At 46.5% G+C, this 57671-nt stretch carries 52 protein-coding genes and 1 riboswitch (1 of these 53 running past the window's edge); of the genes, 35 read left to right on the forward strand and 17 right to left on the reverse strand.

Annotated elements, in window-relative coordinates; genetic code table 11:
* The first annotated feature begins 195 nt into the window (after window positions 1-195).
* From fbp to ACUVJL_RS22905, 13 genes are all read left to right on the forward strand, one after another.
* Complete coding sequence (gene fbp / locus ACUVJL_RS22845; protein ID WP_445247929.1) at window positions 196-1269, forward strand: class 1 fructose-bisphosphatase; 1074 nt, start codon at window positions 196-198, stop codon at window positions 1267-1269.
* Window positions 1270-1419: 150 nt separating this feature from the next.
* Window positions 1420-2574 carry a transaldolase gene (tal, locus tag ACUVJL_RS22850; protein WP_445247972.1) on the forward strand — a complete coding sequence of 385 codons (1155 nt, stop codon included), beginning with the start codon at window positions 1420-1422 and terminating at the stop codon, window positions 2572-2574.
* 339 nt (window positions 2575-2913) lie between these two features.
* Entirely contained in the window at window positions 2914-4254 is a 1341-nt protein-coding gene (locus ACUVJL_RS22855; protein ID WP_333437023.1) for a transposase, read from the forward strand.
* Window positions 4255-5784 (forward strand): glucose-6-phosphate dehydrogenase, encoded by a 1530-nt coding sequence (gene zwf, locus ACUVJL_RS22860; protein WP_445247930.1) that lies wholly within the window; start codon window positions 4255-4257, stop codon window positions 5782-5784.
* A gap of 164 nt (window positions 5785-5948) precedes the next feature.
* Window positions 5949-7316 (forward strand): glucose-6-phosphate dehydrogenase assembly protein OpcA, encoded by a 1368-nt coding sequence (gene opcA / locus ACUVJL_RS22865; RefSeq protein WP_445247931.1) that lies wholly within the window; start codon window positions 5949-5951, stop codon window positions 7314-7316.
* A gap of 388 nt (window positions 7317-7704) precedes the next feature.
* Window positions 7705-9180 (forward strand): cobyrinate a,c-diamide synthase, encoded by a 1476-nt coding sequence (locus ACUVJL_RS22870; protein ID WP_445247932.1) that lies wholly within the window; start codon window positions 7705-7707, stop codon window positions 9178-9180.
* 218 nt (window positions 9181-9398) lie between these two features.
* Complete coding sequence (locus tag ACUVJL_RS22875; protein ID WP_445247933.1) at window positions 9399-9890, forward strand: ureidoglycolate lyase; 492 nt, start codon at window positions 9399-9401, stop codon at window positions 9888-9890.
* A 194-nt stretch (window positions 9891-10084) separates the two neighbouring features.
* Window positions 10085-11353 carry a cytosine deaminase gene (gene codA / locus ACUVJL_RS22880; protein ID WP_445247934.1) on the forward strand — a complete coding sequence of 423 codons (1269 nt, stop codon included), beginning with the start codon at window positions 10085-10087 and terminating at the stop codon, window positions 11351-11353.
* A gap of 26 nt (window positions 11354-11379) precedes the next feature.
* The gene (locus ACUVJL_RS22885; RefSeq protein WP_445247935.1) at window positions 11380-11688 is read left to right on the forward strand and encodes a hypothetical protein; all 309 of its coding nucleotides are present in this window, start codon (window positions 11380-11382) and stop codon (window positions 11686-11688) included.
* A gap of 11 nt (window positions 11689-11699) precedes the next feature.
* The gene (locus ACUVJL_RS22890; protein ID WP_445247936.1) at window positions 11700-12152 is read left to right on the forward strand and encodes a hypothetical protein; all 453 of its coding nucleotides are present in this window, start codon (window positions 11700-11702) and stop codon (window positions 12150-12152) included.
* 112 nt (window positions 12153-12264) lie between these two features.
* Window positions 12265-12705, forward strand: coding sequence for a KGK domain-containing protein (locus ACUVJL_RS22895; RefSeq protein WP_445247937.1), 441 nt, complete (start codon window positions 12265-12267; stop codon window positions 12703-12705).
* A 120-nt stretch (window positions 12706-12825) separates the two neighbouring features.
* Window positions 12826-13002, forward strand: a complete 177-nt coding sequence (locus ACUVJL_RS22900; RefSeq protein ID WP_445247938.1) for a DUF4089 domain-containing protein — start codon at window positions 12826-12828, stop codon at window positions 13000-13002.
* A 24-nt stretch (window positions 13003-13026) separates the two neighbouring features.
* The gene (locus tag ACUVJL_RS22905; RefSeq protein ID WP_445247939.1) at window positions 13027-14502 is read left to right on the forward strand and encodes an AtzE family amidohydrolase; all 1476 of its coding nucleotides are present in this window, start codon (window positions 13027-13029) and stop codon (window positions 14500-14502) included.
* Here ACUVJL_RS22905 and rpsU read toward each other — a convergent pair.
* The 3 genes from rpsU to ACUVJL_RS22920 all read right to left on the reverse strand — a co-directional run bounded on the left by rpsU (window position 14499) and on the right by ACUVJL_RS22920 (window position 17602).
* A complete protein-coding gene (rpsU, locus tag ACUVJL_RS22910) occupies window positions 14499-14693 on the reverse strand; it encodes a 30S ribosomal protein S21 (protein WP_006632476.1) in 195 nt (64 codons plus the stop codon). The two genes, ACUVJL_RS22905 and rpsU, sit on opposite strands and share 4 nt — an antisense overlap.
* A gap of 675 nt (window positions 14694-15368) precedes the next feature.
* A protein-coding gene (gene prfB, locus ACUVJL_RS22915) for a peptide chain release factor 2 (RefSeq protein ID WP_445247940.1) occupies window positions 15369-16488 on the reverse strand; the annotation gives its coding sequence in 2 pieces (ribosomal slippage) (window positions 15369-16415 and window positions 16417-16488; 1119 coding nt in all).
* Window positions 16489-16555: 67 nt separating this feature from the next.
* Complete coding sequence (locus ACUVJL_RS22920; RefSeq protein ID WP_445247973.1) at window positions 16556-17602, reverse strand: PCRF domain-containing protein; 1047 nt, start codon at window positions 17600-17602, stop codon at window positions 16556-16558.
* 258 nt (window positions 17603-17860) lie between these two features.
* Here ACUVJL_RS22920 and ACUVJL_RS22925 point away from each other — a divergent pair, with 258 nt between their 5' ends.
* Complete coding sequence (locus ACUVJL_RS22925) at window positions 17861-18586, forward strand: Uma2 family endonuclease (protein ID WP_445247941.1); 726 nt, start codon at window positions 17861-17863, stop codon at window positions 18584-18586.
* A gap of 81 nt (window positions 18587-18667) precedes the next feature.
* Here ACUVJL_RS22925 and ACUVJL_RS22930 read toward each other — a convergent pair whose 3' ends face one another.
* Both ACUVJL_RS22930 and ACUVJL_RS22935 read right to left on the reverse strand, forming a co-directional pair.
* The gene (locus ACUVJL_RS22930) at window positions 18668-20251 is read right to left on the reverse strand and encodes a tetratricopeptide repeat protein (RefSeq protein ID WP_445247942.1); all 1584 of its coding nucleotides are present in this window, start codon (window positions 20249-20251) and stop codon (window positions 18668-18670) included.
* Window positions 20252-20709: 458 nt separating this feature from the next.
* Window positions 20710-21438, reverse strand: a complete 729-nt coding sequence (locus ACUVJL_RS22935; RefSeq protein WP_445247943.1) for a Bax inhibitor-1/YccA family protein — start codon at window positions 21436-21438, stop codon at window positions 20710-20712.
* A gap of 568 nt (window positions 21439-22006) precedes the next feature.
* Here ACUVJL_RS22935 and ACUVJL_RS22940 point away from each other — a divergent pair.
* Entirely contained in the window at window positions 22007-22303 is a 297-nt protein-coding gene (locus tag ACUVJL_RS22940; protein WP_445247944.1) for a PEP-CTERM sorting domain-containing protein, read from the forward strand.
* 82 nt (window positions 22304-22385) lie between these two features.
* On the opposite strand, the gene ACUVJL_RS22945 is transcribed toward ACUVJL_RS22940, so the two are convergent.
* Complete coding sequence (locus ACUVJL_RS22945) at window positions 22386-24533, reverse strand: VWA domain-containing protein (RefSeq protein ID WP_445247945.1); 2148 nt, start codon at window positions 24531-24533, stop codon at window positions 22386-22388.
* 34 nt (window positions 24534-24567) lie between these two features.
* Window positions 24568-25992, reverse strand: a complete 1425-nt coding sequence (locus ACUVJL_RS22950; protein WP_445247946.1) for a sensor histidine kinase — start codon at window positions 25990-25992, stop codon at window positions 24568-24570.
* Between the two features lie 73 nt (window positions 25993-26065).
* Between ACUVJL_RS22950 and ACUVJL_RS22955 the strand changes: the two genes are divergently transcribed.
* A complete protein-coding gene (locus ACUVJL_RS22955) occupies window positions 26066-27403 on the forward strand; it encodes an ArsB/NhaD family transporter (RefSeq protein ID WP_445247947.1) in 1338 nt (445 codons plus the stop codon).
* Between the two features lie 113 nt (window positions 27404-27516).
* Here ACUVJL_RS22955 and ACUVJL_RS22960 read toward each other — a convergent pair whose 3' ends face one another.
* Window positions 27517-28716, reverse strand: coding sequence for a sensor histidine kinase (locus ACUVJL_RS22960; RefSeq protein ID WP_445247948.1), 1200 nt, complete (start codon window positions 28714-28716; stop codon window positions 27517-27519).
* Window positions 28717-28887: 171 nt separating this feature from the next.
* Window positions 28888-29100: riboswitch (cyclic di-AMP (ydaO/yuaA leader) on the forward strand.
* Between the two features lie 100 nt (window positions 29101-29200).
* Here ACUVJL_RS22960 and ntrB point away from each other — a divergent pair.
* The 4 genes from ntrB (at window position 29201) to ACUVJL_RS22980 (ending at window position 33398) form a co-directional block, all read left to right on the forward strand.
* Window positions 29201-30049 (forward strand): nitrate ABC transporter permease, encoded by an 849-nt coding sequence (gene ntrB / locus ACUVJL_RS22965; RefSeq protein ID WP_445247949.1) that lies wholly within the window; start codon window positions 29201-29203, stop codon window positions 30047-30049.
* Window positions 30050-30187: 138 nt separating this feature from the next.
* Window positions 30188-31618 (forward strand): ABC transporter substrate-binding protein, encoded by a 1431-nt coding sequence (locus ACUVJL_RS22970; protein WP_445247950.1) that lies wholly within the window; start codon window positions 30188-30190, stop codon window positions 31616-31618.
* A 105-nt stretch (window positions 31619-31723) separates the two neighbouring features.
* Entirely contained in the window at window positions 31724-32563 is an 840-nt protein-coding gene (locus ACUVJL_RS22975) for an ABC transporter ATP-binding protein (RefSeq protein WP_445247951.1), read from the forward strand.
* A gap of 46 nt (window positions 32564-32609) precedes the next feature.
* On the forward strand, window positions 32610-33398 hold the full coding sequence (locus ACUVJL_RS22980; RefSeq protein ID WP_445247952.1) for a universal stress protein: 789 nt from the start codon (window positions 32610-32612) through the stop codon (window positions 33396-33398).
* Window positions 33399-33611: 213 nt separating this feature from the next.
* Here the strand turns inward: ACUVJL_RS22980 and ACUVJL_RS22985 are convergent, their stop codons facing one another.
* On the reverse strand, window positions 33612-33830 hold the full coding sequence (locus ACUVJL_RS22985; RefSeq protein WP_332955410.1) for a hypothetical protein: 219 nt from the start codon (window positions 33828-33830) through the stop codon (window positions 33612-33614).
* A gap of 223 nt (window positions 33831-34053) precedes the next feature.
* Window positions 34054-36015: a S9 family peptidase gene (locus ACUVJL_RS22990; protein WP_445247953.1), complete on the reverse strand. Its 1962-nt coding sequence runs from the start codon at window positions 36013-36015 to the stop codon at window positions 34054-34056.
* Between the two features lie 190 nt (window positions 36016-36205).
* On the opposite strand from ACUVJL_RS22990, the gene ACUVJL_RS22995 reads away from it, so the two are divergent.
* The 3 genes from ACUVJL_RS22995 to ACUVJL_RS23005 all read left to right on the forward strand — a co-directional run bounded on the left by ACUVJL_RS22995 (window position 36206) and on the right by ACUVJL_RS23005 (window position 39245).
* The gene (locus tag ACUVJL_RS22995; protein ID WP_445247954.1) at window positions 36206-37129 is read left to right on the forward strand and encodes a nucleoside hydrolase; all 924 of its coding nucleotides are present in this window, start codon (window positions 36206-36208) and stop codon (window positions 37127-37129) included.
* A gap of 137 nt (window positions 37130-37266) precedes the next feature.
* Complete coding sequence (locus ACUVJL_RS23000; protein WP_445247955.1) at window positions 37267-38613, forward strand: DUF3370 domain-containing protein; 1347 nt, start codon at window positions 37267-37269, stop codon at window positions 38611-38613.
* A 233-nt stretch (window positions 38614-38846) separates the two neighbouring features.
* Window positions 38847-39245, forward strand: a complete 399-nt coding sequence (locus ACUVJL_RS23005; protein WP_445247956.1) for a VanZ family protein — start codon at window positions 38847-38849, stop codon at window positions 39243-39245.
* A gap of 189 nt (window positions 39246-39434) precedes the next feature.
* On the opposite strand, the gene ACUVJL_RS23010 is transcribed toward ACUVJL_RS23005, so the two are convergent.
* On the reverse strand, window positions 39435-40046 hold the full coding sequence (locus tag ACUVJL_RS23010; RefSeq protein WP_445247957.1) for a tetratricopeptide repeat protein: 612 nt from the start codon (window positions 40044-40046) through the stop codon (window positions 39435-39437).
* Window positions 40047-40093: 47 nt separating this feature from the next.
* Window positions 40094-41674 carry a DUF4335 domain-containing protein gene (locus tag ACUVJL_RS23015; protein ID WP_445247958.1) on the reverse strand — a complete coding sequence of 527 codons (1581 nt, stop codon included), beginning with the start codon at window positions 41672-41674 and terminating at the stop codon, window positions 40094-40096.
* Between ACUVJL_RS23015 and ACUVJL_RS23020 the strand changes: the two genes are divergently transcribed.
* Window positions 41622-41759, forward strand: a complete 138-nt coding sequence (locus tag ACUVJL_RS23020) for a hypothetical protein (protein ID WP_333224445.1) — start codon at window positions 41622-41624, stop codon at window positions 41757-41759. The two genes, ACUVJL_RS23015 and ACUVJL_RS23020, sit on opposite strands and share 53 nt — an antisense overlap.
* 114 nt (window positions 41760-41873) lie before the next feature.
* Here the strand turns inward: ACUVJL_RS23020 and ACUVJL_RS23025 are convergent, their stop codons facing one another.
* Window positions 41874-42479 carry a DUF3038 domain-containing protein gene (locus ACUVJL_RS23025; protein ID WP_445247959.1) on the reverse strand — a complete coding sequence of 202 codons (606 nt, stop codon included), beginning with the start codon at window positions 42477-42479 and terminating at the stop codon, window positions 41874-41876.
* 357 nt (window positions 42480-42836) lie between these two features.
* Here ACUVJL_RS23025 and ACUVJL_RS23030 point away from each other — a divergent pair, with 357 nt between their 5' ends.
* Both ACUVJL_RS23030 and ACUVJL_RS23035 read left to right on the forward strand, forming a co-directional pair.
* Window positions 42837-43076: a helix-turn-helix domain-containing protein gene (locus ACUVJL_RS23030; protein ID WP_445247960.1), complete on the forward strand. Its 240-nt coding sequence runs from the start codon at window positions 42837-42839 to the stop codon at window positions 43074-43076.
* Entirely contained in the window at window positions 43066-43617 is a 552-nt protein-coding gene (locus ACUVJL_RS23035; protein ID WP_445247961.1) for a hypothetical protein, read from the forward strand. The genes ACUVJL_RS23030 and ACUVJL_RS23035 overlap by 11 nt, the downstream gene beginning before the upstream one ends.
* Here the strand turns inward: ACUVJL_RS23035 and ACUVJL_RS23040 are convergent.
* Window positions 43580-44521 (reverse strand): DNA-methyltransferase, encoded by a 942-nt coding sequence (locus tag ACUVJL_RS23040; protein ID WP_445247962.1) that lies wholly within the window; start codon window positions 44519-44521, stop codon window positions 43580-43582. The two genes, ACUVJL_RS23035 and ACUVJL_RS23040, sit on opposite strands and share 38 nt — an antisense overlap.
* 252 nt (window positions 44522-44773) lie before the next feature.
* Window positions 44774-47458: an endonuclease MutS2 gene (locus tag ACUVJL_RS23045; protein ID WP_445247974.1), complete on the reverse strand. Its 2685-nt coding sequence runs from the start codon at window positions 47456-47458 to the stop codon at window positions 44774-44776.
* Between the two features lie 594 nt (window positions 47459-48052).
* Between ACUVJL_RS23045 and ACUVJL_RS23050 the strand changes: the two genes are divergently transcribed.
* The 4 genes from ACUVJL_RS23050 (at window position 48053) to ACUVJL_RS23065 (ending at window position 51788) form a co-directional block, all read left to right on the forward strand.
* A complete protein-coding gene (locus ACUVJL_RS23050) occupies window positions 48053-49300 on the forward strand; it encodes a hybrid sensor histidine kinase/response regulator (protein WP_445247963.1) in 1248 nt (415 codons plus the stop codon).
* A 211-nt stretch (window positions 49301-49511) separates the two neighbouring features.
* Window positions 49512-51032 carry an acetaldehyde dehydrogenase ExaC gene (gene exaC, locus ACUVJL_RS23055; RefSeq protein WP_445247964.1) on the forward strand — a complete coding sequence of 507 codons (1521 nt, stop codon included), beginning with the start codon at window positions 49512-49514 and terminating at the stop codon, window positions 51030-51032.
* 173 nt (window positions 51033-51205) lie between these two features.
* Window positions 51206-51553, forward strand: coding sequence for a DUF779 domain-containing protein (locus ACUVJL_RS23060; RefSeq protein WP_445247965.1), 348 nt, complete (start codon window positions 51206-51208; stop codon window positions 51551-51553).
* 40 nt (window positions 51554-51593) lie between these two features.
* Window positions 51594-51788 carry a hypothetical protein gene (locus tag ACUVJL_RS23065; RefSeq protein ID WP_445247966.1) on the forward strand — a complete coding sequence of 65 codons (195 nt, stop codon included), beginning with the start codon at window positions 51594-51596 and terminating at the stop codon, window positions 51786-51788.
* A gap of 21 nt (window positions 51789-51809) precedes the next feature.
* Here the strand turns inward: ACUVJL_RS23065 and ACUVJL_RS23070 are convergent, their stop codons facing one another.
* Both ACUVJL_RS23070 and ACUVJL_RS23075 read right to left on the reverse strand, forming a co-directional pair.
* On the reverse strand, window positions 51810-52892 hold the full coding sequence (locus tag ACUVJL_RS23070) for an FAD-dependent monooxygenase (RefSeq protein ID WP_445247967.1): 1083 nt from the start codon (window positions 52890-52892) through the stop codon (window positions 51810-51812).
* A gap of 214 nt (window positions 52893-53106) precedes the next feature.
* Window positions 53107-53658, reverse strand: a complete 552-nt coding sequence (locus ACUVJL_RS23075) for a DUF2854 domain-containing protein (RefSeq protein ID WP_333122595.1) — start codon at window positions 53656-53658, stop codon at window positions 53107-53109.
* Window positions 53659-53977: 319 nt separating this feature from the next.
* Between ACUVJL_RS23075 and ACUVJL_RS23080 the strand changes: the two genes are divergently transcribed.
* The 5 genes from ACUVJL_RS23080 to ACUVJL_RS23100 form a co-directional block, all read left to right on the forward strand.
* On the forward strand, window positions 53978-54238 hold the full coding sequence (locus ACUVJL_RS23080) for a hypothetical protein (RefSeq protein WP_445247968.1): 261 nt from the start codon (window positions 53978-53980) through the stop codon (window positions 54236-54238).
* Between the two features lie 161 nt (window positions 54239-54399).
* Window positions 54400-54612 (forward strand): hypothetical protein, encoded by a 213-nt coding sequence (locus ACUVJL_RS23085; RefSeq protein WP_445247975.1) that lies wholly within the window; start codon window positions 54400-54402, stop codon window positions 54610-54612.
* Window positions 54613-55014: 402 nt separating this feature from the next.
* Entirely contained in the window at window positions 55015-56388 is a 1374-nt protein-coding gene (locus ACUVJL_RS23090) for a tyrosine-type recombinase/integrase (protein ID WP_445247969.1), read from the forward strand.
* A gap of 336 nt (window positions 56389-56724) precedes the next feature.
* Entirely contained in the window at window positions 56725-57435 is a 711-nt protein-coding gene (locus ACUVJL_RS23095) for a hypothetical protein (RefSeq protein ID WP_445247970.1), read from the forward strand.
* 137 nt (window positions 57436-57572) lie between these two features.
* The coding region annotated (locus ACUVJL_RS23100; RefSeq protein WP_445247971.1) for a hypothetical protein crosses the window boundary (this coding region is incomplete at its 3' end): on the forward strand, window positions 57573-57671 show 99 of its 314 nt. 215 nt of the annotated region lie beyond the right edge of the window.

Consider the following 57671-nt stretch of genomic DNA (forward strand, 5'->3'; position numbering starts at 1 on the left):
GACTCAACACTCGATCGAACTCCTCAATTTTCGATGTGGATCTAAAATTCACCTAAAGTTCCACCCCCGATCGCAAAACCCTTCCTAAGATAGAAGTTAGGGGACGATCGACCTAACAGCCGATTCAGGAGCAAGTGTGAAGCACCTGAAAAATCCCAAACGAGCCAGCCACAAGACAGGGAGGACATCAAAATCATGGTAAACGCGCCGACAGGGGAAGCCCGCCTGGGCCCGACCGAGCAGGTACAATCCTTAGACCGCGATTGCACAACTCTATCCCGTCACGTACTCCAGCAACTCCATAGCTTTTCAGCAGATGCTCAGGATCTCAGTGCCCTGATGAATCGCATCGGGCTAGCTGCAAAGCTGATCGCGAGGCGGCTCAGCAGAGCCGGGTTAATGGAAGATGCTTTAGGGTTTACAGGGGCTGTGAACGTGCAGGGAGAATCCGTCAAAAAGATGGATATTTATGCCAATGAAGTTTTTATCTCGGTATTCCAGCAAAGCGGACTTGTCTGCCGCTTGGCTTCGGAGGAAATGGAAAAACCCTATTACATTCCCGAAAATTGTCCGATCGGGCGTTACAGTCTGCTCTACGACCCCATAGACGGTTCTTCCAATCTTGACATCAATCTCAATGTCGGCTCAATATTCAGCATCCGCAAGCAAGAGGGGGAGGATGAAGACGGTTCTGCTTCTGACTTGCTGCAACACGGACGCAAACAAATTGCGGCTGGCTACGTGCTCTACGGCCCTAGTACCATGCTGGTTTATTCGATCGGTCAGGGCGTTCATTCCTTTACCCTCGATCCGAGTTTAGGCGAGTTTATTCTGGCTAACGAAAACATTAAGGTTCCCGATCGCGGCCCGATTTACAGCGTTAATGAAGGGAACTTCTGGCAGTGGGAGGAATCTTTGAGAGACTACATTCGCTACGTACACCGCAGCGAAGGCTACACCGCCCGGTACGGGGGGGCTTTGGTGGGAGATTTCCACCGGATTTTATTCCAGGGAGGCGTGTTTTTGTACCCCGGAACGGTCAAACAACCGCAGGGCAAATTGCGTTTGCTTTACGAATCGGCTCCTTTGGCGTTTTTGATGGAGCAAGCCGGCGGGCGCGCCAGTACGGGGACTCAAGATATCTTAGACGTTGTGCCGACCAAACTGCACGAGCGATCGCCCTTGATTGTCGGTAGTAAAGAAAATGTAGCGATGGTGGAGTCTTTTATTCAAGATCGATCGCGCAATCCTAGAACAGTCGAACAGTGAAGTCATTAGTCATTAGTTATTAGTCATTAGTTATTAGTCATTAGAACCAAAAAATCACAACTAACAACTAACAACTAAGCAATGCCCAATGCTTTTAGACCCGATCCTAAAGTCCCAATTAACAACTATCAAATTGTAGGAGTTACAGTAATGACGACAACGCCAACGAATCACCTGTTAGAAATCAAAGAAATTGGCCAAAGCATCTGGATGGACAATTTGACTCGCAATCTGATCGAGTCCGGCGAACTCAAACAGATGATTGAAAGTCGGGGACTGCGGGGGATCACATCTAATCCGGCGATTTTCGAGAAAGCGATCGCGGGTAATGTGATTTACGACGCGGATATCGAAGCGGGCATCCGGGCGGGCAAATCTGTAATGGAGATTTATGAATCTCTGGTATTTGAAGATATCCGCAACGCTTGCGACATCTTCGCCCCGGTTTACGCAGAGTCGAAGGGTTTGGACGGTTACATCAGTATCGAAGTGCCACCGACGATCGCCAACGACACAGAAAGCACGATTAGCGAAGCCGTGCGCTATTATAAAGCCCTCGGCAAAGAAAACGTGATGATTAAGATTCCCGGAACTGCTCAAGGTTTGCCCGCAGTCGAGCAAGTCATCAGCGAAGGGATTAACGTTAACGTGACTTTGCTGTTCTCGGTTGACAGCTACGTCGAAACCTTCTGGGCTTACATTCGCGGTTTGGAAGCGCGGGTGGCTAAAGGTTTGGATGTGAGCAATATTGCTTCTGTTGCCAGTTTCTTCTTGAGCCGGATCGACATCAATATCGATGGCAAGATTGATGAGAAACTCAAAAATGTCACAGATATTTCCTCAAAAGCCAAACTGGAAGCGGTGAAGGGGAAAGTTGCGATCGCCAATGCGAAGGTAGCTTACCAGAAGTATAAAGAGATCGTAGCGAGCGATCGCTGGCAAGCTTTAGCGGCCAAGGGAGCGAAAGTGCAGCGCTTGCTGTGGGCTTCCACCAGCACCAAAAACCCCAACTACAGCGATGTCATGTACGTCGATGAACTAATCGGCCCCGACACGGTTAACACTTTGCCGCCGAACACCGTTGAAGCTTGTTTCGATCACTGCGATGTCGCACCCCGGATTGAGAGCAATGTTGCAGAAGCTTACACCCTGATCGAAAGTCTCAAAGATCCCGACATCGACATCAACTTAGACCAAGTGATGGCAGACTTGCTCCTCGACGGGATTGATAAATTTGTCAGCCCCTTCCAATCCCTGATGGATTCCTTGGAAGAGAAAGTTAAGAGGCTCGCACCCGTCGTCTAAAAGGATATCTGTATCGTTGAAGGCAGAAGCATTTAGGACTCGGAGTAGATAATTGTTTTGGTTCCTAAATGCTGAGTTGTCAATTCTCTGTCGGAAAAATGAGCGCAATTGCGCTCATTTCCCCCCCCAAAAAAAAATCCTCTGTCCCAGAGCAGGAATTTAGCCAGAGATACAACTCGAATTTTCCATTTCCAACCGCTGAGGCATGATTGTGACCGAAGAACGAGACGCAAGCCCCTGGCGAACGCAGATTACCAACTATACAGGACAAATAGTTATTTTGTCCTGTATAGTTGGTAGCTCTCTCTGTTGTCAAGCAATACATTGAGAATCAAAAGAATGTCTAACTATAGATGTCAGCAAAACTTAGTCAATCCTGACTCTAGTCTGAAAGCGGTTCTAGAATTTATCTGTAGTGAGTCGAATAAGTTAGCAAATTGTGCGCTGTACTACGGTCGTCAGTTGTATTTCAAGACTGGAAAAATTCCCGGTAAGTACGACTTCCATAAAATGTTCAAGTCAAACCTGCATTTCAAAGCACTCTATTCTCATACGGCACAGCAGACATTGACTAGCGTCGCCGAATCATTCAGATCGTATATTGGGCTTTTGAAAGGTATCAAATCTGGGACGGTAATGCAACACCCAAGACTACCTGGATACAAAAAAAATTCCCTTAAATCAGTTACATTTCCCAGGGCTGATGTCAAACTAAAAAATGGGATGTTACGATTTCCATTGGGACGCAAGGTTAAGATATGGTTCGGGATTGGCGAATTTTTTATACCGATGCCCTCAAACCTGGATTACAAGAAGTTGGTTGAAATTCGGATTCTTCCCAGAAATAGATGTTTCTATGCAGAGTTTGTGTACCAATCGGAATCTCGTGAGGTTGAGGTAAATCCTGAAAGTGTATTGGGGTTAGACCACGGAATCAATAACTGGTTGACTGGCGTATCTAACGTAGGAACTTCTTTTATTATTGATGGACTGCATTTAAAGTCATTGAATCAGTGGTACAACAAGCGAATCTCTGTTCTCAAGGAAAATCAGCCTCAAGGATTCTGGTCTAATCAATTGGCTAGGATTACGGAGAAGAGAAACCGTCAGGTTAGAGATGCGGTGAATAAAGCAGCAAGGATCGTTGTAAATCACTGTATTGAGAATCAAATCGGCACAATAGTTTTTGGATGGAACCAAGACCAAAAACAAAATAAAAATATGGGGGCAAAGACCAATCAAAAGTTTGTTCAAATTCCAACAGGTAGATTGAAGAAAAAAATATCTCAGTTGTGTCTGGAGTACGGAATTAAGTTCGTAGAAACCGAAGAGTCTTATACCTCAAAGGCGAGTTTTCTAGACAATGATTCACTACCTACGTTCGGTGAAAAAACTGAAGGGTGGACAGAATCAGGAAAGAGAGTAACTCGCGGATTATATCGCTCTGCGGACGGAACAAAAATTAATGCCGACTGTAACGGTGCGGCTAATATTATCAGAAAAGTAGCGGTGAAACTGGGGTTAAATCTTAGTAGAATCGGTAGCGGCGAATTGATAGCGCCTTTGAAAATCCGACTTTGGGTTCTTCAAGAATCCCCTGGCATGAACGGTATGGGGAGTATCAACGCAAACTATCATGGTGTATTAGCAAGACTAACAGCTCTAGAAAAAGGAAAATAAATGGTAACGCTACTTGAAAATCCGTTGCGCGTAGGTTTACGCAAAGAACGGGTGCCGGAACCACAAATTCTGGTAATCTTCGGAGCATCTGGGGATCTGACCCAGCGCAAACTGGTACCAGCAATTTATCAGATGAAGCGCGATCGGCGCTTGCCACCGGAAACAACCGTGGTGGGAGTAGCCCGCCGCCCTTGGAGTCACGATTACTTCCGCGAGCAAATGCGCGAAGGCATTGAAGAATTTGGCGGCGGCATTGGCAATGAAGAATTTTGGGAAGACTTTGCTCAGGGTTTGTTCTATTGTCCCGGCGACATAGACAACCCCGAAAGCTATCAAAAACTCAAAGCTTTCTTAGCGGAACTCGACGAAGAAAGGAGAACTCGTGGCAATCACATATTTTATCTCTCAGTTTCCCCGAACTTTTTCCCAGAAGCAATTAGGCAACTGGGCGCGGCTCAAATGCTGGCAGATCCAGTAAAAAACCGCTTGGTAATTGAAAAACCCTTCGGCCGCGACTTGAGTTCGGCAAAAGCTCTCAACCGAGTCGTGCAGAAGGTTTGCCAAGAACAGCAAGTTTACCGAATCGACCACTATTTGGGTAAAGAAACTGTTCAGAATTTAATGGTGTTCCGGTTTGCGAACGCGATTTTTGAACCGCTGTGGAATCGGCAATTTGTCGATCACGTACAGATTACAGTTGCAGAAACAGTAGGCGTAGAAGACCGGGCGGGTTACTACGAATCCTCTGGGGCGTTGCGGGATATGCTGCAAAACCACTTGATGCAGATTTTCTGTCTGACGGCGATGGAACCACCGAATTCCTTGGACGCTGACAGCATCCGCACCGAAAAGATGAAAGTTCTGCAAGCAACTCGCTTGGCAGATTTGAATAACTTAGAGTTCTCAGCGATTCGGGGTCAATATTCCGCGGGTTGGATGAAGGGCAAACCGGTGCCAGGATATCACGAAGAACCGGGGGTTGCTGCCAACTCGACAACGCCGACTTTTGTGGCGATGAAGTTTATGATTGACAACTGGCGCTGGCAGGGAGTGCCTTTCTACCTGCGAACCGGCAAACGGTTGCCGAAAAAAGTTAGCGAAATTGCGATTCAGTTTCGGGAAGTGCCGCTGTTAATTTTTCAGTCCGCCGCCCAACAAACTACTCCTAACGTTTTGACCATGCGCGTGCATCCCAATGAGGGGATTTCGCTGAGGTTCGAGGCGAAAATGCCGGGGCCGGATTTGCGGACGCGGACGGTGGATATGGATTTCAGTTACGGTTCTTCCTTTGGGGTGACATCTTCGGATGCTTACGATCGACTGTTAATTGACTGTATGCTGGGCGACCAAACTTTGTTTACCCGCTCTGATGAAGTGGAAGAAGCTTGGCGGGTGGTAACGCCGGCGCTGATGGCTTGGGAATCGTCCAACGAACAGGAGTTGGTTCCTAAATACGAAGCGGGTACTTGGGAACCGACGGAAGCAGAACTGCTAATTAACAGAGACGGCCGCAAGTGGCGCAGACTTTAAGAGTCAGTCGATTTTAGATTTTAGATTTTAGATTTTAGATTTTAGATTTACTGCACAGATGAATCTGAGAGCTTAAACTAGGGTCTAAAATTTTGGGAGTTCCAGGACTACTGAACTAATGACTGATGACCAAGGACTAAAAACTGACAAAGGAGAAAAGATTTATGACGATGACACCGATGAAAGCTCCGCCTCTGGTTTCGCTGCAAAATCCTAAAGATGTGTCGATCGACCAGATAGAGGCAGAATTGAGTCAAATCTGGGAAAGTTACAGAGAATCTGGGTCAAAGGGCGATTTTCCGATCGCTACTAGGGCAACAACGTTTACTTTTGTAGTCTACGAACCCGAAGAAACTCAGCAGTTATTGGCGGATCTGGGGTTTTACGAAGGGCCAGTGGACGGTATTACCGGGCCGATGACGGCATCTAGCATCAGGGCTGCTCAAAAAGCTTACGGACTGCCGAGAACTGGCAAAGCTAACGCGGAATTGCTGGCGACTTTGCGGGAAGAAGTGGCTCGCAAAAATTCCAATGGTGACAGCAAGTTGGGCGCGCCAGGCTTGGGTTCCGGGGGTTCGGGGGTGGCTGACGCGATCGTGGCTGCGAATCCCTGCCGGATTATTGCTCTGTGCCCGACGGCGGGGGAAGATAGGGGCGTGCAGGCTCAAGTAGCTGCTTATTGTCCGGTTCACAAGCGCAACAGTGGCAATCTGATCTGCTGCGAGTACATTACGCTCCGGGGTACGGAAGCTGCTCTGGAACGGGTGAGCGGCATCGTGACGGCGTTGACGATCCCGGATTTGCCGACGCTGCTGTGGTGGAAAGCGAATCCCGATGCCGATCGAGGTTTGTTCCAGCGGCTGGCGGCAACTAGCAGTTCTGTGATTGTTGACTCTAGCAGCTTTGCCGAGTCTGAAGCTGAATTGCTGTTGATGCAAAGTCTGATCGAGGAGGGCATTCCGATCGCCGATCTCAATTGGCGCCGGTTGGCCGCGTGGCAAGAGTTGGCTGCTGAGGCTTTTGACGCCCCGGAACGTCGCGCGGCGATTCGGGAAATCGATCGGGTGACGATCGATTACGAAAAAGGAAATTCTACTCAAGCGCTGATGTATTTGGGCTGGCTGGCGAGCCGGCTTCAGTGGCGGCCTGTTGCTTTCAAACAAGAAGAGGGCGATTACCAAATCAAGCGAATTAAATTCGCCGGTCCCGACGAACGGGTGGTAGAAGCCGAGTTGGCTGCTATTCCTACTGCTGATTGGGGCGATGTCCCGGGCGATTTGATTGCTCTGCGTTTGAATTCTACGAACGAAAAGGCTGACTGCGGTACAGTTCTGTGTTCGGAAGCGGGCGGCTGTATGCGGATGGAAACGAAAGGTGGCGCTCAAACCGATCGCTTTAACCAGGTGACTCCTCTGTTCGACCAGGTGACGGAACAGTTGCTGGGTCAGCACCTGCAGAGTTGGGGTCGAGATGTGCTTTACGAAGAAAGTTTGGCCGTGACGGCTCAAATCCTGAAGTTAGCTAAACAGTAAAAAGAAGTTCGGCAACGGATTGTGTAGCGGATGTAACGGATGTAACGGATGGGTGGAATCAGGAGAAAGGAGAAAAAAATAAGCAAGACGGATTGAGTTAACATTCAGTGGGGCAGGCAATGTCTGCCCTACTTTTATTCTTCTCTTTTCTTCCTTCGCGCTCTTGGCGTCTTCGCGGTTCGTTAAATAGTTATTATTTTAGCGGTTCGAGAGCAATACTCATAACTTTATCAACTGTCTATTTTTATGATGAAGGATTGCATAAATCTTTGATTGATACAGAAACCGCAGATGCAAGGCAGATTAACACAGATAAACGCAGATAATTTCCTGATTGGAAAGCGACTTTGGCAATCTTATCTATTATTTATTTTAACTAACTAGAACTATGGCTTTAGTAATTGCTGCCGAACGCAGCGGTGCGGGAAAGACGACTGTGACGATCGCCCTTTTAGCTTATTTAATCCGCCGCGGCTTGAATGTTCAATCTTTTAAGGTTGGTCCCGATTACATTGACCCGATGTTTCATGCTTTTGTTACTGGTCGCCCCTGTCGGAATTTAGACCCGGTATTAACGTCTGAATCTTATGTAAAAAAGTGTTTTTCTCGTCATATTCAAGATGTTAATTGTGCCTTGGTTGAAGGGGTAATGGGTTTATTTGACGGTGTTTCTCGGAAGAAAGAAGAGAAGGAAGAATTGCGATGGGAGTCGCCAGAAGCAGAACAAAATTATTCTATTTCCTTTGCTTCTACGGCTCATGTGGCTTATTTGCTGAATTTGCCGGTATTGTTTGTGATAGATTGCAGCAGGCTCTCTGGTTCTGTGGCTGCGATCGCCCACGGTTTTCGTTCTTTTAACCCTGACCTTAAATTTGCTGGTTTGGTGCTGAATCGGGTGGCGAGCGATCGACATTTGGAACTGCTTCAAGATGCTCTCAAACCCCTCAATTTACCGATTTTGGGGGTGCTGCGGCGGGATGAGGCTGTTACTATTCCCGATCGACATTTGGGGCTGATTCCTGCTGAGGAGTTGCCGAATCTTCATGCTGCGATCGATAAACTGGCTGATTTGGCTGCTGTTAGTTTTGACTGGGACCAACTTTTGCCTTTGTTGGCTGCAACTGGAAATGGGGGGGGTGAGGGGTCTGAGCAACTTTCGGGTAGACACAGTCTCCCTTCGGGAATTATAACTCAAAAAGATGATGTTGTCAACTCTTTGGGAAAACAATTTGGAGTGAGGATTGCAGTTGCGCGCGATCGGGCTTTTAATTTTTACTATCAGGACAATCTTGATTTGTTGGAAGAGTTGGGTGCCGAGTTGGTATTTTGGAGCCCCCTTGATGACTCGGTTTTTCCTAACAATGTGCAAGGGTTATATTTTGGTGGTGGTTTTCCCGAGGTGTTTGCTCAAAAATTGAGCGGTAATGTTTTAATTCGGGATGCGGTAAGAAATGCGATTTTTTCGGGAATGCCGACTTATGCGGAGTGCGGCGGTTTGATGTACTTGTGCGATTCTATTGTAGACTTCGATGGCAATTCTTGGCAAGGGGTGGGGGTGTTGCAAACTTCTGCTGCGATGGGTAAGCGTTTGACGCTGGGATACCGAGAAGCTGTGGCGCTGAGGGATAGTTCGGTGTTAACGGCTCTTGATGAGGTTTGGGGACATGAGTTTCATCGATCGCATTTAACTGTGGAACCGAGTAATCCAGTTTATCACAGTTGGAGGTATGGGAAGCGGGGGGAGGTTGAGGCGGTTGCTGAAGGTTGGGGAGTTTGTCAGGTACACGCTTCTTATTTGCATTTGCATTGGGGTGCTCGTCGTGATATTCCGGCTCGTTTTTTGCAACATTGTGCTGATGCGTGATTGTAAGGTTGATACAGAAACCGCAGATGTCAGGCAGATAAACACAGATTAACGCAGATTAATTTCAATAAGGGCGATCGAATGAAAGCAATCTTGTTTATTTTTTTGTGGGATGAGTCGAAAGGTTGGTTTTTAGCTGCGCCCAGAGTAGAAATAAAGTGGTCTTACTATTTATATTAGAATATTTATGACGGAGAAAGCTAGGGATGTTGGGATTTATGAGCGAATCAATTTCGACTAAGCAGTTGTTTGCACAATGGGTGACACGGGAGAATTTTCGGCGTTACGGTCAAGTTATCTTTGCGGCTGTTGATGGCAAGTCTTTCGATGCTGAGGACGCTCAGTTAAATTTGCAAAATGGTGTTCCTAGATTTTACATTATGCGGCTCCAGAAGGAAGGTCGCAAGTTTGGCAAAATTACGCGGCACGTTCAATGTACTCAGTGTTTGGGTTCTTTGGAGGGGAAGGATTGGTTGATGGCGGTTGCGCCTCCTGGGGATAGCGATAAACCGAGTTTAGATGATATTGTTGCTTTTCGGATTCCGGGCAATTGTTTTATTAAGTTAGATGTGGGGACTTGGCACTCTGGGCCGTATTTTGATGCGGATTTTGTGGATTTTTACAATCTGGAATTGAGCGATACTAATGTGGTTGACCATTTTACTTTTGATTTTGTGAAAAATCACAATCTGGAGTTTGAGATTGTCTGATGTTGGCGATTTGTAGTTGCGCTTTCTTTTTGGTGATTTTTGAGTAAGATTTTTTAACCGCAGAGGGCGCAGAGGACGCAGAGGGGGAGAAGGATGAGGTTCGCAAGTGATTGGGGAATTCTTTTGGTCTCACTAGGCTGAATGGCTACGCTTGAAGGATAAAGTTTACAAGTGTTAAATTAAGTGCAATTGTTATGTCTGAGCAAAAGTATAGCATTGTTCTGCGCGAATGTCGTTTGTTAGGTGCGGGTGAAGATCGCCCAAGGGTTGATATTGCTATCGAGGATGACCAAATAGTCGCCGTTTCGCCTCGGATATCAGAAGTTGGCGAACGCGAAATCGACATTCAAGGCAATTTAGTTAGTCCTCCTTTTGTGGAGTCGCACATTCATCTCGATTCGGCTTTGACTGCGGGGGAACCGCGATGGAATGAAAGCGGCACTTTGTTCGAGGGAATTCAAATCTGGGGGGAACGAAAGCAATGTTTAACTCTGGATGATGTCAAAAAACGGGCTGTAGAAACTTTAAGGCTGCAAGCGTCTCAAGGGATTTTGTTTGTCAGGAGTCACGCTGATGTTAGCGAACCGACGCTGACTGCTTTGCAAGGACTTTTGGAAGTTCGTGAACAAGTCAAAGATTGGATGACTCTGCAAGTTGTGGCTTTTCCCCAAGACGGGATTTACGGAAGTCCAGAAAATGACAAACTTTTAGAGAAATCTCTGGATATGGGTGCGGATGCTGTGGGCGGGATTCCGCATTATGAGTTGACGCGGGAAGATGGGGTGAAGTCGGTTGAGCGAATTTTTGAACTTGCTGAAAAATACAATAGATTAATAGATGTTCACTGCGATGAAATCGATGATGAACAGTCGAGATTTTTGGAGGTGGTAGCAGCTTGTGCGATTAGAAGCGGGGCTGGTTCGCGGGTGACGGCTAGCCACACGACGGCTTTTGGTTCTTATAACAATGCTTATGCTTTTAAGCTGATGGGAAGTTTGGCAAAATCGGGAATTAATTTCATCGCCAATCCTTTAATTAATATCACCCTGCAAGGCCGCGCTGATACTTATCCCAAACGCCGTGGGGTGACGCGGGTTAAGGAGTTGTGGCAGCAGGGATTGAATGTGAGTTTTGGCCACGACTGCGTGCAAGATCCTTGGTATAGTTTAGGTACGGGAAATATGTTGGATGTCGCTCATATGGCGGTTCATATTTGTCAGATGACGGGAATGGCTGAGATTGCAGCTTGTTTTAATATGGTGACTGTCAACGGTGCTAAAACTCTCAATCTGGGAGATGATAATTATGGGATAGAGGCGGGTAAACCTGCAAATTTGATTGTGTTGGATGCTGAGGATTGTTATGATGCAATTAGGAGGCGCGCTGCGGTTCGGTATGTGATTTCGCGGGGTAAGTTGCTGGCGGAAACTGCACCTGCTAAAATGAGTTTTTATTCGGTTTGATAAACAATATTTTAATCTGTTAAATTGTGAATCAAGGTGCTATTCCCGATGAGAGTCCGAGAAATTTGCCGGAGCAACTGCTACTGCAAGATGCTAAGGCTGGTAATTGTAGAGCAATTCAGGGCGGGCCTGACGATATACTAGGGGATGTTTCCAGACTGGTTGCCCTCTATGGAGGTAATCCCGAAGACTGGTACAAAATAACTAGCATTCAGGCTTTTGTAATTAATGGAGCTTCCGTACAAGTACACTGGTTTGAAAATGCAAAAATTTTGCAACAAGTTGAATTAAAGTTCAAACGACAATATCCTAAAGTAGCCCCTAAGAATTTATAGGTATATAAGTTATGATTGTTCGCTGTATTGCTAATACTGGGCAAGTCCTACCGGAAAATTATATCGATCCTGCCCGAGGTTATACTAAAAAGATTGAATTGCCGTTGACTGTTGGCAAGGAATATGTTGTCTATGCTATCCGATCGTGGCAGGGAATAGTTTGGTACTATATTTGTGATGATAATTACAGCTATTATCCCATACAGACTCCGGCACCGCTGTTTGAAGTAGTTGATAACCGAGTTTCTAAGTATTGGCAGTTTATGCTTGACCAGAATGGGGTCTTAAGGATTGCTTTTGAGCAGTGGTTTACTGACCCTTGTTTTTATGATAAGCTGACGGATCAGGAAGAGGCGGAGGTTGAGATTTTTGAGAAGGTTAAGGAATTGATGGATGCTGAGGATTTTACTTTGCCTCCGCTGGATGTTGCCGTTGAGAAGTTGCGGGAAACTGTCAGTGTTTGAGTGGAAAAGTGCGATCGCAAATTGTTTCTTTACCACCTTGACTCAGATAGCTTAAAATGGTATAAAAGAGGAAGCAGCAGAATTTTGTTAAAAACTGAACGAAGAATTTGAAATGAATAAAAAATATGATATGCTAGACGGCGAGGATGATGTTTTGTTATTGGATCAAGCTACTTTTACGGTGCGGAGGTTTAAAGATATAGTCGCTAAGAAGTTTTATATACTACTTTCTATCAAGTCAGCAGGAAACGGACCTATCAACAACTCGATATATGATCGCATGCAATCTCTGTCGCTCAACGAAGAAACAACAATTCATGCAGGCGATATAAACTGGAGTTCCCCTCAAGAAGGAATCGATTGTCAAATTCTCAAGATTGGTGCCAAAGGTTGGCAAAAAGGAAAGCTTAAAATAGAAGTTAATAAAAATTTCCAGTCTGGGAAAACGCAGACATCTATAAAGTTTTGTCCTGATGAACCACTAGAGCCCAAATCTCCTTTAGATGATATCAGAGAATCAGAGGAATACAAAAAACTGAGCAATAATAACTGACAGCCCGATCGCGATTACAATACAATAATCATCGCACTTATATCTGAATCTTAGATTTTTAACCGCAGATGGGGGCGGATGAACGCGGATGTACGCAGATGTTTTTTTTGGGAGGGACTTATGGTAAATGTAGAAGAATATGTCGATCGCACTGCTGAACTGATAAACTTACCGTTAGATCCAGAAGATCGGCCGGGTGTTGTGGTAAACTTTGAGAGGATAGCTGCGATCGCCCGACTCGTTACTGAGTTTCCTTTACCCCCAGAAGTAGAAGTCGCGCCGGTGTTTGAACCTTAGATTTTTAACCGCAGATGAGGGCAGATGTACGCAGATGAACGCAGATGTTTTTTAGAGAGGGCTGATGCGGTTGCTACGGCAGCGGCTGTTAAATGTGGTAAGGTTACGGCTACAGGGGCGGTAAGTGCTGCTTTGGAACGGATTGCTTTTAAGGATAAGGCTTTTAATTGTTTTACTGCTATCACTGCATCAAGCGCACTCGCAGCAGCGGAAAATATAGATAGTTCGATCGCAAATAACCAAGACCCAGGCCCTTTAGCAGGCGTTCCCTTTGCTGTCAAAAATCTGTTCGATGTCGCCGGAATTACTACTCTAGCTGGGTCAAAAATCAACGCGGGCAATCCTCCGGCTACCCAGGACGCGGCTGTAGTCGCCCGACTCAGACAAGCCGGGGCTGTGCTCGTGGGTACGCTCAACATGGATGAGTACGCCTACGGTTTTGTGACGGAAAACAGCCACTACGGGCCGACTCGCAATCCCCGCGATACTGCGCGCATCGCTGGCGGTTCTAGCGGCGGTTCCGCAGCAGCAGTCGCCGCCGGTTTTGTACCCGTCACTCTCGGTTCTGATACTAATGGTTCCATCCGTGTACCGGCTGCTTTGTGTGGTGTCTTTGGGTTTAAGCCTACTTACGGCCGTTTGTCCAGGGCTGGCGCTTATTTATTTTCGAGTAGTTTGGATTGTGTGGGGCCGTTTGGCCGATCGATCAGAGATATGGCGCTGCTGTACGATGTCCTGCAAGGCCCTGATTCTCGTGACCCAGTTTGCACTCAACGCCCGCCACAACTTTGTTCGCCGCAGTTAAATCAAGGCATCGAAGGATTGCGAATTGCTGTTGCTGACGGGTATTTCGCTACAGGGGCCGCACCGGAAGCAATGGATGCTGTAGAAATAGTTGCTAAAGCCTTGACAAATGTCTTGAATTGTGGTATTGGCACAGAAAAAACAACAAACCCCCCAAAAATAGGGGGGCTTGCAACTGTCACCATACCGGAGTCCGATCGCGCCCGGGCTGCGGCATTTATCATTACCGCTTGCGAGGGGGGAAACTTGCATTTGGACAATTTGCGATCACGCCCTCAAGACTTCGATCCTGCCACGCGCGATCGCTTTTTAGCGGGAACCCTGATCCCTGCGACTTGGTACTTGCAAGCCCAGAGATTCAGACAGTGGTACCGCGATCGAATTCGCGAAATATTCCAACACACAGACATCATCCTCGCACCCGCAACCCCGATAGCTGCCCCTGAAATTGGCGTCGAGAAAATGGTAATAGCCGGACAAGAAATCTTAGTGCGTCCCAATCTCGGACTTTTCACCCAACCCCTATCATTTATTGGCTTGCCCGTTCTTTGCGTGCCCGTACAGCGGCCCGGCGCTTTGCCCTTGGGGGTACAAATTATTGGTGCTCCCTACAGCGAAGCGGTGATTCTCCGAGTCGCTGCGGTACTTGAATCGCAAGGCCTTGTATCTGCCGAATCAATTGACCCCTATTTCTAGGGTTTGTTGTTGCGGTGAAAGCGTCTCTTAGTCCTTCTGGCAATAGCTTTGCGCTTCTGCTTTTCCAAGGGGGTTTCAAAGTGGCGGTGCTTTCTCATGTCGGGGAAAATACCCGCTTTGGAAACTTGCCGCTTAAACCGTCGTAGGGCTGACTCAATCCCTTCATTTTCGCCTATTACAACTTGGGTCATTCTTTCTCCTTAGTGTTTGTTAGATCAAGTTTTATCATATCAAGCTTTTTGACGGCGCGACCTATTGAAGGTCGGGCGATCGCCCAAAACCTCAAAATTATACCATAAAATTGGTTTGTAGTGAGGACTTGATTCCTCAAATTTTGACGGTCGCTAAAATCCTCACTGCGAACCCCTTTGATTGCGGGTAGTGGTGTGAAATACCCCAACTAAACGGAGTACCGTTATAGTTCGGGCTTCGTGTCTCATCTGCCATTGCTCTGTTGGGAATACCCGTTACCGAGTATTCGTCACTGAAGACGATCCGAGTCTTACACAGCATAAGAAAGCTTTGCAGCCTTTATCCCTTCTTCGGGAACCCACGCAGAAGCCCTGTTTCCCAAGGCAAAATTTTTCTTCGTGCAACAAACATGGCTTATTTTTTACAGCATGGCGTTACCTTACCAACCAGCGGTCTGTTCTTTCCCCCTTTCTCTGGCAGTTATCCAAGGTCAAGCATATTACTGCTACTGTGACCTATTGTTTGCAGTCGAGTGGGTGGGTCGCAACCACTTATATCTTAGACGTTTCTGTTAGAAAATCCGGGAATTGTCGATCTTTTTCCCAGACCTTGCTCGGCTTATATCCCCGCGCTAAACGGAGTACCGTTATAGCGTGGGACTTACGCCGATTGAGTTAAGAGGGTTGGGCTATCAACTGATTTTCCTGCCGCAGGTAAGCTTGAATAAACGGGTCTAATTCGCCGTTCATCACATCTTCGATGGCCGTTGTTTCCACTCCTGTACGCAAATCCTTGACCATTTGGTATGGGTGAAAAACATAATTGCGAATTTGGTTGCCCCAAGCTGCCTCTACCATGTCGCCGCGAATCTCGGCAATTTCCGAAGCCCGCTGTTCCTTAGCAACCACCAACAGTCTAGCCTTGAGTAATGCCAGAGCTTTTTCCTTATTTTGCAACTGACTGCGTTCTTCAGTGCAGCGCACGGCCAAGCCAGTAGGAAGGTGAACGATGCGCACGGCGGTTTCTACCTTGTTAACATTTTGCCCGCCCTTGCCGCCCGCGCGGGAAGTCGTGACTTCCAAATCTTTTTCGGGAATGTCCAACTTGACGGATCGATCGAGAATTGGCATCACTTCTACGCCAGCAAAACTGGTTTGACGCTTGTCGTTAGCATTAAAAGGCGAAATTCTGACCAAGCGGTGAGTGCCTTTTTCCGACCTCATGTAACCGTAAGCGTAGCGGCCGACAATTTCCAAAGAAGCAGATTTAACACCTGCTTCCTCTCCCTCGGAAATTTCCATTAAATGTACTTTGTAACCTTGACTTTCCCCCCAGCGGGTGTACATCCGCAGCAGCATTTCGGCCCAATCTTGAGCATCTGTGCCGCCGGCCCCGGCGTTAATCGTCAAAACGGCGCCGCCTTCATCGTAGGGCCCAGATAGTAATTGTTGCAGTTCCCACTGGTCGAGCTCGCGGGTTAACTGAGAAAGACTCGATGAGGCTTCTTGGAACAGGGACTCGTCGGCTTCTAACTCCAGCAGTTCTAAAATAGCTTTAGCATCTTCCAAGGTAGTTTGCCAGCCGCGATATTGGTCTAAATGAGATTTTAAGTCATTAAGTTCTTGGAGGGTTTCTTGAGCTCGATCTTGGTCGTCCCAAAATGCTGGTTGGGCGCTGATTTGCTCTAAGTCTTGAATTTTGGCTGTGAGTGCGGGGATGTCAAAGATAGTCCTGGGTTGCACCCAGTCGATCGGACAAAGTTTCGATATTGTGTTTGATGTCTAGAACTTCCACTGTGAGTTCTCCGGTGTTGTGGGGTGTATTTTTGAGTTTAGCTGAAATTTTGCTCTAAATGTGCAAATCAATTTTTCAGTAGCACACCAGCTTTGATAAATGAGTCAATTTTGCCGTCGAGCACCTCGGCGACGGCTGTTGTTTGGATTCCTGTACCGAGATCCAAAACTTTGCCCTGGTTCGCGCTGTCGCTGACCAATTGATATTCCCGAATTGGTTGGTTAAGGACTGTTTTTAGGATCTCGCCCTGAATGTCTGCAAGCTGTTGAACTCCTTGTCTTTGCATAATAGCAAACAGTTTGCTTTTGAGAAGCGCCAAAGCCGTTTCTCTATTTAGCAATCGACTCCGCTCCTCCCCAGATATTGCAGAAATACCAGTAGGAACATGAACAATCCTCACCAAAGTTCGGATTACACACCTCACGTAGGGAGGAGGCAAGATTATTAATTCTAAATCCTGCTGTGGAATCTCCAGTTCCACATACATTGGCACAACTTCCACCGTCACTGAACTCGCCTGCTTTCTGGTAATATTAAAAGGCGATGTACGTTTCAGTAGATGCACTCCGGTTTCTGACTTTAGATAGCCGTAAGCGTAACGTCCGTCTATTGCCAAAGTTAGAGAATTAACTCCTCCTATTTCCAAAATAGCAGAATTAATTTCTACATACTCCAATAGGGAATCTTCAACTAATATAACTCTATAGCCTCGGTTTTGTCCCCAACGACCGTACATTCTCAGCAACATTTGTGCCCAGTCTAGAGCATCTAAGTCATCTATTGCTGCACTAATTATCAGGTATGCTCCATTTTTGTCGCAAGGCCCGCTCAAGGATTGCTCTAATTCACACTCTTCGAGAGAGCAGTTGAGTTGAGCTAAATTAGTTTGAAGTTCTTGCTCTAATTCCTCGTCTGCTTGAAATTCGAGTAACTCCGCTGCTGCTTGAATATCTGCTAAACAAGTTTGGCACTGGTTGAGTTTTGCCTGGTAGGATTGGAGTGCGTCTAGTTCTTGCAGTATCGGTTCAACGTTGTTGATGCTGTTGCCCGATTTCGGCTGTGCTGCTAGCTGTTGTAACTTTTGGCTCTCGGCGGTTAATGCTGAGCTAAAGATAGTTTTGTAGACTGGTTAGGCGATCGCACAATGTTTCGATGTTGTGTTTGATGTGTAGAGTTTCCACGGTTAGTCCTCATGGTTTTGAAGTCTTTTACAAATTATAGCTGAAATTAGGATATTTCAACAAAATGTTATTGTTTCTTCGTAATTAGATATCCTGCGAACCAGTTGAATGGAAAATTTTACCGCATTAAAAATAAAAAAAGTTGCTATAATCTAAAATCAGGTTAACGATCTCGATGGAAGTTAACTGCCATGATTTCCCCAGAACTAAAATTAAGCTTGCCCTCCACCGAAGACCTGCCCTGTTCGGACGATACGCCTGTGGATAACGAAGACCAGAATCTGCTACCCAACCTATTGTTGTTTGTCCTGACCGGTATTTGGTCGGCTCGAATGGATTGGTACTTTGGGGTGGATATGGCGGTGTATCACACGACGGGAATCAGTCCCAAAGTGCCTGTCGTCCCCGACGGGTTTCTCAGTTTGGGGGTGGAGCGCCGAAAAGGAGGCAAATCTCGCCGTAGCTATGCTGTCTGGGAAGAAAACGAGGTTGTGCCGATCGTAGCATTGGAAATGGTGTCTCACAAACCCGGTGGGGAGTACGACGAGAAGATGTCGATTTATGCCGGTTTAGGAGTTTTGTACTACATTATTTACAACCCCGAATTTTGGCGGCGCGATCGGCATCAACCGTTTGAAGTGTACAAGCTGATTGACGGGCAGTATCGGCAGCAGATTGGCGAACCCTATTGGATGCCAGAAGTGGGACTGGGCATAGGGCGATCTCAGCAAGTTATTGGGGGCATCGAGCAAGAAATTCTGCTGTGGTCCGACGAGTCGGGAAATGTCTATCCCCTGCCGGATGCAGGGATGCAGCAGATGCGGGAGCAGTTGAGGGTAGAACGACAACGAGCCGAACGCCTAGCTGAGTATTTGCGATCGCAAGGGATCGATCCTGATAACCTACCTGAAATCTAACTTGAAATGCGATCGCTTGACCGCATTAAAACCAGGATTCCCGATAGAATTAACAGCGTTATCCGTGTAGTGCCTTCCTTCTTAAATATACTGCGAACCCGTTGAATTGAAAGTTTTACCGCATTCGTGAGCGCATACGTCCAACCTTTTGGAACAGGAAAAACTTTTTGTGAGGTCTTCGCGAAACCAATCTCTGGCGATCGCATCTTTCACAGATTGAGTTCTGAGAGAATTAAACCCCTTGCCGTACTTTTCAATTAAAGCCAGCATTTGCGGTCTGTAAGTGTGGTTGTAAACAGCGTATTTAGTATGGCTTACCCAACAGCAAGGCCAGAGTTCCGCTTCAAAACTGATAAAAATCTCTTTGCTGGCTTGAGTTTGGCAGCTAATTTCTACATTTCGGTAGTAGTTGTTTAGGCTACCAAATTTTTCTACAGCTTGGATAAATTGGTCTCCCTGGGGATTTTTATATTGTTCCAACGATGGGGGTTGGAGTTCTTCACTGGCTGGCTTTGATGGGACAGAATGAGTTGGTTCTGGTGCTTGAGAGGTTTCGATAGCTATAGCTTGATACCAAGCATAATTGGCTTTTTCTGCTTGCCCCAACTGTGTCAACACTTTAGCTAAATTGCGATAAGCTCCGGCAAAATTGGGTTTAAGCTCGATCGCCTTTTGGTAATAAGCACTAGCTGCCTGCCACTGTTGCTGTTGAGCATAAAGACTGCCGACATTAGCATAAACTTCGGGAAAATTAGGCTGAATTTGCAGTGCCTTGGCGTAACAATCTGCTGCTGCTTGCATCTTCCCCAAACCTTGAAAAGCGTTGCCTAAAGTTTTGCAGGCTGCTGCAAAATTAGGTTGAATTTTTAGGGCTTGTTGGCTGGCTGCGATCGCCTCTGAGAGCTGTCCTTGTCTCAAACAGTCCTCAGCTTGTTTGTGCAACCCAACAGCGGTCTGTGTTTGATTTTGAGGGGCTGACGCATTAGTTGTTGCTGGTTGGTTGGGGCGATCGCTCTTAGCCTCTACCGGAGACTTTTCTGCCTTCTGAGGCTGTTGATTTGCGGACTCTTTGTCATAAATCTCTTTCGCCACAAAACGAGAGGTAGCTTTCGGTACAAACTCGACAAATCCTAGTTGTTGGGCTAAATCCCGCGCTGTTTCTACTTGGTGCTGGTTGTGCTCAAATATCAAGTAGTGCCATACAGCTTTTCCGCCTGCTTGGATGAAGGAATTAACAGACTGCATTATCCTGTCCCAGTTGGTATTTTGGCGGTAGATGCTGTTAGTATCGGCCAACCCGTCGATACTAAAAATTACGCGATCGTATTCTCCTGTCATCGCCTTTGCCAGGGCTTGCCACCAGTCTGGATTGCGTCCGCTACCGTTGGTGTACAGGCAGATATGAGGAACTCCCATGCGGTGCAAATACTTGATCGCCGGAATTGTGGTATTGCTAGTCATAGCATCGCCGTAGTTGCCGCACATATAAACAAAATCCAACTGAGAGCAAAACTCTTTGGGAAAAATTCTCTCAATATCCTGCATCTTTAATTCCGCCCCCGGCAAAATCGGGTTGTCAGTGCGGGGACACTGCGGGCAAGCTGCATTGCACCTGGAGGTAATTTCTACGCTGACTCTTCTGATATCTTCATATTTTAAGTACATGAGTTTTATCCTATTGATTTTTTATGAATGTTGAAATCGCGATCGACAGAATTAGACAACAAGACTTTTGATTAAGTGATTAAACAGTAAAATTATACCTCATGCCTTCAGCCGGAGGACAGGATACAGCGCATTCCAGGTTTATGAAGGATACCAGATATCGCTCTATCCCCGCCGTAGGGACACTCTTGCCGGGTCCGGTGTCCCTACTTCATAAACCTGGAATGCGCTGTATAAGTTTTGTTGACGATCGCGCTTGATATCAATTCCGGTTGCATTGGAATGATTAAACCGTAGAGAACGCTCTTAACGCAGAGTTCGAGGACACAGAGATGAATAATTCTGATGAAGAGCGGATTTGATATGACGGGAGGACGACTATCTTGATTCCCAATCTTAATCAAAAACCGCGGCCGGATGTCGATCGAGCCGCGGTTTTTTTTAAGCTAAAGTTTCAATTAATCCCGGCCGTTGAGAGCAATCAGCAAGCGCAGAATGAAAATGAACAAGTTGATGTAGGTCAAGTACATCGACAGAGCAGCGGGCAAATACTGATCGTCGCGGTAGCTGCGGGGTAATATGTAAAAATCGACGATCGCAGCGCCGGCAAATATAAACACGCCGACGCCAGAAATGCCAATTTCCAACCAGGTTGGGGTGTAGACGCCAAATAGAGAGAGCAGAAACTGACCGCCAACGACGACTAACAAAGCAATGACACCTAAACTGATAGTTTTGGTGATGGCCATGCCGTCTTCTTCAGAAAGGTTGGATCCAATTTGGCGGGCGGCGATGAAGGTAATGCCACAGCCGAGTGCGGCAAAACCGATGCCGGAGATGCCGACGCCTTCGCTTCTGAGGGCTACAGACACCAATCCGCTGAGGGTGTAGCCGGAAAGCAAGCTGTAGGTTGCCAGCAGGGGCAAAGCGGTATTTTTGTTGCCTTGTTCGGCGGCGGCGCGAGCGACAAAGAACAGAATTAATTCTAGGACGATCGCGGCGATGAATGTGGGAAAGAAGATCCCGGGATAGTTGCGGATCACTCCCAGGCCCCCGTAGGTGCCGACAGCAGTTAAGACAAGTCCGCCGCCCACGAAGGGGAGAGCGTTGGAGATGACGTTAGGGCCTACCAGCGCGTGGTTTTTGGCCTCGCGCACGGCTTCGCGAAAATTGCTAGTGTTACTCACGAGGATTTACCTAATTTTGGCTGAGAATTGCTATCTCTATTTTGACAGCTTTACAGTTTGTTTGCAAAACCTCAAAGAGTTTAAAGATTTGATAAAGAAGGGGGTGACCTCACTCCAAAGCAGGGTCGATTGTTTATAATCGAGTCTAATCAAGTCTGTGGGGTGTCGCCCTCTGGCACGGTTGCACGTCGCGGCAGAGCTATAATTGAGGTTAAAGACCCGGCCCTATCTGCGGCGAGGGGCAAGCTTAAAGTTGATCGAATCGCAGATAGTTGAGGTCAATCAATTTTGGATGAAGGATTTACGATTTGGGATTGAGGAGTCTATGCTATAGGCAGGGGCAGCAGTTGATTTGAGGTTTTTAATTTGTGGCCTAGTTGAAACTAGGGATCAGAAACTCCAAAAATCTAAAATCTAAAATCTAAAATCTAAAATCTAAAATCGGTTCGGTTAATTGCTAAGGTAGCTCAGACAGAGGATGCCCAGGAAATTAATGAATAGATCGAGTTTGAGCGACAAAATGCTAAATAGGTAATCTCCCATGCACACCTTTTTTGAGCGCAAATTATTGCCACATGCAACCGGAATTTTACTGGCGGCCGCCGTTATGTCCGGCGGTCAAGCTGCCGTTGCAGCTAATGTCCAAGCCGTTTCTACCGCTGCTTCATGGCAGGGTTTAGAAAATTTGCTGCTGACTGATATCGCTCAACTTCCCCAAGGTACAACTTCTCCAAGCCCGACCCCGGGAAGGGTAACACGGGTGCCTCTGCCGGTGAGAATTCCTGAGGCTTCGACGGTGGCAGGGTTGGGTTTAGTTGCGGGTTCGCTGGCGGTGACTCGCCGGAAAGTGAGAGTTAAAAATTAGACTTTGGGCAAAAAGTCTAATTTTTGGATTTTTAACCGCAGATAAACGCGAATAAACGTAGATAAATGCGGGTATCAGGATTTTAGCCGATCGCGTCGCGCAGAGCATTTTTAGTCATAGCTGCGATCGACTGTTCGGTAGCTTTCGGCAAGTGATAGTATTTCCCTCCGGAAGTCTTGGCCAATTCCTTCGCAAAGCCAGTCGAAATAAACTTGCTCTCGGTATCAATCACCAGTAACTGCATTCCCAACCCACGAATTTTGGCAGCAATTTCTAACAATTCCTTCTTAATATCAGGCTTTTCTCCATCTAAAATCGGTTCGCCCAAAGAACGAGCCAAAGGAATATTACCGCGTCCGTCGGTAATGGCGACAATCGCAACTTGACCGATATCTCCCGACTGCCGCGCATTGACTCCCACGCGCACGGCTTGAGTCAAACCGTGGGCCAAGGGGGAACCGCCGCCGCAGGGCAACCGTTCCAAACGCTTGCGGGCCAAGGCTATCGAGCGAGTCGGCGGTAGCAGCACTTCTGCTTGTTCTCCCCGAAAGGGAATGAGAGCAACTTGGTCGCGGCTTTGATAAGCTTCTGTCAGTAGCTGCATGACTGCACCTTTGGCAGACTGCATCCGGTTGAGGGCCATCGAACCGGAAGCATCGACAACAAATACGACTAAAGCTCCAGCTTTTCTGGCTAAGCGCTTCGCCCGAATGTCTCCCTGTTCGACAAATACACGGCGCTCAACCCCCCCTTGCCCCCCCTTCGCAAGGGGGGGTTGACTCACCTCTTGCCCCCCCTTCGCAAGGGGGGGTTGGGGGGGGTGAGCATTCCTGTCGCGGCGGGCTTTTTGGTAGGGTGCGGCGGCTCTGAGGGTGGCGTCAACGGCGATGCGGCGGACGGGGCCTTTGGGCAATACTGGCTTGACGTAACGGCCTCTATCTTCGGAGAAAATGGTGCTTCTGCTGCCCGATTTGCCTTGGCGGTTGGCGGCTTGGGCGAAGAAAAGCACGCTGGGGTCGAGAATTACGCCTTCGGGGTCGAAGAGAAATTCTTCGGGAATGGTATCTTTTTCTGGTTCTTCTTGAGGTTCCGGGTTTTCTTCATCCTCTTGGTCTTCTTCGTCTTCTTGCTCGTTTTCTGGTTCGTCTTGTTCTTGTTCTGACTGCTTTTGGGGAGGCGGTGGGGGGGGAGGAGGAGCAGAGTTTTCGTCTGGGGGAGTTTGAATGATGGTGGCGCGGGGTACGATGACTAATTCTACGGCGCGGCGCAGGTCTTCGGCGTTAACTTCTGTGCGTCCCTCGATGGCGGCGGCGGCAATGGCTACGCGGACGGAGAATATTTCGGCGCGGTGTCCTTGAACGCCACCCCGGATGGCTTCTTCTACTAGGTAGGCAATTTGTTCGCGTTTAATGCTGACATCTTTGAGCCATTCTCTGGCTAGGATAATTTGGGTTTTGAGGTTGTCGGTGTCTTCGGCGTATTGATTGAGAAATTGTTGGGGGGAGCTGGAGTAGGATAAAGCTTGTTCTACTGCATAGACTCTTTCTTCTAGTTCGAGTGCTGCGTCGGCTGAAAGTACGATCGCGATGCGATCGAGCAAATGTTCTCTGAGTGGCCCTTCTTCGGGGTTGTAGGTGGCGATAAATAGAGGTTTGCAGGGGTGTTGGAAGCTAATGCCTTCGCGTTCTATTTGGTTGCGGCCTTCGGTTAATACTGTTAGCAATTGGTTGGAAATGTTGTCATCGAGGAGGTTAATTTCATCTACATAAAGTACGCCTCGATTTGCTTGGGCTAAGAGTCCTGGTTGAAATACGGTTTGGCCTAATTTTACTGATTGTTCGACATCGACGGAACCTAAGAGTCTGTCTTCGGTGACACCCAAAGGAATTTGAATAAATGGTGTGGGAATTATTTCAGTATTTAGGGAATTAGTATATTTTTGGTTACCCTCCTGCCCGCTTTCTTCTAATAGATAAGGTGCCTGTTCTGCAAGATTTTGCTCCGGTTCGGCGTTGCAAAAAGAGTCTTTTACAATTTCAATTGGTGGCAGTAGGGAATGCAAGGCGCGGGCCATTACTGATTTTGCTGTGCCACGGCGGCCGGCGATCGCCACTCCTCCCAATCCAGGATCGACTGCTGCTAACAGCAGGGCTAATTTGATTGCTTCTTGCCCGACTACGGCGGTGAGGGGAAAGGCTATTGTGGAAGGGCGTCTGTTGGCTGCGGGCATAGGATTTTCGGATGTAAAAATTTGAACTTAATGTTTAGCTTACTTCTTGGAGGATTTTAACTTCTAGGGGCAGAATCACGGTAAAAGTTGAGCCGACTCCTATTTCTGATACTAGCTCGATTTTGCCTTGCAGCAGCGTGACGAGCCGCGATACTATTGCTAATCCCAGCCCGGTGCTTTCGGCGGGAAAGAGCTGTTTGCCGGCTTCTCCTGCTTGAAAGAAGGGGTCAAAGATGCGCTTTGTATCTTCGGGGGCGATGCCAATGCCAGTATCTGTAATTGCGATCGCCCAATTTGCTTCTCCATCACGGCGGCAACTTAATTCAATGCTACCAGATTCTGTATAGCGAATGGCATTGCTCAGCAGGTTGATCAGAATTTGTTGCAGCCGCTGTCCGTCGGCGATTACTTGTTTTGGGGCGCAGTCGCTGGTAACAGCGAGCTTGAGTCCTTTAGCATCAGCAATTGGCTGCATCATTTCTACTACGGTGTTAATTACAGATTGTACATTAGTTCGCTGCAGGTTAAGTTTAATTTTTCCGGCATTGGCACGAGAAAGTTCTAGTGTGTCATTAATCATGCGCAGCAACTGTCTGCCGTTACGCAATACTCGCTCGATGTGTTCGATGCCGGGGAGGGTATCTTTGACTTCAGATTGCCATTTTTCTTTGCGCAGGAATAGTTCGGAATAACCAATAATTGAGTTGAGAGGAGTTTTGAGTTCGTGAGCCAAATGGTAGACGTTTTCTTGATTGACGCTGACAAGGCGAGAGAGTTCTTGATTGGTGAGTTGTAACTGAGTTTGGATTTGTTGAAGTTCCTGCAGCCTCTGAGCGACGTAGCTGTTGAAACACTGGGCAATAGCTTCGTCTAGTACGGCATCTATCAGCCGAAAAGCTCTGAATACGTCGGTGGTGGTTCCTGCTAGCAATTCTGCTTCTAATTGGGAGAATATTACTTGACGCAATAAATGGTATTCCCGGGCTACTTCTGCTGCGTCGTAGCCTTGTTCTGCTCTGAGAAATCCATGATCTAAACTGGCTTCAATTATTACTTTTATGTCGCTGCTTTGATGTTGGGAAAGCACTGTGGTCATCGCCGCCAGCAGGTGAGGTATGTGATTTTCGATCGCTGACAGTGGTAAGGCCTCAGCGGTTTCAATTTTCCGATCCAAGCGTACTGCTTCAATCCAGTGTTTGACGATTGTATCGGTTTTTTCGGCGAGCACTTGGCTATAGTCCATGATTTCTGCGTGGGGGTTGAGTTTGGCAGATATTGCCCATGCTTCATTGTAGTTGAGCGCTCGCCCGATCGCCATACCAAACTTCGGGCGATCGCGACCCTGCCAAAAGAAGTAGTTTTGAGATATTTTTTTTCCTGTGCTGGATCTCTGTCGAGCGCTCGATCCCAGCTTGTTGCTGCCAAAACCGGCACTTAAACTTATTGACAGAATAGCCATAAAGGAGTATAATTTTCTGACGATAAATATTTTAAATTTAAAATTTTAAATTTAAAATTTTTCAGGGGACTAAATGGAAAACGTGCAAGCTGTGATCGCTACGGCAACATTTATATGTGTAGTTTTCTTAATAATTACAGAATGGATACACCTAACAGTTGCGGCATTTCTGGGAGCGGTGATTCTGGTTTTTACCCACGTGATGACGTTAAACAACGCGATCGAATATATCGGTCGGAGTCACGCCACGCTGGGCTTGTTTTTCGGAGTCATGGTAATGGTGAGAGCCTTTGAACCTACCAAAGTATTCGACTACTTGGCAACTCAAATGGTCCTTTTAGCGAAAGGCAAAGGCAAAAATCTCTTGCTAGGTATTGTCGCGATTACTACCCCAATCTGTGCAGTTTTGCCCAACGCTACGACTGTCATGCTGCTAGCACCATTAATTCCGCCCATGGCAGAAGAAGTCGGTGTAGATTTTGTGCCGTTACTAATTTTAATGGTATTTGTGGCTAACAGTTCAGGACTGCTGACAATCGTGGGCGATCCGGCGACATTCATTGTCGGCGATGCTATTAACATGAGCTTTGCAGATTACCTGGTAAAGTTAAGTTTGGGCGGGTTAATTGCCGTAGCAGTCATATTAGTTATGTTGCCTTGGCTGTGGAGCGAAATTTGGCACAAGAACTTAGACGATTTGGAACATTTGCCGCATCCAAAAATCAATCACCCGCGAGTTTTAGCAGTGGGCGGCTTAATTATAGCTTTCGTGCTGACATTTTTTGTCATAGGAGAGTCTCTGCCCGTGCCTGTTTCACCGGCAGCCGTTGCTTTGTTGGGGGCTGCTTTGGCAATGCTTTTAGCTCACCATTCCCAACTTGATTCTGTTAATAATATTTTGCGGGATTTAGATTGGAGTACCCTGCTATTTTTTATGTCTATCTTTGTGCTGATTGGCGGTTTGGAAAAAACCGGAGTAATCGGCAATATATCTGGAATATTAGCAGTGATTTTAGGTAAAAATATTTTTCTTGGTTCTTTAGTTTTGTTATTTTTTGTGGGTTTGATGTCGAGCGTGGTGCCAAATATTCCGCTGGTAGTGGCGATGGTGCCGCTGCTAAAACAGTATGTTGTCAATATCGGGCTCGCACCGGCAGAGGTGCTGGCTCCGGATTTTGCAGGGCAGTTTCCACCTGCTGTGCTGCCACTGTTTTATGCGATGATGTACGGAGCAACTTTAGGCGGAAATGGCACTTTGGTAGGAGCTTCTTCTAATATAGTGGCGGCGGGAATTTCTGAACTGCACGGGCGCCGGATTTCTTTTAAAACTTTTCTGCGTTACGGGCTTCCTGTGATGGCGCTGCAATTAATAAGTGCGGCTGTTTATGTAACGATTCGGTTTCTGATTTGAAGAAGTCATTAGTCATTAGTCATTAGTCATTAGTCATTTCTTTTGCTGCTAGAGAACGAAAGAAGGGGTAATGCGCTTATGTTGCAGCCTCAATATAGAGGTTGCAGTGAGTCCTAAATCTCAACTCCCTCCAATTCTAAGGGGAAAATTACAGTGAAGGAAGAGCCAATTCCTACTTCAGAAACTAATTCGATTTTACCTTGCAAGAGGTTGACTAATCGAGCGACAATTGCTAGGCCTAAGCCGGTACTGTCAGGCATCAAAGAACCCAGGGAGTTGTCGGCCCGAAAAAATGGCATAAAAATCCGATCGCAGTCTTCTGAAGCAATGCCAATTCCTGTATCCGTGATGCAGATACTCCAATGTTTGTCTGACAATAATTCGGTTTTTATGGTAATAGTACCAGCTTGGGTGTAGCGAATGGCGTTGCTCACCAAGTTGGTGACAATTTGCTGCAAGCGCAAGTAATCTGTCATAACTTGATCGAGAACCGGATCGCACTCAACGGCAATCTCTAAATTTTTGGCTTTGGCCAAAGGCTCGATTATTTCGACAACAGTGCCGATCGCCGATCGCACATTTGTCGCAGTTAGCTGCAATTTTATGCGTCCCGCGTCGTACCGCGAGATTTCGAGAGTATCGTTAATTAATCTAAGTAAGCGTCTGCCGTTGCTGAGGACTTTATCAATATGTGCCAAATTGGGAACAGAATCTTTAAGTTTAGAATTGTTTCTTTGGCGCAAAAACAATTCTGAGTAACCAATAATAGAGGTGAGGGGAGTTTTCAATTCGTGAGCTAAGTGAGATAGATTATCTTGACTGGCGCGAACTAAGCGAGTCAGCTCTTGATTTGTAAGTTGCAAGTGGTTTTGCAACTCCTGTAGTTCTTGGAATCTTGCCTCGGTATAGGTTTGGAAACAGTCAGCAATTGCTTCGTCGAGGGCACTGTCAATTAAGCGATAAGCTCGGTTCACTTCAGCGGCTGAGCCTTTTAGCAATTCTGGCTCTAAAGCATCGAAAATTACCCTCCGCAGCAAGCGGTATTCCCGCGCAATTTCTTCGGCATCGTAGCCTTGCCCGGCCCTGACAGTTCCGTGGTCTAAACTTTCTTGTATGACTGTCCGAAGGTCGCTGTCTTCTGATTCGGAAAGCATAGTTACGATCGCTTGCAGTACGATGGGAAGGCTGTCGCGCACGGAATCGTAGGTGAGTTGCTTGGCGGTTTCTATTTGCTCGTCGCCGCGAACAGCTTCGATCCAGTTTTCGGTAATTATGTCAATTTTATCTTGTAGAGCTTGGCTAAAATCTATCATGGCTCTTAGATATAAATCAAGTGAGGGATCGTATTTTATATGTCTAGGTTAGTTTAATAATTAACTTTTTGAATTTTCTCTCAACTTTTGAGCTTCGCCGAGTACAAATAGCTACTCCTAAAGAAGTATTGACAAAATTATACACTCGTGCTAGCTTAAGTGAAATTGGCTTAAAAAGTCAAGCCTAATCAAGCGTCGCGCTATCAGACCAAGCGTGTCGCTGGAGCGGAGGAACCAATTTTCGGGGCGAATCTCTACAGAATTAAAAAGCAAAGTTAAAAATTGCCAAATTTGAGTGTAATTTTGGATTTTGAAATCTCAGGAGAAGGACATCTCTCAGTCCTAGCCCGTCAGCTAACTTCGCAGGCATTGAGAAGAGACTGAAAAGCCAAATGCTCTGAAAAAGATTGTTTGGCTTCGTCAGTGTCTCAGGTTGGTATTGTTCAAGATTCTTGTACCTGCCCTGACTCTGAAGGAGATTGAAATGTTCGTACAGCTTAATTTATCTGCGATCGCACTTGCAGGAGTTGCAGCGTGGAAGCGTGTAAAACCCGTTGTCATCCGAGATGCTGTTTTGTTACCTGCTGCGGGTTTTTTGGGAATTCTTGGCTTGTGGTGGATTGTTGCCAGCTTCAACAGCGATTTGATACCCACTCCCTATCAGGCGTTAATAGCTAATTTAGATTACATATTCCATCCATTTTATCAGCGCGGGCCTGGAGATTTAGGCATTGGCTGGCTGCTGCTAGCGAGTTTGCGGCGGGTGTTAGTGGGATTTTTACTGGGTGCAGCAGTTGCGATTCCCGTGGGATTTCTGATCGGGATGTCGAAACCGGCAATGATGGCGCTCAATCCGCTGATTCAAATCTTTAAACCGGTGTCGCCGCTAGCTTGGCTGCCGATAGCTCTATCAATTTTTAATTTAGCAGAGCCGTCAGCAATTTTTGTCATATTCATCACGTCCTTGTGGCCGACAATTATCAACACAGCTTTGGGAGTTTCTAGCGTTTCCCAGGATTATCTGGACGTGGCGCGAGTGTTAGAAATGCCGCGCTGGAGGCGGATTACTAAGATAATTTGGCCTGCGAGTTTGCCATACATTTTTACAGGTTTGCGGATTAGTTTGGGGATTGCTTGGCTGGTGATTGTGGCGGTGGAAATGCTGACAGGCGGTGTGGGAATTGGCTTTTTTGTTTGGGATGAGTGGAGCCGTTTGAATCTGAGCTCGGTATTTTTAGCGGTGTTTGTAATTGGCTTAACTGGATTATTGCTCGACGCTGCAGTTGACAAAATTCAGGAATTAGTAACGCATCGATCGATCCAGAGTCATTAGTCATCAGTCATCCTCATGTCTTGACATTATCTGCGTTTATCTGTGTTTATCTGCCTTAAATCTGCGGTTGCTCTATCGAGCAAAGATTTATGCAATTGCTCGTCTATTAGTCATTGCCAATCTAAAAACTAAAATGGTATGAGTGACAACTTTTCCAATGAATGGAACCGCCGAGAGTTTTTGCAAGGAATCGGAGCGGCGGCGGCGGGAATGGCTTTATCTGGTTGTACAATTAGCGCGGATCGATCGGCAAAAGGGCTCACAGAAGAAGCCTCAGCCGTAAAGCCGATCGTCGATTTCCGAACCTTAGAAAAACCAAATTTAACCGTAGGATACGTGCCGGTTAACGATTGTGCACCATTTGCGATCGCCTGGAAAAAAGGCTTTTTCCGCAAATACGGTTTAAACGTCAAACTCAACCGCGAAGCAAGCTGGGCAACCTCCCGCGACGGCGTAATCTTCGGCCGCCTCGACGCCTCCCCAGTCGTATCCGGCGCCGTCACAAACGCCCGAATTGGCGCCGAAGGAGCGCGGCACGCACCCCTGTGCGCGGCAATGACAATTCACCGCCACGGCAACGCCATGACGATGAACAAAGCTATGTGGGATTTCGGTTTGCGCCCGTGGCACGAATACAACGGCAATTTGGAAGAATTTGGCAAACAATTTCGAGCCTTTTTTGACAGTCAGCCACCGGAAAAAAGAGTTTGGGCAGTGGTTCTGAGTTCTGCGATTTACGAATACTTTGTCCGCTACATATCGGCGGCTGCCGGTGTCGATCCGTTCAAAGAATTTCGGGTAATTATTGTGCCGCCGCCGCAGATGGTAACTAACATCAGGATTGGCGCCATGCAGGCTTACATGGTGGCCGAACCTTGGAATACGCGGGCAATTCAAGGCAATTTGGGAGTGGGTTTTACCTTCGTGCAAGGCAAGGAAATTTGGCTGGGACATCCCGATCGCCTTTTGGGAGTAATGCAATCATTCATTGAGGAAAATCCGAAGACTTATTACTCGCTGGTTAAGGCAATGGTGGAAGCTTGTCAGTATTGCAGCAAGCCGGAAAATCGCAATGAAATATCGGCGCTGCTGACTGAGCGATCGTTTACGGGGGCGAAACCGAAAAAAGGGGCGATCGACAAATTTACGCGACCCGCAATAGTGGGCGACTACAACTATGGAGGGTTTGACGGAAAAGACCGCACCATACAATCGTCCGATGCAACTATTTTCTATGACATTCCTAAGAATTTGCCTCAAATACCGGGAAATCATTCAACATTTATGTGGCAGTCTCAGAGTCTGTGGTTGATGACTCAAGCCGCTCGCTGGGGACAGATTAAAGAACTGCCAAAAAATGCTGAGGAATTAGCTAAAAAAGCTTGGAGAACCGACCTTTACCGCAAGATTGTTGCCGAAATGGGGATCGATTGTCCCCAGGAGGATTACAAAGTGGAACCTGCGGAACATTTCATTGATAAAAAGGCATTCGATCCTAGCGATCTCGTGGGTTATTTGAATAGTTTTGAAATTCGAGCCAACCGCCCTCAGTCTTTTTTTCAGTCTTAATTTATACATTCCTGAACGCAGAACCTCTGCGAGGGGGCGCACCTTACCGCTTACCCAACCGTTCGGAAATCAAATTAACACTTTACTATTTTTTAGGAGAATACCGTGACTCAATACTTTTCTACTTCTATCGAAGCCAGCAGCCAAGTCAAGAAGCAGCCTGAATTTCTGGAAATTAACAATTTGTTCAAGTCGTATAAAAATGCGGACGGTAGCGAATTTAGCGTTTTGGAGAATATCAATTTAAGTATTGGAGAAAACGAATATATTTCGGTAATCGGTCACTCGGGCTGTGGCAAATCAACGCTGCTAAAAATAGTGGCAGGTTTGGAAAAACAGAGCGACGGAATGGTGACACTGGAAGGAAAAGAAATTCGCAAACCGGGAGCCGATCGCATGATGATATTTCAGCACTACGGATTGCTGCCTTGGCTGACGGTGCGGGAAAATATTCGGCTGGCAGTTGATGAAGTTTTGCAAACTCTTAGCCGTTCCGAGAAGATTAGTCTTGTCAACGAACACCTAGCAATGGTAAACTTAACAGCAGCAGCCGATAAATATCCAGACGAAATTTCAGGAGGCATGAAACAGCGGGTTGGGATTGCGCGAGCTTTGGCGATTAGACCGAAAATGTTATTAATGGACGAACCGTTTGGAGCCCTGGATGCTCTGACTCGCGGCAAGTTGCAAAAACAGGTGCTCGATATCTGGGAAAATCGCAGACAAGCTGCAATGATGATTACTCACGATGTGGATGAAGCTATATATATGTCCGATCGCATTGTGCTGATGACAAACGGCCCGGCTGCGACGATAGGTGAAATTTTGTCAGTGCCGTTTGCGCACCCGCGCGATCGCCAGGAGTTGCGGGAATCTCAGGATTATTACGAACTGCGCAACTATGCTTTGAATTTTCTCGATCGGTACTTTACCCAATACGAATAACGCCCGACGGACAGATAAAACAATTCACTTAAGAGAGGTCAAGCCTGTGAATCTCAAAACAATGTTAGCGCGTTTTGAAAGTGCATTGGGATACCAAAACTTAGCAGAAGAAATGGTGTTGCTGCCGGAGCCACAAGTGCAAAGTGCTAAGAAATCAAAAGCTACAAAACAGGCAAAAAGTATCAATTTTATTGTCGGTTACAACAGTTCTCCCCAAAGTCAAACAGCTCTGGACATTACCCTTTGGATTGCCCATCAAACTCGTTTAGTAACAACTCAAGAAGTCACGGTTCAAGTCGTCTACGTGATTGACGAAGCGCCCAAAAGTTACGGCGAAGATACTTGCAAATTTGGTGTGGCAAATGCCTTGGGTGCCAAGCCGAAAGTGTCGGATTTAGAGGAAACATTCGCTCTTAATTGTGCAGCGCCTGCGATCGCTTTACCTACCACAGAAATCTCATCAGTATCCCAGCGAAAAAATTGGAGCGATCCGCATTATTTCCGAGCAATTCTTGGTCAAAATAATCAGTACGAGGTAGCTGATAGGTTGCTGTGGCAAGCGCGCTGTTTGGCTGAGGAATGGCGCGGTTTATTCAAAGCTCATTTGCGCATCGGGCGCGTTGCTACAGAACTGAGAAATGTGGTTGAATTAGAATCAGCAAATTTACTGTTCTTGGGCTGCGATTCGGGCAACCACTCGCTGGTTAGGGAACTAGGAAATAATTTTCCGTGCTGCGTACTCGGGATTCCTGCGGCACTCAGCTATCAGATGGATGTTCACCCTGAAGAAAGTGTGAGCAAGTTGCAGTTGGCTACAGCTATGTCTGCACATTAAACTTGTGGAGCACTTACGCAAAACTTTTATATGTAAGGTGTGCGCTGCGCACCCTACCGCTATAATCGCGCGCCAAACCTTTTTTTTGCTTTAGTGCTAAGTCGATGAAAAATTAAAAAGAGTTTCCTCGCTCTAAGTCCCAATTACGATACAATTAGGACTTTTTTTCATTGTTGAGATTTTAATAATTACAGCCAAGGAAATTATCCGCACTTACCTGATCATAGACAATTCGTTAACTAATTTGATCTTTCCCCGACACACAGAGCGCAGCAGCCTATCTATCGAGCGTTTGTCTTCCTCACTCAAAGTTTCGTCAAAAATAGCAGCCATCAAACCGTAGCGATCGGCTAGAGTAATATAGCCATTATGATTCACTTCGGCAAACAGCTCGCCCAAAGCAGATGGAATCAGGTTGACAGGACTTTGCATAGTAATTGACTCTCTCACTCGAAGATCGCGCGATCGGGAGTTTTGCGGTAACAAAAGGCGATCACACTATCAGATTTTAGCGTGCGATCGCCTTATAAGCTGTGACCATAAACAGCAAAAAAGTGTGATAGTTAACTGCAAATTTTGTGAACGAAATCACATTCAATATGTACGAATCATGCTAAGATTTCCAGTTGGGTGTTAGCCAATAAATTAATTTTTTCTAAAGATTATAAATCTGCACTTCCTCCACAGGTTCAGCTAACTCAAACTTAAACACCTGGGAATAGAAATAGAATTCGCCGTCAAGAGTTCTTTTGATATTTTCAGCGCGGCGAAAACCGTGCTGTTCCCCTTCATAAGCAACATAAGCAACCGGCAAACCTTTAGCTTTCAGTATCTCTACCATCATTTCCGCTTGATTGGGCGGAACCACTTTATCTTCTAATCCTTGAAAAAAGATAACGGGACAAGATAAACGTTCGGCGGAATGAATGGGCGAACGAGCTACATACAAATCTTTTCTTTCAGGATAAGGCCCGATTAATCCATCCAGATAGCGCGCTTCAAATTTGTGAGTATCCGTTGCCAAAGCTTCCAAATCGCTAACTCCATAATAGCTCGCACCGGCCTTAAACACATCGCGGAAAGTAAGAGCGCACAGAGTGGTGTACCCCCCTGCACTGCCTCCGGCGATCGCCATTCTTTCGCCATCAACTAAACCTTTTTGAGCTAAATATTTAGCACCGTTAGCGCAGTCGTCAACATCGACAATTCCCCAACTATCTTGCAGTCTTTTTCTGTATTCTCGACCGTAACCAGTGCTGCCACCGTAATTAACATCGAGTACGGCAAAACCGCGACTCGTCCAATATTGAATTTTCAAATTCATGCTGCTAGAAGTAGCAGCAGTTGGGCCGCCGTGACTTTTGACAACAAGCGGCGGTTTTTCACCCGCAGGTGCTGCGAAATCTTGATTTTTCGGGGGATAGAAGAAACCGAAAGCAGTCAAATTGTTTTCCGTGGGAAACTCGATAGGTTCCGGTACAGAAAGATAACCCGGATTGATGCTTAAATTGCTCGATTTGCGCAATATTTCTAGTTGGGTTGTTGCTAAATTTAGTTGTACAATAGCAGTAGATTCAGTCGGCGAACCTGCCAGAAAAACAACTATTTCTCCCTGCGCCTTGACTGAGGAAATATCAGTGTAAGGCGTGTCAATTGTTGTCAAATGCTTAGTCGTTAAATCCAGACTCGCTAAATACCACTTGCCTTGCTGAGTGTAGGTGCAAATAATTTTGCTTTCCGAGACAAGGGCATAAGTAGACATTCCAAAAACCCACTGGGGAAGTCCGAATTCAGCCGCCATTTCGCACAAGCTGGTTTCTATATCTGCTTCCGCCCTTACCAAGGGGGGATTGAGGGGGGTTCTAGATTGCCAGCGGTAGAAATTCCACCAGTTAGACTTGTCAGAAACAAAATACAAAACTCCATCGGGCGACCATTCCGGTTGAAAAATCGACTCATCAACCCCGCCAGCAACTAAGTATTTTTCACCTAAAGAACCGTTAGTATTAATTTTTGCCACCCACAATTCTGTGCCATCCCACGGCATATTTGGATGGTTCCAACAAATCCAGGAAAGTAGAGAACCGTCTGGACTTAAACGAGGGGAAGCATAAAAATCATTGCCCTGAGTTAAGATTTGAATATCTTCGCCGTTATCTAAATTAATGCTAACAATAGTATTGACACATTCTCCCTCACCTGCATGGTCTTCGCGCACGCAAATCAGGCGATTTCTCTGCTTGTCAACTATCACATCTGCATAGCGAGAATTAGCAGCAGGTGTCAGAGGTTGGGGTTGAGAATCTAATGCTTGAGAATAAATACGTTGGTCGGCAAAATGAGAAAAATAGACAACACTGCCAGCCACTGCGAAGGAAGCGCCGCCGTATTCGTGAACGCGAGTGCGCACATTAAAAGGATGTGGTGTCACGTCGTTGATTGTACCGTCAGGAGTGCGCCGCACGAGGACGCTTCTTCCCGCTTCTGAAGGTCTTCCCTCAACCCAGTAAATATCATCGCCGTCAATAGCAATTTGCCCGAGTCCGACTGTTCCAGAAACAATTAAATCGGAAGAAATAGGTGATTTCCAAGAGCCATAAGGTGATACTGTGGTCATATAGAATACTCAATGATTTGTGAATGATGCTTTTTTGACGAACCGCGAAGGCGCGAAGGACACAAAGGAATATAAGAAAGAGAGGGGGTTATAGATGATTTAGGCTTGTTATAGTTGAGACACTTGTATTTGTGGGAATAAATAATTTTATATTTGTAGTTTACACTAATTCAGTCACCGGGGAAGCAAAATGTCCAAAAAACTTGTACTAATGGATCACGACGGTGCAGTTGACGACTATCTATCAGTCGTGTTGCTGATGACAATGGAGGAAGTCGAAACTCTGGGAGTAATTGTAACTCCTGCGGACTGCTACATTCAACCGGCGGTGAGTGCAACGCGCAAAATCCTCGATTTGATGGGGCGTTCAGAAGTTCCGGTGGCGGCGAGTACGGTGCGGGGGCTCAACCCATTTCCGGTGTTATTTCGGCGAGATTCCTTTGCGTGCGATCGACTTCCCATTCTAAATGAAAAAGGAACCATTGACACGCCGTTAATATCAGAACCCGGACAAAACTTTATGGTGCGAGTTTTGCGGGATGCAGCCGTACCAGTCACATTAATGGTAACGGGGCCGTTAACAACTGTAGCGCAAGCTTTAGATATCGCGCCAGAAATTGAAAGCAAAATTCAAGAAATTGTCTGGATGGGAGGCGCCCTCAATGTTATGGGCAATGTTAGCAAAGATATGGAACCCGGACAAGATATGTCGGCGGAATGGAATGCTTACTGGGACCCGATAGCAATCGATAGAATTTGGCAAACCCAAATTCCCGTTGTCATGTGTCCTTTAGATATCACTAATAATGTACCGCTGACTGTAGAATTTTCCAATCTCTTAGCAAAACAGCGCAAATATCCAATTTCCGACTTAGCAGGACAGTGTTATGCCCTCGCAATATCTCAAGATTACTATTTTTGGGACATTTTGGCAACCGCTTATTTAGCGCATCCAGAATTTTACCAACTGCGAGAGTGGGAAACAGAAATTATTACCGAAGGCATCAGCCAAGGACGCACAAAAGTTAAAAGAGGAGGGCGAAAAATTCAAGCAATGGATAAAGTAGACACTGCCCAATTTTACAACTACATATTAGAACAGTGGGCGAGGTAAAAATCACAATATCTGCTAGGGACGAATGAGCAAAATCTCCGTACAAAACCCGCCCGCGAATATTTACGTGCTCTTCTCTTCCCTCTCTTTCTCTGCGCCCTCTGCGCCCTCTGCGGTAAAAAAAACTCCTCTCAAAAATGCTGCCAATTCTATCAATTATCCCCTTAGCCCAAACCCCTCCCGCACCTCAAGAAATAGTTCAAATCCAAGAAGTGCGACCTCTCCCCGGACAGTTAGACAACATACCAGTATTTAACAGCAACAGTCCCGAATTAGTGCTGCAAGAAGGAATTTTGCTTTCGACATTTCCCCCAGATGGTAAAAGATTTCCGGCGGCACATTTAAACTTTCCGTTTCAAGGACGTTTCGACATATTTGCCCACCACATAGCCCGCGCACCTTCCCCGGAAGATTTGCGAACCTTGTATCAAGGAGTAATTGTTTATAATCCGGGCAATAAACCTGTAACATTAGATATATTGCAAGCTGCGAGTTATCTCAGTCAACCCGATGCACCTTTTATTGAATTGCCACCGGAAGTCGATAATTCAAACAGTAATATTTACGCGGGGCCGGGAAGTCGCGCCGTGAATGATATTCTCAGAGGAAGGAGACAGTCTGACTTTGGGCCTGGGTTAATTATTCCACCGGGAAAAAGCCAATTGTTGATGAATCATCCGATACCGGTGCGGGGATTGGTACCGCCGCTAAACGGTCGATCGACCTTAATGCGGTTGCGCAGCGATGGTATAGTCTATGTTGCCAGTCTGGCGATGTTTGCCCGAGTTGACGCACAGGGAAACGAGCGATCGCCCTCCCTGGCCCAATGGCAAAACTTATTAGACAATGGTAATATAGCCGGGCCGCGCGATCGAACTCCCACACCGCCCGAAATCACCGAAGGTCAAGTAATTTACGGCCGAGTTGCCGGTGTAGCATTAGGTTCACAATGGCGAGCACTTATCTCAGACAACCAAGCCACATCAAACCTAGCAATTCCCCAACCCGGAACAGCATTTTCCTACCCATTAAGCACCCTCCCGCGCGGAATGCTGGGCACGAATCAAGTGCAAAGTGCGAGGATGTTAGTCCGCTACCCAGATACAGCATACCGCGCCCACGGCAATTACGGAATTCAATACAATCTCAGCTTGCCGCTGTACAATTCTACCAGCAAAAATCAAACTGTAACTGTCGCGATTCAAACTCCTATTAAGACAGACAAATTAACTTCAGGAGGACTTAGTTTTTTAGAACCTCCGGCACCTCAAACTTTTTTTAGGGGGACGGTCAGAGTGCGCTATACTGATGACAGTAAAGTGCCTCAAACTCGCTACGTGCATTTAGTCCAGCGGCGGGGACAGCAGGGGGAACCTTTGGTAAAATTAGAGATGAACTCGGGAGAAAAGCGACTTGTAGAAGTGGATTTTATTTATCCGCCCGATGCGTCGCCGCCGCAAGTTTTGACAGTGAAAACCCATTAAATTTGAGCTGCTGCTACTGCTAGGCAGACGCCTACAAATACAATACGTAATTAACCAGCTTCGATATTAGACCTCTTGCAAAAATAAATAGGACGGGCAAGATGCCCATCCCACAAGAGTTATGTTTTCTTGTGGGATGGGCATCTTGCGCGTCCCATCAATTGATGAAAAGGATTTTTGCAAGAGGTCTATTAGTTTCGCGTTGCGGGGACTTGGTTTGTGTCTAGTCGGTATTGGCAAAAAACAAGATGAAGTTATCAAAAAAATTTTGGATTGTTACTGGTTTTGTGTACTTTTTAATTCTTCTCAGTATCATGCTTTTAGCAGATACGGGGAAATTAGTCAACTTTCCTCTCGCTCATCCGCCTTATGACAAACTCGGCCACTTTGTTTTGTACGGAATAGCATCTTTTTTGTGTCATAGAGCAACTGGCAAAAAAAAGATGAATTTGTTTAATTATTCAATTCCTTTCGGACCCGCAATTTTTACTATTTTCACTGCTGCGGAAGAAATGCTGCAAGGGATTTTACCAAATCGTAGTGCTAGTATTGAAGATTTTTTATTTAGTTTTTGCGGGATTGCAGCTTTTTATTGGATTGGAGAAGTTTGGGATAGAAAAAAAGGAAATTGAGAAAAACTGCCATACCAAATTTTCATGGGAAGTCGTGATACCATTTGAGATTTTACATTAAAGAATTGAAGAATTGGCAATGACAGATGACCTAATGGTTGGGAGCTTCCCTACAGTTGCATTCTTTTGTTAAACTGGTAGAAATTAGGTTGCGCGCCGCACCCTACGATACTAAAATCTAAAATGGTGTTACTTGCTGAGGTTCTTGATAACTTCGTCGAGTTTATTTGCTGCTTGAGTTTTGCCTTGGTTTCTATATAAATCCCTGGCTTTTTTTACCGACTCTACTGCCTCTGCCCTTTTATTTTGTGCGGACAGGACTTTCGCAAGCATATAATAAAATTCTGGAACCTTAGGTTTGAGACGAATTGCAGTTTCAAAATAGGGAACCGCTTCTGCTAATTTGTTTTGATTGGCTAGAATGCTGCCCAAGTTAGCGTAAGCTTCGGCAAAATTGGGATCTATTTCAATTACTCTGCGAAATGCTGCTTCTGCACTTGCTGTGTTTTGTTGGGCGGCAAAATTTAAGCCTTGTTGGAAATATTCGTTTGCTCCCGTATTTTGAACTAAACTATTGTTTACTGGTGACTCTGCCCGCACGGGTAATATCAATTCCGGTTGCACCGGAATGATGGTCTGTGGTCTGTGGGGGAATGTGGAATTATTGACTGAGACTCGATGGTTCCAATCCAACCGGAAACGATATAAAGAGATATTTGCAGCATAAACTGGAGCAACTGTCAATACGCTGGCTGCTGCTGCTGCCGTGAAAAATTGATTTTTTTTGAACTTGTTTAACATTGGCAATTAACCTAGATTTCCTATCTGGACAATGTGTTTGATAGCGTTCAATTACTCTCTTCCAAAAATGTTTGTACTCGACCGTTGGGTCTCAAAACAACTCGGATTTTCGGGTTTTTTCCATTAGAAACGGCAGAAACAAACGGCTCGCCGGCTAATGGCATATTAGTTTGCTCGATATAATCGGCTGCTGCTTTTCCCATCGGGACAATACTTTGAATTGACCCATTTTCATCGATCAGCACGCTGTATTCCAAAGTTTGTTCCATTCCTTCAGGAGGCTTCCAGCGTTCCTCAAAGTAAGTTCTAGCTTCTGAAACCTGAGGAATTGTATCAAATAAAGTGCTGTTTTTTTTGCTCGCCGAGGCCTGGTTGTTGTCCTCGGACTCGGCGGTTGGTTGAGCGTCCTCAAGGGCTGGGAGTTCGGTACTGGCGGGGGGGACAATCGGCTTGATGGGGCGGGGGAAGGGTTGTGGCGCGGGAACGGGAAATCGGGAAGCAGACAGGGAAGGCGGCAGGGGGGGCGGTACGGCGGGAGCTAGTTTGGGCGGTAATGGGGGCAGCAGGTAGGGTGCTGGTGCGGGTGCTTGGGGGCGGCCCTGGGGCGGTTCTTCGGGGGCGGGAATAGTGATTGTTTGCCCTTGAGGGAATGCTGGGACGCTCTGTTGGGCGCTGGGTGCGCTGCCGTTGGCGGGAAATAGCAGGGGTGGCTGCTGGATGGGGCTGGGTTTGTTGGTGGGGGGAGTTGGGGCGAGGGCGATGGGGGGCAAGCTGGGGCTGGCGGAAGTCCCGGTGTTGATGGGCGGGGGCGGCAGGGGCGGTAAAGCGTTTTTGGCTGGGGGTTTTGGTGCTGGGGGTGTCGGTAGGGCGGGAACTGGACTGGGGGAGACGCCAGCGGCTAACTGGGGGTTGCCTGGAGCGGGGGCTGCGGGGGCTGTGGCGGTTTGCGGGGAGGTGGCGGCCCGATCGAGCATTTTGATAGTTCCTGTCGTCAGGCCGACGCTGGCGACCAGCAATGCTGCCACCTTGAGCCAGGGTGAGGATAGCGGTTGTCGGGGCTCGCGGTTGAGGTTGGGAAGCGCCATCACTTCGGCGGCGCAGTTATCTAGTGCTGTGGCTAAGTCAAACAGTTGCAGGGTGCTCAAGGGAACTACTGGCCCGGATTCTGCAGCGCTCAAAGAGCCTAAAAACAAGTTGTGGGCAAGCAAGCCGCGGGGCTCTAAGCGGGGGGGAACCGGAAGGTAGGAAGTTGGGAGAGAGTAGGGGTTGGAAGTTGCTAGTTCGGAAGTGTTGACGGCTCGATCGAATATGACGGCGTTACCTCCGGCTTCTGGCGAGTCGGGGCCTGCTGCGGTACGATCGATTTGAGAGTTGAGGTTGCTTTCCCAATCGCGGGATTCGCCGAGCAAGTTTTGGACGTAGGTGCTAACAGCTTCGTGGAGGGTTTCGAGTTGAATTCGATCGCCCCTGAGAGTAACGTGTTGGGTATCTGGCAGCCTGGGGTCGTCGAGTCGCAGCTCAAAACTTAAAGATTTAAACACGGGTTGGCCCGCCCAGCGAGATAGAGGCGAACTTTTGGCTGTAATTTCCAGCGTGCAAGTGGGGGGCGTGTACCGTTTGAGAACCATAGCGAAGAAGGAAGAAGGAAGAGGGAAGAAGGAAGAAGGAAGAGGGAATAACTATGTTTTATCTGATATTTTGCAGCATTCTTAACAAGCTTTTTTAGCAACAGGCAAGATGCCTGTTCCACAACAAATAAATTTTTTGGTGGAACAGGCATCTTGCCTGTTCCGGATCTTTGTCATTCTCGTTCCCATTATGCTTAGCTTAATTCTTAGCGCGGTCTAGAAGTGCCAGCCAGAGGCGGCGGTGGCCGCCGGGACTGCTGTAAAATAGCAAATCGATCAGGAGTTTGAGGGCCAAATTAGTCAGTTCTCGGGCCGATAAATTTTCTGCATCTTCCATGCGCGAGCCATAAGTGTTGCTGAACCTGTCAATATAATCTCCCAACAAAGCGATTGTGTGAGGTTCGCGGTTTTGCTCTGCCATTTGTTCGAGCAAAGCTACAGCGCGGCGGATTAAAGCTTGGTGCTGACAGGCCAAATGACAGCTTATCAAAACGAGCGATCGAGCTTCCTCGACATCGAGTTTTTTGCGCCCTCCCTGGCCTTTCCGCAGCGGGTTAGATTGGCGCAGCCGCCACAAAGCTACCCGATCGGCTACCATTGGCTCTAAATTCAGTTCGGCTGCTACCTTGAGCATCGCCTCTGAGCCAATTTCTGCCAGTGCTTCTAGGGCTAACAGCACTAAATCCAGTTGGGCTTTAATGTTGTCCAACTGGGTAGGTTCTGGTGCTTTTCGGGTCAATTCTTCCCAGTTGGGAGATGGACCGGTTTCGTTTGTGGGAGCGGAGGACTTTACGGTCGAGCGCATGGCTTCAGCACGGGAAATTAAGACAGGTTGAGGCAGGATATCAAACAGTATGCAGTGATGAAAGCTTTGCAGCCTGTGGGCAACAGCACATCTGTTAATTTCTCTCCATAGCTCGTTGCTTTGATTCCGGCAATCCTATCTGCTGGACGGAGTTGCGGGTGAAAAGTTGCGGTTTCAAGTTCGATCGATCGCGATCGGCAAAACCCATAGATTTTTACCCCTAACCATGCTACGCCGCAGAGTGACCGAAATCAAATCAGTGCTTTGAAGCTATCGGGACTTATATCAATGCAAATATCCTAGCGCTCTCTAATGCTACTTATAGTCTGTCGCTACTTATAGTCTGTCAGATTATAGTTGTCATTGCTTCTTCTGGCGCCATCTATGGATATTACGGAGCAATTTGGTAAAAAAGTTAGACATTTCCGAAAGCTCAGAAATCTTTCCCAAGATCAGCTTGCAGAACTATCTGAATTACATCGCACCTATATTGGTTCAGTTGAACGAGGTGAAAGGAATATAACGCTACTTAATGCCAGCAAAATAGCTAAGGCATTATCCGTTAGTCTAGCCGATCTGGTAATTGATGATGACTGAAAGAAGACTTGAGCAAATTTTAGCAAGATACCAAAAATCATTTACCGAAAAAATTTATGCAGAAGAGAATGAAGAACACGATATTTTAATGGATGTGTTTGGTATTTCTCCAATAATAAAAAAAGAAAATAGGCAATATTGGGGGCGTGAGTTAGGTATGTGTTGGCAATCGTTAGTTACTGAAACGTGTAAAACATATTGCAGTAGCTTTAAGCCAGCATTGAAAGTTGGAAGCGATGAGCCGTGCGATCTGATTGTTGATGGGTACGCAATAGATACAAAATATCGTATTGGCTCAGGAGATTCTGGAACACTGAAAAAGTTCAAATCTTATGGCGAACTACTTCGTAATCTTAATTACGATCCCGTCTTTTTAATACTTAGACAAGATAATTTGCCCGCAGCTATTACAGCGTGCCAAAAAGGGACTTGGAAAGTTTACACAGGGGACGATTCGTTTAAGTTTATACAAACAATAAGCGGGTTTGATTTAAAGTCATTTCTTATTGAAAAAGTGGGAGAATTCCCTGTATACCGCTGACACTATCAAGGCGCTTGTTGATAATCTCAATGTAGTCAGGTACAATTTCAATACCCACATACCTAATGCCAAATTCTTGCGCCGCCAGCAATGTAGTTCCAGATCCTGCGAAAGGATCGATTAGAATAGAATTTTCCAAACGCGGTACAAATATTTCGACCAGCTTTCTCATTAGAGCGATTGGTTTAACTGTGCAATGGACGTTAAACTCCTCGGTTTTCTCACGCTGTATACCTTCTAAAATATTTGACTGAAAACCACCAAACTGATCTTTAGTATAAAATAGACCAGTACCATACTCCTGTAGAGTTTCCAAGTAATTATTGACCAGTGGTTTTTGAAGTACGCAGATTGCTTCCCATTCGTTCCTCAGACAACTGTGCCAACCATCCCATTTTTCAGAATTTTCATATCCTTTCTTCTCCAACTGTTGTTTGATATTGACACCTTTAGGGATACCGCTCGATCTTTTATAAACAAGAATATCTCTCGCATAGAAACCAGCACTTTCAAGTGCTACTTGTACGTGAGCAACCGTTCGTGTGCTGTTGAAAACTAAAACGGTTGCACCCGGTTTGCAGATCCGAAAAAGCTGCTCGCCCCACTCAAAGCACCACTTTTCATAATCCAGAGTGTTGTTGCGATTCCTTTGATACCATTTTTCGTTTCTGACTCCACCTGCTAAACCGCTGCCATAGGGAATGTTTTTAACAAGGGTTTTATTTCCCTTGCCATTGACTCTTTCAATACGCCTTTGAATTTCTGAGTCATCCCATTTATGACCAATAAATTCATAATTATAAGGTGGGTCAGTGATACAGGCAGAAATATAATTTTCTGGCAATGTCTTCATCACTTCACGACAGTCGCCCACCAAAACTTCATTTGAGGGAGTTTTTTTCATTAGTCAGGCAGTTACTAAAGTGGAAACTAAACTTTAAATTATGCCACATTTGCAGTAGATAGTGAATCTAAATGAGTCGTGAAACACTCTTCTCTTTCCAAACTTCGCGTTCTTTGCGTCTTCGCGGTTCGTAAAAAAAATCACAACTCATTTACACTCGCTATAGGCAGTCTAAATCATAGATTCATTCCAGCTTGTTTTGCTGCATCCAAACATATAATTAGTAATCCACCAGAAATCCCTCAATTCTGACTATTTCAAATAAACCACCGTCACACCTGCACCTCCTTCTTTTTGACTGGCGAGTTCAAAGCGGGAAACCTGCGGGTGATTCGCGAGGAACTCGTGAACGCCGCGCCGCAACTGTCCCGTACCTTTGCCGTGAATTATCCACAGAACTCCGTATTCCACGGCTTTGGAAAGAGCTCTGTCTATTTCGATTTCTGCGTCTGAGACTCTCGCACCCCGTAGGTCGATCGAATTATTAGCAGTGCGAATGGCGATTTCGGGATTGGGTTTTGCAGGTTCCGACGCTGCTTGCTTAGCTTTAGCCGTAGCGAGTGCTTGTGCTTGGGCTGCTACCTTGGCTAATTGAGCTTTAGTTTCCGGTTTTTGACCGTCTAGGGATTCAATTTCTCCGAGTTTGACAGTCATTTTCATAATCCCAAACCGAACGCTCAACTCTTCGTTAGCGTCGGGGCCGCTGAGGACTTCGGCGGTTTGGCCCAAGCTGGGAATGCGGATGCGATCGCCCATTTTCGGCATAAAACTCGGTTTGGGTTTAGCCGGTTGTTGGCGAGATGGCAGGTGTTTTTCAGAAATTTGATTTAAGGTTTCTGTCGCTTGTTGGGCATTTTGAGCCGTCTGGTTGCCCGACTGTAAGCGACGAATGATTTGAGCAATTTCTGATTTTGCCGAGCCTATCGCCTCATTTACTGCCACTTCCTGAGCTATTTTTAGTTCTCGCTCCCGCTCTTGCAAAGCGGCTGCTTTTTGAGAAACTTCTCTGTGCAGTTTTTCGGTTTGGTGTAGCAGTTGAGTTGCTTCTCTGGCCTTAGTTTCCTGTTTCCGGCGCTGTGCTTCGAGTCCAGCAATCACTTGATTAACATCTTGAGAGGCCCCCCCGACATAGGTTTGAGCTTCTTCGACTATGGATGCTAGCAAACCGAGTCTTTTGGCAATGGTGAGGGCGTTGGAACGTCCGGGAATTCCCCACAGCAAGCGATAGGTTGGCTGCATGGAATTGTCGTCAAATTCTACTGAGGCATTTTCAAAGCGGGAGTCTTGATATTTGAGGGCTTTGAGTTCGCCAAAGTGGGTAGTTGCAACTGTTAGTAGGGAATGTTGGGCGAGGTATTTCAACAGGGCGATCGCCAATGCACTGCCTTCTGAGGGGTCTGTCCCCGCTCCTACTTCGTCTAACAAAACTAAAGATTTGGGAATGGGGAATTGGGAATCGGGAATGGGGAATTGGGAATCGGGAATCGTGTCCCCTGAGCGAAGTCGAAGGGTAGTGGAAGTATCGGGAATTGAGTCTCCTGAGCGAAGTCGAAGGGTAGTGGAAGTATCGGGAATTGGGAGGTTTGAATCCTCTTCTCCTCCTTTTTTCAATACTTCTAAAATGCGGCTGATGCGGCGGATATGGCCGGAGAAAGTAGACAAACTTTGCTGCAAAGATTGTTCGTCACCAATATCAGCCAAAATATTGTCGAACCAAGGTAATTCTACGGGTTCGCGGGCGGCAACAAACATTCCTGCTTTCGCCATTAAAGCTGCCAAGCCCAAGGTTTTGAGGGTGACAGTTTTGCCACCAGTGTTGGGGCCGGTGATGGCGACGACGCGGATGTGCGGTCCGATCGTTAAATCGACCGGCACGACTGGAAAGCCTTGCTCGTATTGCTGCTGCCAAACTAATAAAGGATGGCGCAACTGGCGCAGGGTAATTTGCGATCGCAGGTTGCGAATTAATAATTGACTGTTTTCTGAGTTTTCCTCATCTTCTTTTTCCTCATCTTCTGTTTCGGGATTTTTTGGTGCTAATTCGGGTTCTCCCAATTCAATAAATTTCGGCGGATTTGCTTGCAACCAAAAACTATAACGCGCTTTAGCGGCCGCTAAATCTAAAGTTGTAACTACAACCAACAATCTGTCTAAATCGGGTTTTACTGCTGCGACTTGCTCCGTGAGGGCGCGGCGGACTGCTTCTTCTTCGGCTTGTTCTTGCCTGAGTAACTGCCGCATTTGGTTGTTAAGATTGACTGTGCTGTGGGGTTCTACGTACAGTGTCGCGCCGCTGGCAGAGGAGTCATGAACGATGCCCGGTATGGCATCTTTTTGGGGAGCTTTGACGGGAATGACAAAGCGTCCGCTTCTTTGGGTAATTAGCTGTTCTTGTACGGCGTTGGATTGGCGCTGCAAAATCCCCTGCAATATTTGATAAATACGATCGCGCAACTGTCGCATTTGAACTCTAATTCCTGCTAATTTAGGAGTTGCTCTGTCTGCTACTTGAGCGCGATCGTCTATACAGCGATGGATTTCTTGCTCTAGTTCCGGATAAGTCCGCAATTGGGCTGCCAGTTCTTTGAGCGTCGGCACATCTGACTGAAAGTCAATTATCCGGCGCAATTGCCTTGCTCCGGCGAGGGTAGTAGCAATTCCCAGCAATTCTTCGCCGCTGAGCAAACCTTGGAGTTCAGCTCGCTGCAGGGAAGTGCCGATGTCTTGGATTCCTTCAAAACTCAAAGCACCGCCAGCGCGACTCTCTAACTGATAAGCTTCCTCTGTTTGGGCCTTGAGTTCTGCTGTTTGAGCTATCGTTGCCGGGATTTGGAGGTCGAGGGCGGCGGCGACGCCGAGTTTGGTAGCAGCGAAGGTAGCCAAGTGCTGACACAGGCGCGGCCATTCTAATAGTTCGAGTGTTTCGGATTGAATCAAAGTTGAGGTGGTGTTGGTAATTGGCATTCCCAGGCGCTGACCTAGAAGGTTAATTAGACGATACTATCGATCAATTCTTCGGATAATTTTTGATAGTCAACAGTAGAGTGAGGGTTCCAGCGCAATCTGCCTGCACAGGACAAAGCTGACTACTTGCCTCAAAACCTAAGTTCAACTGTGCGGACTCGGGACTTTGCTAAACCCGGTTATTTGGTAAATTTCTCGTGACTTGCCGCCCAACTCGTAGAAACCGGGTTTCTCGCCTATGGACCTGGGCCATGAAACTGTCCGAAGTATTGATTGATTAATTTTAAAGTTTTTTTATTCTTTCCGGGCGCAACTTGAGGAAGATTTAGGAGAGTTGTCAGCCGTCCTTCACCAGAAAGCTGTGATGTAAAAGCCCAATTACGAAGGCGAGATTTGGCTTTTTTGCCTGGCGCGTCTAAAATTATACCTTCTACCTAGCTATTTTGGGGTTTGAGCGAACTGGGATGGGCTGTTTTTTGTGGGATTGAACTATTTGGGAATTTTAAATATGTCGGCGCAATTATGGCCGTTGTATCCTAAAAAGTAATTTGTGGAGCTGGTACAAGTATGGCAAAGATTCTAGCGATCATCGGGGATGCTGTGACTGTTGAAGTCGTGCAAGAGTTGCTGGGGAGGGAGGGACATCAGGTGAGAGTCGCTCCCGACGGTAAGGAGGGTTTAGACTTAGCGAGGGAATTTTCGCCGGATGTGATAATTTGCGACGGGACTTCGCCTCAAATCAACTTTTTGGATCTGTGCCGGCTGCTGAAGGCCGATCGAGAATTAGCGAGGGCCTATTTTATTGTGCTGACAACAGCCTCGCGCTTTGAAGAATCCCAAGAATTGGAGGCGCCCTTTGACGATTTTCTGTTTAAACCGATAGTTAAGCAGGAATTGTTGGGGCGGGTGCGCGCGTCTAAGCGAGCGCGCGAGTTGAGGGCGCAGTTGGATCTCGCCCAGGAAGAATTGCAACTGTCGCGCGATCGAATGCTGCAAAGTGAAAAAATGTCGAGTTTAGGCGAATTGGTATCTGGTATCGCCCACGAAATTAACAACCCAATTACTTTTATTTACAGCAATCTAACTCACGTCCGAAGCTACGCTACCGATTTAATTGAACTGCTGCGCTTGTATCAAAAAGAGCTAGTCAATCCCGGCTCAGAAATTCTGCAAAAACAGCAAGATATGGATGTGGAATTCGTTCTCGACGATTTATTAAAAATTGTGAGTTCCATACGTACCGGGAGCGATCGCATCCGCCAATTAATCTTGTCGCTACAGGATTTTTCCCGCAGCGATCGATCGGGCTGGCAGTTATTCGATGTTTCCGACGGTTTAGAAAATACTCTGTTGTTGTTGCAGCACCGCTTACCGGCTCGCGAGGGCAGGCGAGACATCAAGGTGATGAAAGAATTCGGCAATTTGCCACAGATTGAGTGTTATGCAGGTCTGCTCAATCAAGCTTTTCTGAATATTATCAATCATGTGATCGATGCTTTGGAAGAGTCTGCTCAAGAGTTGGAGGAGTTGGAATCAATCCAATTTAAGCCTGTGATTTTGATTAGCACTCAGGTAGTCGATGCTCAGCGGATTCGTATTGAGATTGCTGATAACGACATGGCAATCAGCAAAGATATCACAGCGCAAATTTCCGATCCATTTTTGGTTGCCAAACCGACCGGACCCACCATCCCATTGGGACTTGCTCTCAGCTATCGGATAATTGTAGAGCAGCACAAAGGAGAGTTAAAGTGTTTTTCGGAACCGGGTAAAGGTACTAAATTTAGGATAGAAATCCCGCTGCGTCACAGTTAATTAATAGTATTTATCCTTGAGTAGGGGCTGGTTTTTGAGATTATTGGTTTGAGTCAAAAATGGTTGTGAATCCGCCCCTACAATGACTGCACAAAAATTGAAAAATGTAAAATTTTGTATAGGAAAGGGCAGAAGTTACGAAAAATAGACGATAGTTTATGTTTAAGAGATGTCAAGCGTCCGCGAAAATAAAATTTAATTAGGTAAGAAAATGGTAGTAGCAGCACCAGTTCAATCCGGCAGTCAGTCGATTTTTCAAACTCGCTACGACAACTTTATCGGCGGCAAGTGGGTGCCACCAGTGAAAGGGACATACTCGGAAAACCTTTCTCCAATAACAGGAAAATCAATTTGTCAAGTCCCCCGATCGAGCGTCGAGGATGTAGAATTGGCACTCGATGCCGCCCACGCTGCGAAAGACAAGTGGGGTAAGACTTCCCCAGCCGAGAGGGCGCGGGTTTTAAACAAAATAGCCGATCGCATCGAAGAAAACCTCGATCGCCTCGCCATCGCCGAAACCTGGGACAACGGTAAACCAATTCGCGAAACCCGCGCCGCAGACATACCGCTGGCGATCGACCATTTCCGCTACTTCGCAAGCTGCATCCGAACTCAAGAAGGCTCGATCGGGGAACTCGACGAAACCACAGTCGCCTACCACTTCCACGAACCCCTAGGCGTCATCGGACAAATCATCCCCTGGAACTTCCCGATATTAATGGCCGCCTGGAAACTCGCCCCAGCCCTCGCCGCCGGAAACTGCGTCGTCCTCAAACCAGCAGGTCCCACCCCCGCCTCAATCTTGGTACTGATGGAAATCATCGCCGACTTAGTACCAGACGGCGCAATCAACGTCATAAACGGGCCAGGCGCCGAAATCGGCAAAACCCTCGCCACCAGTCCCCGGATTGCCAAAGTCGCCTTCACCGGCGAAACCACCACCGGCAGGCTAATCATGCAATACGCCTCCCAAAACCTCATCCCCGTCACCCTAGAACTAGGCGGCAAATCCCCCAACATTTTCTTTGAAGATATCTGCGCCCAAGATGATGAATTCCTCGACAAAGCAGTCGAAGGATTAGTCATGTTTGCGTTCAATCAAGGCGAAGTGTGCACCTGTCCCTCCCGCGCCTTAATTCAGGAGTCAATCTACGATCGATTCATGGAAAGGGCGATCGAACGCATCCGCCAAATCAAGCAAGACAACCCCTTAGATCCGACAACCGCCCTCGGCGCGCAAGTCTCCATCAACCAGATGGAAAAAATCGCCGAATACGTCAAAATCGGTCACGCCGAAGGCGCAGAATGCCTGATTGGTGGCGAAAGAAAAATCTTAGGCGGCGACTTGCAAGACGGCTATTATTTCCAGCCTACAGTCTTCAAAGGAAACAACAAAATGCGAATTTTCCAAGAAGAAATCTTCGGCCCAGTATTAGCAGTCACCACCTTCAAAGACGAAGCCGAAGCATTAGAAATTGCCAACGATACTCTCTACGGTTTAGGTGCAGGAGTTTGGACTCGCGACATCAACACCGCCTACCGCATGGGTCGCGCCGTTCAAGCCGGCCGCGTGTGGACAAACTGCTATCACCTATATCCGGCCCACGCAGCATTCGGCGGCTACAAATCATCTGGTATCGGCCGCGAAAATCACAAAATGATGTTAGATCACTACCAGCAAACTAAGAATTTGTTAGTCAGCTACAGCCCCAAAGCATTAGGTTTCTTCTAAGCCATATCAAACCCCGTACAACTAAAATTGCTCTAATTCATCTGCGTTAATCTGTGTTGCATCTGCCCTCATCTGCGGTAAAAAAAAGAGAATTTCGTAACCGCAGATGACAATTGATTGACGCGGATTCACGCAGATGTCGAGCTTCCATATTCCTTCTTTATTCTTCTAAAATGGAAACGATCGCAAAAGTCACCGCAACAGAAGCCGCTTTAAAATTAATCAACTATCTCAAAACTCAACACGGAGAATTGATGTTTCACCAATCCGGCGGCTGCTGCGACGGTAGTTCCCCCATGTGCTTTCCCGATGGCGAATTGATAATCGGTGATGGTGACGTATTGCTGGGCGAAATAGGCGGTTGTCCCTTTTATATTGCAGCGCAGCAATACAAATATTGGCAGCACACGCAGTTAATTATAGACGTGGCATCGGGACCCGGAGGCAGCGATTTTTCCCTGGAAGGGCCGGATGGAGAGCGTTTTATTACTCGTTCTCGCTTGTTTGCTAATGCTGATTAACTCTGTTTATCCTTAACTTGTCTGCAGTTTCTCTAAAAACATGAATTTGCTTAAGCCTGAAACCTGGTTTCTTTCATGGCAGCGAAAAAAACTATTTTTATTTAAGTTTTTATCTAAGTTTCTGGCGTGGGCTAACGACGACCAATTTTCTGACGAGGGCAAAAGCATCTTATTTTTAGAATACTTGCTGGACAAAAGTTTCAGCCATTATTTGAGTTTGGTTGCCCAAAATTAAACCCCTGATAGCGTAAAGCTTTCAGGATTTAGAGGCGTTTGCCCTGCTTTGCTGACTAATTTCACGGCTAGTGCGTTGATCTTCGTGGACAATCGGTAATCTTTCAGCTTGAAAATTTGCCAGAGCTTCTGCCATATTAGCACTAGACATGAGGTGTCGTGATAAAGACAAACCATCTTCCCAACCTGATGTCATACCTCTAGCGCGTGTCGGACTTTGCGCGTGAGCCGCGTCACCAATTAAGATAACACGGCCATCATATAGTTGAGGCAGGGGCTCAATGTCATAGGAATAACGACAGACAATATTTTCCAAAGGGGTTGACTCAATCACATTTCGCGCATCCTCTGGGAGTTTTGCCAATTCTTGGGGAGGAATAATGATATTAGTGGGTTGTAGTGTGCCTACTTCAAAATCGGCCAGATCCTTTTCCAGAAAGAAACCCCAATGAGTACGATTTGCACCAAGATCAACGAAATTGGCATAAATTCCTCGGTCGCGTACATAAAGCAAATAGTTTCCTTCTGGACAGAAGTTATTATCTGTTACAATTCCTCGCCATACTAGATCACCTAAATAACACAATTCTACACCCGGAACTACAAATTGACGAACCTTAGAAACTATTCCATCGGCACCAATTAACAGATCTCCTTCCCAGTGACTGCCATCTTTAAAGTGCGCGATCGCGCTATGCTCGGTTTGGGCGATCGACAATAATTCAGCATTAAAATGAATAGTGTCAGGGGGTAACTCCTCCAGGAGTGCTTCTAAAATAGCTTTGCGGGGTACCAGCATTCCTGGGAGTTGATTTTCCCCAGAGGTGACGGGTTTAGAATTGATGACATCGCCGCGGAGGTTGCGAAACTCGAATAATTTAACCGGAGCGCCTGAGTTAATAATTTTCTGGCTAATTTGAGGGTTTCCTTGATGCAGCGCTTCCATACCTGCTTGCACGATCATGATACCACCGCCATCGGTGCGCGGATGGGGTGCTTTTTCAAACAAGGTAACTTGAAATCCTTGTTGAATCAGCAAAATTGCCAGATAAACTCCTGATGCTCCGGCGCCGATAATACCTATCCTACTCTGGGACGAAAGCATTATTGCTTCTCCTGATTTAAGATTGCCGATCGGTTCTCAAACACTATTGTAATTAAGGAAAATCCAATTGGGGCGATCGCTCAATTGCGGATTGAGATTTTGCTGATAATAGCGACAGCTTGAAACCTGCAGCTATTATCAGTATCTGGGCTGATGCAGGATTAATTATTAATTGGCGACTTCAAAATTCACGAACTCAAAACTTAAGACTACTTTAAGCTTGAGTATTTTTAATGAGAGCCAATTCAATTTTGTCACCAGCCTTGTGACTCACTTGTGCGCGCAAACCTGGTCCAAAAAAAGTAGCTATTTTGTCTTGCTTTTCTTCCCAGACTTCGATCGGGATTAGTGGCGAATAAAACTCTAAAATTAACCCATAAGCACCATCAACATCAACTTCCCGCAACCCTTGTAGGAGGGGTCGTTCCTCGTCTGTCGGGGCCAGGCCCAAGCGCTCCAAAGCATCATCTAAGTGCGCGGGTTGACCGTAGCGAAATCGGGTGATATCTTTGCGGACTTGGTTTTGAGTATCTGTGGCCTGACTTTCTCGGAGGAGGAGAACTTCAGCAGAGGTAGGTTCGGTGAACTCCACTGGTTCGAGTTCGGCCGCTTTCAAGGCCAAACCTCCCAGCAACAGCGGAATTCCATAAAAAAAACCGGCTAGGTTGAGGGTTGGTTTGTCTGTGAAGTAGGCTGCGAACCCGACTGCTGCTATAATACCGCCCACAACTAAGGCTAGGTTTGCTAAAGAAATTTTACGTAACATATTAGTGAGGTAGTTAGCTCGAATCAACAAGATACTTTAATTATTATCTGTCAAAAAGTCTTGAATAAATTTAGTTTTTTTGCCAAAAGACCTGCAAAAACTGCTAGCATCTATGAGCGCGCTCGCGGTGTGCATCCACAGTCTTGTCTATAGCTTCAGAAGCTTATCCAGCCGGACTCGCCCGGGCGCGTTCGGGGTAAATATCCGTGTTAATTGCGCGGCGTTGGTTCCAGAAGGCAATCGAGATCGGCAGTATCATCAAAGTATACAGAGTGGCGCTCGCGATCGACACTCTTGCCCTTTCAACCATTTTTCGGACATGATTAAAGACGAAGACAAACAAACTGCAGGAGCAAACAAGTCGGTTCTGGAGCAGATTAACTCGCTCAAACGCGAAGATGAAAGGCTTTATAATATCTTAGCGATCGATGTCTGGGCCCTAGCCAAGACAATGGATGAATATCAACCGGGATTTTGGGCTGCTTTTATGAAAAACCGGGAGAAGGCCCTGAAGCGATTTTTAGCTGGAATGATGAAAAATAAACCCGCAGAGACCAAACGTCCGCCTTTTTTGCGCTGAAATCTGGCTGAACTTTTGCTGAAGTTTTGATGTACAATCAAACTATAACACAGACCCAAAAACCCTGAGCACGTTCATCACATCCAATATAAAAACAGTGAAGGATTTGCCCAGAAAGGTATGTCGGTGAATTAAGAATCCCCGTCTGTTGGCAGGGGAGAATGTCAAATATTTTTGTTAATACTAGCAAAGGCAAAAAAACAATGGATGCACAGACAATCAAAGAGCGCGTAGCAGAGATCGAGAGCAAGCGGGAATCCCTCGTGCGGCTGTTAGATCGATCGGACTTGGGAGCCCTGAGAATAGATGTGAGTCAGGCGATCGAAGAAATTGATGATCTCTTAGAAGAATTCAAGCGTACTTTTAACAGTTAAGTAGTTAGTGGTCATTAGTCAGTAGTCATTAGTCAGTAGTTGTCAGTGGTCATTAGTTGTCGCGCATTTAATTTGGATAGTTATGTTAGTAAAAATCTTGTGGGGTGGCCACCTTGCCCGCCCAAAAAGTGTAAATTAAATGCAGTACAGCTTAATAGCTAACAAGAACCTACACTGCTAACTGCAAATTTGACAACAGACAACTGACCACTGAAAACTAATGACTACTGACTAATGACTAATAACTAATGACTAATTCATCACCATATCGATCAAAATTTTGTGATAACCGTGCTATATTGTTTCTACAGCTTCACTCACGCTATGCAGATTTTGTGAATCCCAGAGTTTGCTAGAAAGTTGATAGAAGCCAAAACCCTTGCAGGACTTTGAAAAATCAATATGTACGTCAAAACACAATCCACACCTGAGACGGTTAAAGTTCAGTCCGATAACGGTACTCTCCGATTGCAGTTCAGTACCAAATACAATCCTATTTTTGGGGGCAAGCGAAAGCATCAGGGCTTAAGCCTGAAGGACACTCCCGAAAACTGGCAAAAGGCGATCGCGATCGCTTGGAGGATTGAAGGTGACTTACAGCACCCAGACTGGCAACAATTGTTTGACCCCAGCTTTGCCAAGTACGGCTTAAAAACCAAGTATGCTGCTGAACTCAAGCTGGCAGCACCGATTCCAGAACCAGAACCTGAGATGACTGTTGGGGCAATGTGGGAGGATTATTTGGAGTGGAAACAACCACAACTAGAACCAACTACTTTTAAATTGAATTATCAAATTGCGTTTACTAATGCTGTGAAAGGTTTAGTCTGGGATAACCGACTACGATCGCATACTATTGGCAGTTGCGGTTCGATCTGGGATAACCCTATAAACGCGATAGATATTGATCGATTCAAGCAATCTCCCTTGAGTTCTACGACAAAGCGCAAAGTCTTAGCAGCGCTGGCAGAGGCGTTTACCCGCTTACAATCACTAGGCAAAACCAAACTTTCGGCTAACCCGTTCATAATAATCGGAGGTATTACCGAGAACAAAACTGATAAGTACAAGTCAATAATTAACGCCAATGGTGAGATACAAGAATGGTGGAACACAAGCAACCATGACTTAACTTCAGAAGATACTGATACTCGTGCTTTTACCAAAGATGAACGTGACATCATTATCAAAGCTTTTTATGAATCCGATAAACTCGCTACCCGTCAAGCAGCACCTCTGATTGAGTTTCTGTTTTTAACAGGATGTCGCAGTGGTGAAGCCTTCGCTTTAAGGTGGCAAGATGTATGGAAAGGAAAAGATAATCAATACCTGGTAATTGGAAAATCCTACAATGGTAGGCTTCAAAACACGCAAGTTACGAAAACTAAAGAAATTCGATTGTTTAAGCTTTATCCTAAGCTTAACGACTTGCTGTTGCGTATCAAGCCTGCTGATGTTAAGTCTACTGACTTGATATTTTTCAACACTCAAGGTGCATCATATAACTCTGGTAGTTTAGACGCTGTTTGGAGAGAATATAGGGGGAAGAAAAACAATAAAATCTATACCTATCCCGGTGTAATTACTCGACTGGTAGAGGAAGGTAAAATCTCAGGCTACCTAAGCCCTTACCATACCAGGCACACATTTATCACCCTACAGGCTCAATCGGGTACAGATTTATTGCTATTGGCTACCGCCTGTGGTAATAGCGTAGAAGTAATTCAACGACACTACCTCGGTATTGATACCACCGTTGAGATGATAGATATCTAGCCCTACTCCCACCCTACCGACCGCCCCCTAAAAAGGGCGGTTTTTTTATTGGCGATCGTCCTGCACGGAAGAAGAAAACTTTCACTCACGCTATGTGTATGGTGTGAATCAAAACGTGATTCTCTATAAATGAGAGTATTTAAGTGCATTTTTAAGCTTAGCCGCCTAAGTTAGGCGGCTACTTGTATAAAAAGACTGAATATGACCGATTTTGAGGGTTGACGCGAGGCGCAAAATACTGCGATCGTAAAAAGTGAGAGACAGCCACACAGCCACCGGGTTGCACCCCGATGACTGCTGTTTTCTCAATTGGTCTAAGCAATTGAGAGCTTTATTATGTCACAAAATCTTTGTGCGAGCGACCCCCGATCGCAATTTTTAACGTACTCGTGGGACGCTCCTCTGGCGCTTCGTTGGTATCGGGATGCCGTGTTTGACGGTATTTCCCATACGGTAGCGCTTCAGGTTCTTACTGTTTGCCGTAGCGCCCACTGGCTGCACTACTACCAAGCTCCGGTGCTACTGCCAGAACAGGTAGATGCCATTTACACCGTCGAGCCAAAAACTACAGACAGGTTAATTCGCAATTTTGAAGGGCAACTAACAAGTGACGGGCTTTTTGCTTGCCCGGAGACATTCTTGCAGCACTCGGAACCCGTATTAGGGCTGTGTTGGATAGGTAAACCTCATCTTAACTACCTGTTGCCCCCACGAGCCGTGCTTAAGCTGGCTTGTTGGATGCCAGCCACTATCAACACCATGCGGGCTTTGGATTATGTTGACGATATTGCTTCTGCGTACTACGAGCCACTACCCGAATGCGTGAGGATGACTCAACACTACCAGGCAGTAGAACGGCGAACCGCTGCTAAAGATAGATTGGCGATGGTTGCGGAGGCGCAAGAGCGAGGAATCTACGCTTACGCCAAGCACTTTGGTGACATAAAGTCTGGAGTTACTTGGAAGCGGCTACTTACCCACTACGAACGGGGCGGACAGTTCCCGCCTACACGGGAGGAGCTAAACGACATATTGCTTGAGTTTTAACTACCTTCATTTCTAGGGTTAGCCGCCTAACACGGGCGGCTATTCGTGGGAAAGGACTTACTTGCTCAGGTAATAAGTCTTTTCTTTTATTCACCTGTGTCACGTGATTGAAAACACTTAGCTGTCGAGAATAAACAATGGAAATTGAAACTACCCCTTGGTACGAAACGAGAAGCCTTATCTCACCTCAAATTGAGATGATTCAAAAAGACGGGATGATTCAGTACAAGGACTCA

Source organism: Microcoleus sp. OTE_8_concoct_300, assembly GCF_031383065.1.
In the GTDB taxonomy this organism is placed as follows: Bacteria; Cyanobacteriota; Cyanobacteriia; order Cyanobacteriales; family Microcoleaceae; genus Microcoleus.

What these genes read in the sequence shown, in the direction of transcription:
- ACUVJL_RS23040 (WP_445247962.1), bottom strand. Translation starts at nt 44,521, where the DNA reads ATGAAAAAAACTCCCTCAAATGAAGTTTTGGTGGGCGACTGTCGTGAA.
- ACUVJL_RS22955 (WP_445247947.1), top strand. Translation starts at nt 26,066, where the DNA reads ATGGAAAACGTGCAAGCTGTGATCGCTACGGCAACATTTATATGTGTA.
- ACUVJL_RS22855 (WP_333437023.1), top strand. Translation starts at nt 2,914, where the DNA reads ATGTCTAACTATAGATGTCAGCAAAACTTAGTCAATCCTGACTCTAGT.
- ACUVJL_RS22890 (WP_445247936.1), top strand. Translation starts at nt 11,700, where the DNA reads ATGATTGTTCGCTGTATTGCTAATACTGGGCAAGTCCTACCGGAAAAT.
- codA (WP_445247934.1), top strand. Translation starts at nt 10,085, where the DNA reads ATGTCTGAGCAAAAGTATAGCATTGTTCTGCGCGAATGTCGTTTGTTA.
- opcA (WP_445247931.1), top strand. Translation starts at nt 5,949, where the DNA reads ATGACGATGACACCGATGAAAGCTCCGCCTCTGGTTTCGCTGCAAAAT.
- tal (WP_445247972.1), top strand. Translation starts at nt 1,420, where the DNA reads ATGACGACAACGCCAACGAATCACCTGTTAGAAATCAAAGAAATTGGC.
- ntrB (WP_445247949.1), top strand. Translation starts at nt 29,201, where the DNA reads ATGTTCGTACAGCTTAATTTATCTGCGATCGCACTTGCAGGAGTTGCA.
- ACUVJL_RS23095 (WP_445247970.1), top strand. Translation starts at nt 56,725, where the DNA reads ATGTCACAAAATCTTTGTGCGAGCGACCCCCGATCGCAATTTTTAACG.
- ACUVJL_RS23050 (WP_445247963.1), top strand. Translation starts at nt 48,053, where the DNA reads ATGGCAAAGATTCTAGCGATCATCGGGGATGCTGTGACTGTTGAAGTC.
- ACUVJL_RS23060 (WP_445247965.1), top strand. Translation starts at nt 51,206, where the DNA reads ATGGAAACGATCGCAAAAGTCACCGCAACAGAAGCCGCTTTAAAATTA.
- ACUVJL_RS23000 (WP_445247955.1), top strand. Translation starts at nt 37,267, where the DNA reads ATGCTGCCAATTCTATCAATTATCCCCTTAGCCCAAACCCCTCCCGCA.
- ACUVJL_RS22895 (WP_445247937.1), top strand. Translation starts at nt 12,265, where the DNA reads ATGAATAAAAAATATGATATGCTAGACGGCGAGGATGATGTTTTGTTA.
- ACUVJL_RS22925 (WP_445247941.1), top strand. Translation starts at nt 17,861, where the DNA reads ATGATTTCCCCAGAACTAAAATTAAGCTTGCCCTCCACCGAAGACCTG.
- ACUVJL_RS22970 (WP_445247950.1), top strand. Translation starts at nt 30,188, where the DNA reads ATGAGTGACAACTTTTCCAATGAATGGAACCGCCGAGAGTTTTTGCAA.
- ACUVJL_RS22930 (WP_445247942.1), bottom strand. Translation starts at nt 20,251, where the DNA reads ATGTACTTAAAATATGAAGATATCAGAAGAGTCAGCGTAGAAATTACC.
- ACUVJL_RS23035 (WP_445247961.1), top strand. Translation starts at nt 43,066, where the DNA reads ATGATGACTGAAAGAAGACTTGAGCAAATTTTAGCAAGATACCAAAAA.
- ACUVJL_RS22870 (WP_445247932.1), top strand. Translation starts at nt 7,705, where the DNA reads ATGGCTTTAGTAATTGCTGCCGAACGCAGCGGTGCGGGAAAGACGACT.
- ACUVJL_RS23075 (WP_333122595.1), bottom strand. Translation starts at nt 53,658, where the DNA reads ATGTTACGTAAAATTTCTTTAGCAAACCTAGCCTTAGTTGTGGGCGGT.
- exaC (WP_445247964.1), top strand. Translation starts at nt 49,512, where the DNA reads ATGGTAGTAGCAGCACCAGTTCAATCCGGCAGTCAGTCGATTTTTCAA.
- ACUVJL_RS22960 (WP_445247948.1), bottom strand. Translation starts at nt 28,716, where the DNA reads ATGATAGATTTTAGCCAAGCTCTACAAGATAAAATTGACATAATTACC.
- ACUVJL_RS22900 (WP_445247938.1), top strand. Translation starts at nt 12,826, where the DNA reads ATGGTAAATGTAGAAGAATATGTCGATCGCACTGCTGAACTGATAAAC.
- ACUVJL_RS22985 (WP_332955410.1), bottom strand. Translation starts at nt 33,830, where the DNA reads ATGCAAAGTCCTGTCAACCTGATTCCATCTGCTTTGGGCGAGCTGTTT.
- ACUVJL_RS22875 (WP_445247933.1), top strand. Translation starts at nt 9,399, where the DNA reads ATGAGCGAATCAATTTCGACTAAGCAGTTGTTTGCACAATGGGTGACA.
- ACUVJL_RS22945 (WP_445247945.1), bottom strand. Translation starts at nt 24,533, where the DNA reads ATGCCCGCAGCCAACAGACGCCCTTCCACAATAGCCTTTCCCCTCACC.
- fbp (WP_445247929.1), top strand. Translation starts at nt 196, where the DNA reads ATGGTAAACGCGCCGACAGGGGAAGCCCGCCTGGGCCCGACCGAGCAG.
- ACUVJL_RS23080 (WP_445247968.1), top strand. Translation starts at nt 53,978, where the DNA reads ATGATTAAAGACGAAGACAAACAAACTGCAGGAGCAAACAAGTCGGTT.
- ACUVJL_RS23070 (WP_445247967.1), bottom strand. Translation starts at nt 52,892, where the DNA reads ATGCTTTCGTCCCAGAGTAGGATAGGTATTATCGGCGCCGGAGCATCA.
- ACUVJL_RS23010 (WP_445247957.1), bottom strand. Translation starts at nt 40,046, where the DNA reads ATGTTAAACAAGTTCAAAAAAAATCAATTTTTCACGGCAGCAGCAGCA.
- zwf (WP_445247930.1), top strand. Translation starts at nt 4,255, where the DNA reads ATGGTAACGCTACTTGAAAATCCGTTGCGCGTAGGTTTACGCAAAGAA.
- ACUVJL_RS22990 (WP_445247953.1), bottom strand. Translation starts at nt 36,015, where the DNA reads ATGACCACAGTATCACCTTATGGCTCTTGGAAATCACCTATTTCTTCC.
- ACUVJL_RS23015 (WP_445247958.1), bottom strand. Translation starts at nt 41,674, where the DNA reads ATGGTTCTCAAACGGTACACGCCCCCCACTTGCACGCTGGAAATTACA.
- ACUVJL_RS22905 (WP_445247939.1), top strand. Translation starts at nt 13,027, where the DNA reads ATGTACGCAGATGAACGCAGATGTTTTTTAGAGAGGGCTGATGCGGTT.
- ACUVJL_RS23085 (WP_445247975.1), top strand. Translation starts at nt 54,400, where the DNA reads ATGTCAAATATTTTTGTTAATACTAGCAAAGGCAAAAAAACAATGGAT.
- ACUVJL_RS22950 (WP_445247946.1), bottom strand. Translation starts at nt 25,992, where the DNA reads ATGGCTATTCTGTCAATAAGTTTAAGTGCCGGTTTTGGCAGCAACAAG.
- ACUVJL_RS23065 (WP_445247966.1), top strand. Translation starts at nt 51,594, where the DNA reads ATGAATTTGCTTAAGCCTGAAACCTGGTTTCTTTCATGGCAGCGAAAA.
- ACUVJL_RS23025 (WP_445247959.1), bottom strand. Translation starts at nt 42,479, where the DNA reads ATGCGCTCGACCGTAAAGTCCTCCGCTCCCACAAACGAAACCGGTCCA.
- ACUVJL_RS23090 (WP_445247969.1), top strand. Translation starts at nt 55,015, where the DNA reads ATGTACGTCAAAACACAATCCACACCTGAGACGGTTAAAGTTCAGTCC.
- ACUVJL_RS22995 (WP_445247954.1), top strand. Translation starts at nt 36,206, where the DNA reads ATGTCCAAAAAACTTGTACTAATGGATCACGACGGTGCAGTTGACGAC.
- rpsU (WP_006632476.1), bottom strand. Translation starts at nt 14,693, where the DNA reads ATGACCCAAGTTGTAATAGGCGAAAATGAAGGGATTGAGTCAGCCCTA.